At 68.2% G+C, this 55,190-nt stretch carries 58 protein-coding genes, 4 tRNA genes and 1 pseudogene (2 of these 63 running past the window's edge); 13 read left to right on the forward strand and 50 right to left on the reverse strand.

Going from position 1 to position 55,190, the window contains the following annotated elements; translation table 11 throughout:
• The 23 genes from rplR to AB0I10_RS01735 form a co-directional block, all read right to left on the reverse strand.
• Window positions 1-23, reverse strand: partial view of a 50S ribosomal protein L18 gene (gene rplR / locus AB0I10_RS01625; RefSeq protein ID WP_363150245.1) — the start only. The gene continues 361 nt to the left of window position 1, outside the view; 23 of the gene's 384 nt are visible here — the first part of the coding sequence; the start codon lies at window positions 21-23; the stop codon falls past the left edge of the window.
• A gap of 3 nt (window positions 24-26) precedes the next feature.
• Entirely contained in the window at window positions 27-566 is a 540-nt protein-coding gene (rplF, locus tag AB0I10_RS01630; protein ID WP_363150246.1) for a 50S ribosomal protein L6, read from the reverse strand.
• Window positions 567-588: 22 nt separating this feature from the next.
• Complete coding sequence (rpsH, locus tag AB0I10_RS01635) at window positions 589-987, reverse strand: 30S ribosomal protein S8 (protein WP_363150247.1); 399 nt, start codon at window positions 985-987, stop codon at window positions 589-591.
• A gap of 238 nt (window positions 988-1,225) precedes the next feature.
• Window positions 1,226-1,411, reverse strand: a complete 186-nt coding sequence (locus AB0I10_RS01640) for a type Z 30S ribosomal protein S14 (RefSeq protein WP_004571834.1) — start codon at window positions 1,409-1,411, stop codon at window positions 1,226-1,228.
• Between the two features lie 2 nt (window positions 1,412-1,413).
• Complete coding sequence (gene rplE / locus AB0I10_RS01645) at window positions 1,414-1,974, reverse strand: 50S ribosomal protein L5 (RefSeq protein WP_363150248.1); 561 nt, start codon at window positions 1,972-1,974, stop codon at window positions 1,414-1,416.
• Entirely contained in the window at window positions 1,974-2,297 is a 324-nt protein-coding gene (gene rplX, locus AB0I10_RS01650; RefSeq protein WP_006604883.1) for a 50S ribosomal protein L24, read from the reverse strand. The genes rplE and rplX overlap by 1 nt, the downstream gene beginning before the upstream one ends.
• 3 nt (window positions 2,298-2,300) lie before the next feature.
• Window positions 2,301-2,669: a 50S ribosomal protein L14 gene (gene rplN, locus AB0I10_RS01655; RefSeq protein ID WP_003998823.1), complete on the reverse strand. Its 369-nt coding sequence runs from the start codon at window positions 2,667-2,669 to the stop codon at window positions 2,301-2,303.
• A 142-nt stretch (window positions 2,670-2,811) separates the two neighbouring features.
• Entirely contained in the window at window positions 2,812-3,093 is a 282-nt protein-coding gene (gene rpsQ / locus AB0I10_RS01660; protein ID WP_248865559.1) for a 30S ribosomal protein S17, read from the reverse strand.
• Entirely contained in the window at window positions 3,093-3,317 is a 225-nt protein-coding gene (gene rpmC / locus AB0I10_RS01665) for a 50S ribosomal protein L29 (protein WP_363150249.1), read from the reverse strand. The genes rpsQ and rpmC overlap by 1 nt, the downstream gene beginning before the upstream one ends.
• Window positions 3,317-3,736 (reverse strand): 50S ribosomal protein L16, encoded by a 420-nt coding sequence (gene rplP / locus AB0I10_RS01670; protein ID WP_006604880.1) that lies wholly within the window; start codon window positions 3,734-3,736, stop codon window positions 3,317-3,319. The genes rpmC and rplP overlap by 1 nt, the downstream gene beginning before the upstream one ends.
• Window positions 3,737-3,741: 5 nt before the next feature.
• Window positions 3,742-4,575, reverse strand: a complete 834-nt coding sequence (rpsC, locus tag AB0I10_RS01675) for a 30S ribosomal protein S3 (RefSeq protein ID WP_363150250.1) — start codon at window positions 4,573-4,575, stop codon at window positions 3,742-3,744.
• Window positions 4,575-4,922 (reverse strand): 50S ribosomal protein L22, encoded by a 348-nt coding sequence (rplV, locus tag AB0I10_RS01680; protein WP_363150416.1) that lies wholly within the window; start codon window positions 4,920-4,922, stop codon window positions 4,575-4,577. The genes rpsC and rplV overlap by 1 nt, the downstream gene beginning before the upstream one ends.
• A gap of 43 nt (window positions 4,923-4,965) precedes the next feature.
• Window positions 4,966-5,247: a 30S ribosomal protein S19 gene (rpsS, locus tag AB0I10_RS01685; protein WP_014054167.1), complete on the reverse strand. Its 282-nt coding sequence runs from the start codon at window positions 5,245-5,247 to the stop codon at window positions 4,966-4,968.
• A 12-nt stretch (window positions 5,248-5,259) separates the two neighbouring features.
• Window positions 5,260-6,096, reverse strand: a complete 837-nt coding sequence (rplB, locus tag AB0I10_RS01690; RefSeq protein WP_363150251.1) for a 50S ribosomal protein L2 — start codon at window positions 6,094-6,096, stop codon at window positions 5,260-5,262.
• Window positions 6,097-6,135: 39 nt separating this feature from the next.
• Window positions 6,136-6,546, reverse strand: coding sequence for a 50S ribosomal protein L23 (gene rplW / locus AB0I10_RS01695; RefSeq protein ID WP_363150252.1), 411 nt, complete (start codon window positions 6,544-6,546; stop codon window positions 6,136-6,138).
• Window positions 6,546-7,196: a 50S ribosomal protein L4 gene (gene rplD, locus AB0I10_RS01700; RefSeq protein ID WP_363150253.1), complete on the reverse strand. Its 651-nt coding sequence runs from the start codon at window positions 7,194-7,196 to the stop codon at window positions 6,546-6,548. Before rplD ends, rplW begins: the two co-directional genes overlap by 1 nt.
• A gap of 8 nt (window positions 7,197-7,204) precedes the next feature.
• On the reverse strand, window positions 7,205-7,849 hold the full coding sequence (gene rplC / locus AB0I10_RS01705; RefSeq protein WP_018090903.1) for a 50S ribosomal protein L3: 645 nt from the start codon (window positions 7,847-7,849) through the stop codon (window positions 7,205-7,207).
• Window positions 7,850-7,863: 14 nt separating this feature from the next.
• The gene (rpsJ, locus tag AB0I10_RS01710; protein ID WP_003948644.1) at window positions 7,864-8,172 is read right to left on the reverse strand and encodes a 30S ribosomal protein S10; all 309 of its coding nucleotides are present in this window, start codon (window positions 8,170-8,172) and stop codon (window positions 7,864-7,866) included.
• A gap of 456 nt (window positions 8,173-8,628) precedes the next feature.
• Window positions 8,629-9,822 carry an elongation factor Tu gene (gene tuf / locus AB0I10_RS01715; protein ID WP_363150254.1) on the reverse strand — a complete coding sequence of 398 codons (1,194 nt, stop codon included), beginning with the start codon at window positions 9,820-9,822 and terminating at the stop codon, window positions 8,629-8,631.
• Between the two features lie 155 nt (window positions 9,823-9,977).
• Window positions 9,978-12,101: an elongation factor G gene (gene fusA / locus AB0I10_RS01720; protein WP_363150255.1), complete on the reverse strand. Its 2,124-nt coding sequence runs from the start codon at window positions 12,099-12,101 to the stop codon at window positions 9,978-9,980.
• 39 nt (window positions 12,102-12,140) lie between these two features.
• Window positions 12,141-12,611, reverse strand: coding sequence for a 30S ribosomal protein S7 (gene rpsG / locus AB0I10_RS01725; protein WP_004571813.1), 471 nt, complete (start codon window positions 12,609-12,611; stop codon window positions 12,141-12,143).
• A 2-nt stretch (window positions 12,612-12,613) separates the two neighbouring features.
• Window positions 12,614-12,985 (reverse strand): 30S ribosomal protein S12, encoded by a 372-nt coding sequence (gene rpsL, locus AB0I10_RS01730; protein WP_003948652.1) that lies wholly within the window; start codon window positions 12,983-12,985, stop codon window positions 12,614-12,616.
• 448 nt (window positions 12,986-13,433) lie between these two features.
• On the reverse strand, window positions 13,434-13,913 hold the full coding sequence (locus AB0I10_RS01735; protein WP_363150417.1) for a DUF1707 and DUF4190 domain-containing protein: 480 nt from the start codon (window positions 13,911-13,913) through the stop codon (window positions 13,434-13,436).
• A gap of 292 nt (window positions 13,914-14,205) precedes the next feature.
• Here AB0I10_RS01735 and AB0I10_RS01740 point away from each other — a divergent pair, with 292 nt between their 5' ends.
• From AB0I10_RS01740 to AB0I10_RS01765, 6 genes are all read left to right on the forward strand, one after another.
• Window positions 14,206-14,961: a Crp/Fnr family transcriptional regulator gene (locus tag AB0I10_RS01740; RefSeq protein ID WP_363150256.1), complete on the forward strand. Its 756-nt coding sequence runs from the start codon at window positions 14,206-14,208 to the stop codon at window positions 14,959-14,961.
• 140 nt (window positions 14,962-15,101) lie between these two features.
• Complete coding sequence (locus tag AB0I10_RS01745) at window positions 15,102-15,923, forward strand: hypothetical protein (protein WP_363150257.1); 822 nt, start codon at window positions 15,102-15,104, stop codon at window positions 15,921-15,923.
• A complete protein-coding gene (locus AB0I10_RS01750; protein WP_363150258.1) occupies window positions 15,920-18,100 on the forward strand; it encodes a hypothetical protein in 2,181 nt (726 codons plus the stop codon). The genes AB0I10_RS01745 and AB0I10_RS01750 overlap by 4 nt, the downstream gene beginning before the upstream one ends.
• Before the next feature lie 3 nt (window positions 18,101-18,103).
• A complete protein-coding gene (locus AB0I10_RS01755; protein WP_363150259.1) occupies window positions 18,104-19,390 on the forward strand; it encodes a PE-PGRS family protein in 1,287 nt (428 codons plus the stop codon).
• Between the two features lie 24 nt (window positions 19,391-19,414).
• Entirely contained in the window at window positions 19,415-19,939 is a 525-nt protein-coding gene (locus AB0I10_RS01760; protein ID WP_363150260.1) for a Pycsar system effector family protein, read from the forward strand.
• A gap of 23 nt (window positions 19,940-19,962) precedes the next feature.
• Window positions 19,963-21,081, forward strand: a complete 1,119-nt coding sequence (locus tag AB0I10_RS01765) for a M48 family metalloprotease (protein WP_363150261.1) — start codon at window positions 19,963-19,965, stop codon at window positions 21,079-21,081.
• Window positions 21,082-21,165: 84 nt separating this feature from the next.
• On the opposite strand, the gene AB0I10_RS01770 is transcribed toward AB0I10_RS01765, so the two are convergent.
• From AB0I10_RS01770 to AB0I10_RS01815, 10 genes are all read right to left on the reverse strand, one after another.
• Window positions 21,166-25,065 (reverse strand): DNA-directed RNA polymerase subunit beta', encoded by a 3,900-nt coding sequence (locus AB0I10_RS01770; protein ID WP_363150418.1) that lies wholly within the window; start codon window positions 25,063-25,065, stop codon window positions 21,166-21,168.
• A gap of 127 nt (window positions 25,066-25,192) precedes the next feature.
• Window positions 25,193-28,678, reverse strand: a complete 3,486-nt coding sequence (gene rpoB, locus AB0I10_RS01775; RefSeq protein ID WP_363150262.1) for a DNA-directed RNA polymerase subunit beta — start codon at window positions 28,676-28,678, stop codon at window positions 25,193-25,195.
• 629 nt (window positions 28,679-29,307) lie between these two features.
• The gene (gene rplL, locus AB0I10_RS01780) at window positions 29,308-29,691 is read right to left on the reverse strand and encodes a 50S ribosomal protein L7/L12 (protein ID WP_136741289.1); all 384 of its coding nucleotides are present in this window, start codon (window positions 29,689-29,691) and stop codon (window positions 29,308-29,310) included.
• 81 nt (window positions 29,692-29,772) lie between these two features.
• Window positions 29,773-30,324, reverse strand: a complete 552-nt coding sequence (gene rplJ / locus AB0I10_RS01785; RefSeq protein WP_363150263.1) for a 50S ribosomal protein L10 — start codon at window positions 30,322-30,324, stop codon at window positions 29,773-29,775.
• 293 nt (window positions 30,325-30,617) lie between these two features.
• The gene (locus AB0I10_RS01790; RefSeq protein WP_363150264.1) at window positions 30,618-31,460 is read right to left on the reverse strand and encodes a hypothetical protein; all 843 of its coding nucleotides are present in this window, start codon (window positions 31,458-31,460) and stop codon (window positions 30,618-30,620) included.
• A gap of 148 nt (window positions 31,461-31,608) precedes the next feature.
• Window positions 31,609-32,325, reverse strand: coding sequence for a 50S ribosomal protein L1 (gene rplA, locus AB0I10_RS01795; protein ID WP_363150265.1), 717 nt, complete (start codon window positions 32,323-32,325; stop codon window positions 31,609-31,611).
• Window positions 32,326-32,406: 81 nt separating this feature from the next.
• Window positions 32,407-32,841 carry a 50S ribosomal protein L11 gene (rplK, locus tag AB0I10_RS01800; RefSeq protein WP_127151674.1) on the reverse strand — a complete coding sequence of 145 codons (435 nt, stop codon included), beginning with the start codon at window positions 32,839-32,841 and terminating at the stop codon, window positions 32,407-32,409.
• Window positions 32,842-33,008: 167 nt separating this feature from the next.
• Entirely contained in the window at window positions 33,009-33,854 is an 846-nt protein-coding gene (nusG, locus tag AB0I10_RS01805; RefSeq protein WP_363150266.1) for a transcription termination/antitermination protein NusG, read from the reverse strand.
• Window positions 33,855-33,925: 71 nt separating this feature from the next.
• Complete coding sequence (secE, locus tag AB0I10_RS01810) at window positions 33,926-34,222, reverse strand: preprotein translocase subunit SecE (protein ID WP_363150267.1); 297 nt, start codon at window positions 34,220-34,222, stop codon at window positions 33,926-33,928.
• A 104-nt stretch (window positions 34,223-34,326) separates the two neighbouring features.
• Window positions 34,327-34,399: transfer RNA gene (locus tag AB0I10_RS01815), tRNA-Trp, on the reverse strand.
• A gap of 180 nt (window positions 34,400-34,579) precedes the next feature.
• Here AB0I10_RS01815 and AB0I10_RS01820 point away from each other — a divergent pair.
• Together AB0I10_RS01820 and AB0I10_RS01825 are read left to right on the forward strand one after the other, a co-directional pair.
• Complete coding sequence (locus AB0I10_RS01820) at window positions 34,580-35,815, forward strand: pyridoxal phosphate-dependent aminotransferase (RefSeq protein WP_363150268.1); 1,236 nt, start codon at window positions 34,580-34,582, stop codon at window positions 35,813-35,815.
• A gap of 125 nt (window positions 35,816-35,940) precedes the next feature.
• On the forward strand, window positions 35,941-36,984 hold the full coding sequence (locus AB0I10_RS01825; RefSeq protein WP_363150269.1) for an adenosine deaminase: 1,044 nt from the start codon (window positions 35,941-35,943) through the stop codon (window positions 36,982-36,984).
• A 173-nt stretch (window positions 36,985-37,157) separates the two neighbouring features.
• Here the strand turns inward: AB0I10_RS01825 and AB0I10_RS01830 are convergent, their stop codons facing one another.
• The 6 genes from AB0I10_RS01830 to AB0I10_RS01855 all read right to left on the reverse strand — a co-directional run bounded on the left by AB0I10_RS01830 (window position 37,158) and on the right by AB0I10_RS01855 (window position 39,705).
• Entirely contained in the window at window positions 37,158-38,222 is a 1,065-nt protein-coding gene (locus AB0I10_RS01830; protein ID WP_363150270.1) for a UDP-N-acetylmuramate dehydrogenase, read from the reverse strand.
• Between the two features lie 62 nt (window positions 38,223-38,284).
• Window positions 38,285-38,719, reverse strand: a complete 435-nt coding sequence (locus tag AB0I10_RS01835; RefSeq protein WP_363150271.1) for a MaoC family dehydratase — start codon at window positions 38,717-38,719, stop codon at window positions 38,285-38,287.
• A 1-nt stretch (window position 38,720) separates the two neighbouring features.
• Window positions 38,721-39,173 (reverse strand): MaoC family dehydratase N-terminal domain-containing protein, encoded by a 453-nt coding sequence (locus AB0I10_RS01840; RefSeq protein ID WP_363150272.1) that lies wholly within the window; start codon window positions 39,171-39,173, stop codon window positions 38,721-38,723.
• Between the two features lie 86 nt (window positions 39,174-39,259).
• On the reverse strand, window positions 39,260-39,424 hold the full coding sequence (rpmG, locus tag AB0I10_RS01845) for a 50S ribosomal protein L33 (protein ID WP_006604855.1): 165 nt from the start codon (window positions 39,422-39,424) through the stop codon (window positions 39,260-39,262).
• A gap of 88 nt (window positions 39,425-39,512) precedes the next feature.
• Window positions 39,513-39,585: transfer RNA gene (locus tag AB0I10_RS01850), tRNA-Met, on the reverse strand.
• Between the two features lie 47 nt (window positions 39,586-39,632).
• Window positions 39,633-39,705: transfer RNA gene (locus tag AB0I10_RS01855), tRNA-Thr, on the reverse strand.
• 182 nt (window positions 39,706-39,887) lie between these two features.
• On the opposite strand from AB0I10_RS01855, the gene AB0I10_RS01860 reads away from it, so the two are divergent.
• Both AB0I10_RS01860 and AB0I10_RS01865 read left to right on the forward strand, forming a co-directional pair.
• Window positions 39,888-41,168, forward strand: coding sequence for an amidohydrolase family protein (locus AB0I10_RS01860; RefSeq protein ID WP_363150273.1), 1,281 nt, complete (start codon window positions 39,888-39,890; stop codon window positions 41,166-41,168).
• A gap of 128 nt (window positions 41,169-41,296) precedes the next feature.
• Window positions 41,297-41,959, forward strand: coding sequence for an NAD(P)H-binding protein (locus tag AB0I10_RS01865; RefSeq protein ID WP_363150274.1), 663 nt, complete (start codon window positions 41,297-41,299; stop codon window positions 41,957-41,959).
• Between the two features lie 159 nt (window positions 41,960-42,118).
• Here the strand turns inward: AB0I10_RS01865 and AB0I10_RS01870 are convergent.
• Window positions 42,119-42,200 (reverse strand) — tRNA-Tyr (locus AB0I10_RS01870).
• 189 nt (window positions 42,201-42,389) lie between these two features.
• On the opposite strand from AB0I10_RS01870, the gene AB0I10_RS01875 reads away from it, so the two are divergent.
• Window positions 42,390-42,878: a YajQ family cyclic di-GMP-binding protein gene (locus AB0I10_RS01875; RefSeq protein ID WP_363150275.1), complete on the forward strand. Its 489-nt coding sequence runs from the start codon at window positions 42,390-42,392 to the stop codon at window positions 42,876-42,878.
• Window positions 42,879-43,563: 685 nt separating this feature from the next.
• Here AB0I10_RS01875 and AB0I10_RS01880 read toward each other — a convergent pair.
• Window positions 43,564-43,830 (reverse strand): annotated as a pseudogene (locus tag AB0I10_RS01880) (helix-turn-helix transcriptional regulator); the annotation flags it as partial.
• A 440-nt stretch (window positions 43,831-44,270) separates the two neighbouring features.
• Between AB0I10_RS01880 and AB0I10_RS01885 the strand changes: the two are divergent.
• Window positions 44,271-45,002 (forward strand): antibiotic biosynthesis monooxygenase, encoded by a 732-nt coding sequence (locus tag AB0I10_RS01885; RefSeq protein WP_363150276.1) that lies wholly within the window; start codon window positions 44,271-44,273, stop codon window positions 45,000-45,002.
• A 23-nt stretch (window positions 45,003-45,025) separates the two neighbouring features.
• On the opposite strand, the gene AB0I10_RS01890 is transcribed toward AB0I10_RS01885, so the two are convergent.
• Window positions 45,026-45,418 carry a YccF domain-containing protein gene (locus AB0I10_RS01890; RefSeq protein ID WP_363150277.1) on the reverse strand — a complete coding sequence of 131 codons (393 nt, stop codon included), beginning with the start codon at window positions 45,416-45,418 and terminating at the stop codon, window positions 45,026-45,028.
• 238 nt (window positions 45,419-45,656) lie between these two features.
• On the opposite strand from AB0I10_RS01890, the gene AB0I10_RS01895 reads away from it, so the two are divergent.
• The gene (locus AB0I10_RS01895; RefSeq protein WP_363150278.1) at window positions 45,657-46,271 is read left to right on the forward strand and encodes a hypothetical protein; all 615 of its coding nucleotides are present in this window, start codon (window positions 45,657-45,659) and stop codon (window positions 46,269-46,271) included.
• A gap of 234 nt (window positions 46,272-46,505) precedes the next feature.
• Here AB0I10_RS01895 and htpX read toward each other — a convergent pair whose 3' ends face one another.
• The 8 genes from htpX to AB0I10_RS01935 all read right to left on the reverse strand — a co-directional run.
• Window positions 46,506-47,369, reverse strand: a complete 864-nt coding sequence (gene htpX, locus AB0I10_RS01900) for a zinc metalloprotease HtpX (RefSeq protein ID WP_363150279.1) — start codon at window positions 47,367-47,369, stop codon at window positions 46,506-46,508.
• Window positions 47,370-47,606: 237 nt separating this feature from the next.
• Window positions 47,607-49,169, reverse strand: coding sequence for an NADH-quinone oxidoreductase subunit N (locus AB0I10_RS01905; protein WP_363150419.1), 1,563 nt, complete (start codon window positions 49,167-49,169; stop codon window positions 47,607-47,609).
• Window positions 49,170-49,177: 8 nt separating this feature from the next.
• On the reverse strand, window positions 49,178-50,824 hold the full coding sequence (locus tag AB0I10_RS01910; protein WP_363150280.1) for an NADH-quinone oxidoreductase subunit M: 1,647 nt from the start codon (window positions 50,822-50,824) through the stop codon (window positions 49,178-49,180).
• 99 nt (window positions 50,825-50,923) lie between these two features.
• Entirely contained in the window at window positions 50,924-52,921 is a 1,998-nt protein-coding gene (locus AB0I10_RS01915; protein ID WP_363150281.1) for an NADH-quinone oxidoreductase subunit L, read from the reverse strand.
• The gene (gene nuoK, locus AB0I10_RS01920) at window positions 52,918-53,292 is read right to left on the reverse strand and encodes an NADH-quinone oxidoreductase subunit NuoK (protein ID WP_363150282.1); all 375 of its coding nucleotides are present in this window, start codon (window positions 53,290-53,292) and stop codon (window positions 52,918-52,920) included. The genes AB0I10_RS01915 and nuoK overlap by 4 nt, the downstream gene beginning before the upstream one ends.
• On the reverse strand, window positions 53,292-53,906 hold the full coding sequence (locus AB0I10_RS01925; RefSeq protein WP_363150283.1) for an NADH-quinone oxidoreductase subunit J: 615 nt from the start codon (window positions 53,904-53,906) through the stop codon (window positions 53,292-53,294). Before AB0I10_RS01925 ends, nuoK begins: the two co-directional genes overlap by 1 nt.
• Window positions 53,903-54,514: an NADH-quinone oxidoreductase subunit I gene (locus AB0I10_RS01930; RefSeq protein WP_363150285.1), complete on the reverse strand. Its 612-nt coding sequence runs from the start codon at window positions 54,512-54,514 to the stop codon at window positions 53,903-53,905. The genes AB0I10_RS01925 and AB0I10_RS01930 overlap by 4 nt, the downstream gene beginning before the upstream one ends.
• Window positions 54,514-55,190, reverse strand: the 3' portion of a protein-coding gene (locus AB0I10_RS01935) for a complex I subunit 1 family protein (protein WP_363150286.1). 289 nt of this gene lie beyond the right edge of the window; the window shows 677 of its 966 coding nt (coding positions 290-966); the start codon falls outside the window, past its right edge; the stop codon is at window positions 54,514-54,516. Before AB0I10_RS01935 ends, AB0I10_RS01930 begins: the two co-directional genes overlap by 1 nt.

Consider the following 55,190-nt stretch of genomic DNA (forward strand, 5'->3'; position numbering starts at 1 on the left):
GCGATCTTCACACCGTATGCCATGGCTTACTTACCAGCCTTTCCGACCTTGCGGCGGATGACCTCGCCGGCGTACTTGACGCCCTTGGCCTTGTACGGGTCAGGCTTGCGCAGCTTGCGGATGTTGGCCGCAACCTCGCCCACCTTCTGCTTGTCGATGCCCTCGACGCTGAGCTTGGTCGGGGACTCGACCTTGAAGGTGATGCCCTCGGGGGCCTCGATCAGGATGGGGTGGCTGTAGCCCAGCGCGAACTCCAGGTTGGAGCCCTTCGCCTGGACGCGGTAACCGACACCGCTGATCTCGAGAGCCTTGCTGTAGCCCTGGGTCACGCCGGTGATCATGTTCGCCACCAGCGTGCGGGACAGGCCGTGCAGGGCCTTGTTCTGACGCTCGTCGTTCGGGCGGGTGACGGCGATGACGCCGTCCTCACCCTTGGCGACCTCGATGGGCGCGGCAACAGTGTGCGAGAGGGAACCCTTGGGGCCCTTCACCGACACCGTGCGGCCATCGATGGTGACGTCCACACCAGCGGGAACCTGGATGGGCAGCTTGCCAATACGCGACATTAGCTATTCCTCCGTTCCCTGGTTACCAGACGTAGGCGAGGACTTCCCCACCCACGCCCTTCTTGCTGGCCTGCTGGCCGGTCAGGAGACCGTGGGACGTGGAGATGATCGCCACGCCCAGGCCGCCGAGGACCTTCGGCAGGTTGGTGGACTTTGCGTAAACCCGCAGGCCCGGCTTCGAAATCCGCTTGATGCCGGCGATCGAGCGCTCGCGGTTCGGGCCGAACTTCAGCTCGAGGGTGAGGTTCTTGCCAACCTCGGCGTCCTCGACGCTCCAGCCGGTGATGTAACCCTCCTGCTGGAGGATCTCCGCGATGTGCGACTTGATCTTGCTGTGCGGCATCACGACGGTGTCGTGGTACGCCGAGTTCGCGTTACGCAGACGGGTCAGCATGTCTGCGATGGGATCAGTCATGGTCATGAATTGGCCTTCGGCCTCTCTCGCCGGGGTTTCCTATGTGCGCCATCCCTCTCCCCGATCTGAGTCGGGACGGGTGCGGCGCGGGGACCTACGGCGTAGTAAGCGACTATGCGGGCTGGGCCCGCGGTCAGTCCTGGGCGCGGCGGGCGCCCAACCCTTCCACCTTACGGGAAGAAGGGCCGGGGCTCCCGCCGGACCAGATGCTTACCGAGAGCCTCCGGTAATCCCAACTAGGGGATTACCAGGAGCTCTTGGTCACGCCCGGCAGCTCGCCACGGTGAGCCATCTCACGAAGGCACACGCGGCACAGGCCGAACTTGCGGTAGACGGAGTGCGGCCGGCCGCAGCGCTGGCAGCGCGTGTACGCGCGGACAGCAAACTTCGGCTTACGAGCCGCCTTAGCGATCAGAGCCTTCTTCGCCACGGTCAGTTCTCCTTGAACGGGAAGCCGAGGTGACGAAGCAGGGCGCGGCCCTCATCGTCGTTGGACGCCGTGGTGACCACGGTGATGTCCATGCCCCGCGTCCGGTCGATCTTGTCCTGGTCGATCTCGTGGAACATGACCTGCTCCGTGAGACCGAAGGTGTAGTTGCCCCGACCGTCGAACTGCTTCGGGGACAGACCACGGAAGTCGCGGATGCGCGGCAGCGCGAGCGACAGCAGGCGGTCCAGGAACTCCCACATGCGGTCACCACGGAGGGTGACGTGGGCACCGATCGGCTGGCCCTCACGCAGCTTGAACTGCGCGATGGACTTACGGGCCTTGGTGACGGCCGGCTTCTGGCCGGTGATCGTGGTGAGGTCCTTGATGGCACCGTCGATCAGCTTGGAGTCGCGGGCGGCGTCGCCCACACCCATGTTGACCACGATCTTGGTCAGACCGGGGATCTGCATGACGTTCTCGTACGAGAACTCGTCCTTCAGCTTCCCGGCGATCTCTTCGCGGTAGCGCAGCTTGAGACGCGGCGCGTTGGTGGTGGCAGTCATCAGATGTCCTCACCGGTCCGCTTGGCAACGCGGATCTTGTTGCCCTCGTCGTCGAAGCGGTATCCGACGCGCGTCACGACCTTGTTGCCGTCCTTCTCCACGACGAGCTGAACGTTGCTCACGTGGACGGGGGCTTCGGTCGTCACAATGCCGCCGGTCTTCGAACCACGAGCGGTCTGACCGGCCTTGGTGTGCTTCTTGACCCGGTTGACACCCTCGACCAGGACTCGGTCCTCGCGGGGGAAGGCCTGAATGACCTTGCCCTGCTTGCCCTTGTCCTTACCGGTGATGACCTGGACCAGGTCGCCCTTCTTGATCTTCATCGGTTACAGCACCTCCGGCGCGAGCGAGATGATCTTCATGAACTTCTTCTCGCGCAGCTCCCGGCCCACGGGGCCGAAGATGCGGGTGCCGCGGGGGTCGCCATCGTTCTTGAGGATGACGGCCGCGTTCTCGTCGAAGCGGATGTACGAGCCGTCCGGACGGCGGCGCTCCTTGACGGTGCGAACGATGACGGCCTTGACGACGTCACCCTTCTTCACGTTGCCACCGGGGATCGCGTCCTTGACGGTGGCGACGATGACGTCACCGATGCCCGCGTAGCGGCGACCGGAGCCACCGAGAACACGGATGCAAAGGATTTCCTTCGCACCAGTGTTGTCGGCGACGCGCAGTCGCGACTCCTGCTGGATCACGTCTATCTCCTGATCGTCTGCCGGTTCCCGGTGCGGGGGCGATTGCAAACTCTCGCAATCGCCCCGCACCGAGCCTGGCGGAACTGAACCTGAGGGGTAACCCCCACAGGCGTTTCTATCGGAATTCCCTTACGGGAATTGCCTACTTGGCCTTCTCGAGGATCTCGACGATGCGCCAGCGCTTCGTGGCGGACAGCGGCCGGGTCTCCATGAGGAGGACGCGGTCGCCGACACCAGCGGCGTTCTGCTCGTCGTGCGCCTTGAGCTTGTTGGTACGGCGGATGACCTTGCCGTACAGCGCGTGCTTGACGCGGTCCTCGACAGCGACGACGACGGTCTTGTCCATCTTGTCGCTGACGACGAGACCCTCACGGGTCTTGCGGAAACCGCGGTCGTTGGTCTCAGTCACATTCTTCTCGCTCATCAGGCGCTCTCCACCGTCTCGATGCCCAGCTCGCGCTCACGCATCAGGGTGTAGATCCGGGCGATGTCCTTACGGACGGACTTGAGCCGACCGTGGTTCTCGAGCTGTCCGGTCGCCGCCTGGAAGCGGAGGTTGAACAGCTCTTCCTTGGCCTCACGGAGCTTCGCGACGAGATCCTCGTCGGTCAGCTCGCGCAGCTCGGACGCCTTGGTAACGGCCGACATCACGATTCACCTGCCTCGCGCCGAACGATGCGGCACTTCATCGGAAGCTTGTGGGCGGCGCGGGTCAGCGCCTCCTTAGCAACCTTCTCGTTCGGGAAGGACAGCTCGAACATCACCCGACCGGGCTTGACGTTCGCGACCCACCACTCCGGAGAACCCTTACCGGAACCCATGCGGGTTTCGGCCGGCTTCTTCGTGAGCGGGCGGTCCGGGTAAATGTTGATCCAGACCTTGCCGCCACGCTTGATGTGACGGGTCATCGCGATACGAGCGGACTCGATCTGACGGTTCGTCACGTAAGCCGGGGTCACGGCCTGGATGCCGTACTCACCGAAGGCCAGCTCGGTGCCACCCTTGGCCATACCACTGCGCTTCGGGTGGTGCTGCTTGCGGTGCTTGACCCTGCGAGGGATCAGCATGTCGGTCAGGCCTCCGTTCCGGGGGTCTCCGCCGGAGCAGCGGCAGCGGCCTCGGCCTTGGGGGCCTCGGCAGCGGCGCTCTGCTGCTGCGGCTTGCGGCCGCCGCGGCCGCCACGCTCGCCACCGCGACGCGGGCGGTCGTTGCCGCCGCCACCACCACGGGCCGGGCGGTTACCCGCACGGGCCGCGGCGTTCTCGGCACGCACCTCGGCGATGTTCTTGACGTCGCCCTTGTAGATCCAGACCTTCACGCCGATACGGCCGAAGGTGGTCTTGGCCTCGAAGAAGCCGTAGTCGACGTTCGCACGGAGCGTGTGCAGGGGCACACGGCCCTCGCGGTAGAACTCCGAGCGGGACATCTCGGCGCCGCCGAGACGGCCACCGCACTGGATCTTGATGCCCTTGGCGCCGGCCTTCATCGTCGACTGCATGCTCTTACGCATGGCGCGACGGAAGGAGACGCGGGAGGACAGCTGCTCGGCGACGGCCTGGGCCACCAGCTGAGCATCGGTCTCGGGGTTCTTGACCTCGAGGATGTTCAGCTGGACCTGCTTGCCGGTCAGCTTCTCCAGCTCGCCGCGGATGCGGTCCGCCTCGGCGCCGCGGCGGCCGATGACGATGCCCGGACGAGCGGTGTGGATGTCAACGCGGACGCGCTCACGGGTGCGCTCGATCTCCACCTTGGAGATACCGGCGCGCTCCATGCCCTTCGTCATCATGCGACGAATGGCGACGTCTTCCTTGACGTAGTCCTTGTACAGCTTGTCGGCGTACCAGCGCGACTTGAAGTCGGTGGTGATGCCGAGCCGGAACCCGTGCGGGTTTACCTTCTGGCCCATTACCGGGTTCCTTCCTTGCTGCTGACGACCACGGTGATGTGGCTGGTCCGCTTGCGGATCCGGTAGGCACGGCCCTGGGCACGCGGACGGAACCGCTTCAGGGTCGGGCCCTCGTCGACATACGCCTCGGAAATGAAGAGGCTGCCGGCGTCGGTGTGGTCGTAGTTGTGCGCGGCGTTGGCAATGGCGCTGTCCAGCACCTTGCCCACGGGCTCACTCGCGGCCTGCGGGGCGAAACGCAGGACCGCCTGAGCCTCCGTGGCATCCATGCCACGGATAAGGTCCACCACGCGGCGGGCCTTCATGGGCGTGACGCGGATGTACCGCGCCTGGGCCCTGGCTTCCATGGTTGTCCCTTCGGTGTCAGTCATAGTCTTCGCACTCCGCCGATCAACGACGCCGCGACTTGCGGTCGTCCTTCTCGTGGCCGCGGAAGGTGCGGGTCGGCGCAAACTCGCCGAGCTTGTGGCCGACCATCGACTCGGTGACGAACACCGGGACGTGCTTGCGGCCGTCGTGCACCGCGATCGTGTGGCCGAGCATGGCCGGGACGATCATGGAGCGGCGGGACCAGGTCTTGATGACGTTCTTGGTGCCGGCTTCGTTCTGAACATCCACCTTCTTGGAAAGGTGGTCGTCGACGAAGGGCCCCTTCTTGAGACTGCGCGGCATCTAAACCCGCTCCTAGCGCTTCTTGTTCGTCTTGCGGCGGCGGACGATGTACTTGTTGCTGGCCTTCTTCGGCGAGCGAGTACGACCCTCCTTCTGGCCCCAGGGCGAGACCGGGTGGCGACCACCGGAGGTCTTGCCCTCACCACCACCGTGCGGGTGGTCGACCGGGTTCATCACGACACCACGCACGGTCGGGCGGACGCCCTTCCAGCGCATACGGCCGGCCTTGCCCCAGTTGATGTTCGACTGCTCGGCGTTGCCGACCTCGCCAATGGTGGCGCGGCAGCGGACGTCGACCAGACGGATCTCGCCGGAGGGCATACGAAGGTGGGCCATGGAGCCCTCCTTCGCCAGCAGCTGCACGGAGGCACCCGCGGAGCGGGCGAACTTCGCGCCGCCGCCGGGCCGCAGCTCGATGGCGTGGATGGTCGTACCCACGGGGATGTTGCGCAGCGCCAGGTTGTTGCCGGGCTTGATGTCGGCGCCAGGGCCGTTCTCAATCCGGTCGCCCTGGTTCAGGTTGCGGGGCGCGATGATGTAGCGCTTCTCGCCGTCTGCGTAGTGCAGCAGCGCGATGCGCGCGGTGCGGTTGGGGTCGTACTCGATGTGCGCGACCTTGGCCGGCACGCCGTCCTTGTCGTGACGACGGAAGTCGATCACGCGGTAGGCGCGCTTGTGGCCACCACCCTGGTGGCGAGTGGTCACACGACCGGCGTTGTTACGGCCGCCCTTGCTGTGCAGCGGGCGGACCAGCGACTTCTCCGGCGTGGACCGCGTGATCTCGACAAAGTCGGCGACGCTGGAGCCACGACGGCCCGGGGTCGTCGGCTTGTACTTGCGGATACCCATTTCTCAGTCCTCGTCCGATTCCGGACGACTCGGACTCCGTTAGGAGACCGGGCCGCCGAAGATGTCGATACGGTCGCCCTCGGCGAGGGTCACGATGGCGCGCTTCGTGTCGGCGCGCTTGCCGAAACCGGTGCGGGTGCGCTTGCGCTTGCCCTGACGGTTGATCGTGTTGACCCCGGTGACCTTGACCGAGAAGACCGCCTGGACGGCCTGCTTGATCTGGGTCTTGTTGGCGCGCGGGTCGACGATGAACGTGTACTTGTTCTCGTCCAGCAGCGCGTAGCTCTTCTCGGAGACAACCGGCTTGACGAGAACGTCACGCGGGTCCGAGAGCGACTTGCTCAGCGGCGTCGGCTCGACGGCCACGGGGGCCTTCGCAGCCTTGGCGATGCGCTTTGCCTTCGCGACCTTGGCGGCCTTGGAGGCAATGCTGGGGTGACGCGTAGCCATCAGGCCTCGCTCCCTTCGGTCTCATTGGCCTTGGGGCCAGACACGAAGGACTCGAAGGCGGTCTTGGTGAAGACCACGTCGTCGGAGACGAGCACGTCGTACGTGTTCAGCTGGCCCGGCTCCAGGATGTGAACCTGGGGCAGGTTGCGGGCGGAGAACCACGCGGCCTCGTCGCTGCGCTCGACGACCAGGAGCACGTTCTTGCGCTCGCTGACCTTGCCGAGAAGAGCCTTGGCGGCCTTCGTGGAGATCCCGCCGTCGACCACGCCGGAGACGACGTGGATGCGGCTGCTGCGGGCCCGGTCGGTGAGGGCACCGCGCAGGGCGGCTGCCTTCATCTTCTTGGGCGTCCGCTGCGAGTAGTCACGCGGCTGCGGGCCGTGGACGACGCCACCGCCGGCGAACTGCGGCGCACGGGTCGAACCCTGGCGCGCGCGGCCGGTGCCCTTCTGGCGGTACGGCTTCTTGCCGCCACCACGGACTTCGCCGCGGCGCTTGGTCTTGTGCGTGCCCTGACGGGCAGCGGCCAGCTGTGCGACAACGACCTGGTGGATCAGCGGAATGCTGACCTTGGCGTCGAAGATCTCCGCGGGGAGTTCGACGGTCCCGGCCTTGTCGCCTGCCGGCGAAAGGATGTCAATGGTGCTCATCGGTTACCTCAGGCCCCCTTGGCCGCGGTACGGACCAGGACGAGGCCGCCGTTCGGACCAGGAACTGCGCCCTTGATGAGCAGCAGGCCCTTCTCCGCGTCAACGGCATGGACGGTCAGGTTCTGGGTGGTGACCCGCTCATTGCCCATACGGCCGGCCATCCGCATGCCCTTGAACACGCGGCCCGGGGTGGCACAGCCACCGATGGAACCAGGCTTACGGTGCACGCGGTGGGCACCGTGAGAGGCCTTGCCGCCGTGGAAGCCGTGACGCTTCATGACACCGGCGAAGCCCTTGCCCTTGCTCTTACCGGTCACGTCCACCTTGACGCCGGACTCGAAGGTCTCAGCGGTCAGCTCCTGGCCGAGGGTGTACTCACCGGCATCGGTGGTACGGACCTCGACGAGGTGGCGGCGGGGCGTGACGTCGGCCTTGGCGAAGTGGCCCTTGAGGGGCTTGTTCACCTTGCGCGGGTCGATCTCGCCGAAGGCGATCTGGACGGAGTCGTAACCGTCCTGGTCATTGGTGCGCACCTGGGTAACGACGCAGGGGCCGGCCTTCACCACGGTCACCGGGACGACACGGTTGTTCTCGTCCCAGACCTGGGTCATGCCGAGCTTCTCGCCCAGGATGCCCTTGATCTGCTTAGCCATCTGTTCCGCGCCTCTCAGAGCTTGATCTCGATGTCAACGCCGGCCGGAAGGTCCAGGCGCATCAGCGAGTCAACGGTCTTGGGCGTCGGGTCGAGGATGTCGATCAAGCGCTTGTGCGTGCGCATCTCGAAGTGCTCGCGCGAGTCCTTGTACTTGTGCGGCGACTTGATGACGCAGTACACGTTCTTCTCAGTGGGCAGCGGCACCGGGCCTGCGACCGACGCACCAGTGCGGGTCACCGTCTCGACGATCTTCTTCGCCGAGGAGTCGATGACCTCGTGGTCGTAGGCCTTGAGCCGGATGCGGATCTTCTGTCCCGCCATGGCTACTCAGTAGTCCTGTCTCTCGTAACGCTCTGGGACCCGATGCGCTGTGCTCCATGCGGAGCACCGTCCAACCTCCGACCCACGCGGTCGGGCGTGTCGCACCCCTTCCCGTAAATCTCCGCAGGGGAGATCCTTCGAGAAGGAGATTGTGGGGGAAGAACACCCACCGGGCGCCTGGCTGGTACCCCGCTGACACTTCCCGGAAGATTCCCGTACTTCCGCCCCTGCATCTCGCGATACACAACCTGGGACGACGAATACCTGGGACTCGCTTCCGGTCCTCCCGGCGGGAGGCGCGCAGCATCGGCACTCAACCGAGCAACCTGGACAGTGTGCCACACGCGGGACGCCTAAGGCCAATCGGGGCCCAACTGTCAAGGAGCCCCGCCCACCTAATGGTGGACGGGGCTCCTCAGCTGCTCTTAAGAGCTACCGGATCGACCGGATCAACACTTACTTGTTGATCTTGGTGACCTGGCCGGCGCCGACGGTCCGGCCACCCTCACGGATGGCGAACTTCAGGCCCTCTTCCATGGCCACGGGCTGGATCAGCGAGACGACCATCTCGGTGTTGTCGCCCGGCATGACCATCTCGGTGCCCTCGGGGAGGGTCACAACACCGGTCACGTCAGTCGTACGGAAGTAGAACTGCGGACGGTAGTTGTTGAAGAACGGCGTGTGGCGGCCACCCTCGTCCTTGGAGAGGATGTAGGCCTGCGCCTCGAACTCGGTGTGCGGGGTGACCGAGCCCGGCTTGATGATGACCTGGCCGCGCTCGACGTCCTCGCGCTTGATACCGCGAAGCAGCAGACCGACATTCTCACCGGCCTGGCCCTCGTCGAGGAGCTTCCGGAACATCTCGATACCGGTGACCGTGGTGGTGGTCTTCTCGGTCTTGATGCCGATGATGTCGACGGTCTCGTTGACCTTGAGGACACCACGCTCGATACGACCGGTGACAACGGTGCCACGGCCGGTGATCGTGAAGACGTCCTCGATCGGCATCAGGAACGGCTTGTCGACGTCGCGCTCGGGCTGCGGGATCGACTCGTCGACGGCCTTCATCAGGTCGAGGACGGACTTGCCCCACTCGGCGTCGCCCTCGAGCGCCTTGAGCGCCGAGACCTTGACGACCGGAACGTCGTCGCCCGGGAACTCGTACTCGGAGAGGAGCTCACGGACCTCGAGCTCGACGAGCTCCAGGATCTCCTCGTCGTCCACCATGTCGGCCTTGTTCAGGGCGACAACGATGTAGGGAACGCCGACCTGGCGGGCCAGGAGCACGTGCTCCTTGGTCTGCGGCATCGGGCCGTCGGTGGCGGCAACCACGAGGATCGCGCCGTCCATCTGCGCGGCACCCGTGATCATGTTCTTGATGTAGTCCGCGTGACCGGGGCAGTCGACGTGGGCGTAGTGACGCGACTCGGTCTGGTACTCGACGTGCGCGATCGAAATCGTGATACCGCGCTGGCGCTCCTCAGGAGCCTTGTCGATCTGGTCGAAGGCCGAGGCCTCGTTCAGGTCCGGGTACGCGTCGTGCAGCACCTTGGTAATGGCGGCCGTGAGGGTCGTCTTACCGTGGTCAATGTGACCGATGGTGCCGATGTTGACGTGCGGCTTAGTCCGCTCGAACTTCGCCTTCGCCACTGGTTCCTCCTGAAGTGGTTCTGTACGCCTTACTCATCGGCGCCAGGTGATCTTTGCTGGGATGCCGGCTGCCGGGGCATTCCTCACGGATTGCAGGGATTACCCCGGCAGACGGTGTCAAGCCTAAAGCGTGTTCCGGCTCTCGGGAGACGGAGCTATTCGCCCTTGGCCTTCGCGATGATCTCCTCGGCGACGTTCCGGGGAACCTCGGCGTAGGAGTCGAACTGCATCGAGTAGCTTGCGCGACCCGACGTCTTGCTGCGGAGGTCTCCGACGTAGCCGAACATCTCCGAGAGCGGAACCAGGCCCGTGACGAGCTTGGCGCCGCTGCGGTCCTCCATGGACTGGATCTGACCACGGCGAGAGTTGATGTCGCCGATCACGTCACCCATGTAGTCCTCGGGCGTGGTGACCTCGACCTTCATCATCGGCTCGAGCAGGGCCGGGGAGGCCTTGCGGGCGGCCTCCTTGAAGGCCATCGAACCGGCGATCTTGAAGGCCATCTCGGACGAGTCGACCTCGTGGAACGCACCGTCGAGCAGCGTGACCTTGACGCCCGTCAGCGGGTAGCCGGCGAGCACGCCGAACTCCATGGCCTCCTGGCAGCCCGCGTCCACGGACGGGATGTACTCCCGCGGGATACGGCCACCGGTGACCTTGTTCTCGAACTCGTACCCGTCGCCCTCGAGCGGCGCGATCGCGATCTGCACCTTGGCGAACTGGCCGGAACCACCAGTCTGCTTCTTGTGCGTGTAGTCGAGACGCTCGACGGCCTTGCGCAGGGTCTCGCGGTACGCGACCTGCGGCTTGCCGACGTTGGCCTCGACCCGGAACTCACGGCGCATACGGTCGACCAGCACGTCGAGGTGCAGCTCGCCCATACCCGCGATGATGGTCTGGCCGGTCTCCTCGTCGGTGTGGACCTGGAACGACGGGTCCTCTTCGGCGAGGCGCTGGATGGCGACACCCAGCTTCTCCTGGTCGCCCTTGGACTTGGGCTCGATGGCGACCTGGATGACCGGGGCCGGGAACTCCATCGACTCCAGGATCACCGGGTTGCCCGAGTCGGACAGGGTCTCACCGGTGGTGGTCTGCTTCAGACCCATGACGGCGACGATGTCACCGGCACCCACCGAGTCGATCTCCTCACGCTTGTTCGCGTGCATCCGGTAGATCTTGCCGATGCGCTCCTTCTTGCCCTTCACGGAGTTCAGCACCTGGGTGCCTGCCTCCATGCGGCCGGAGTACACACGGATGAACGTGAGCTTGCCGAGGTGCGGGTCGCTCGCGATCTTGAAGGCCAGACCGGCGAAGGGGGCGTCGTCGGAGGGCTCGCGCGTGACGACCTCCTCGGCGTCCTTCACGGAGTGGCCCTCGACGGCGCCGATGTCCAGCGGCGACGGGAGGTAGCGCACGACCGCGTCGAGCAGGGGCTGAACGCCCTTGTTCTTGAACGCGGTACCGCAGAACACCGGGGTGACGGTGACGGAACCCTCGGCGCCGGTGGAGGCGATGGTGATGCGACGGATCGCCGCGTACAGCTGCTCCTCGGAGGGCTCCTTGCCCTCCAGGTACAGCTCCATCATCTCCTCGTCGTTCTCGGCGACGGCCTCGAGCAGCTTGCCGCGCCACTCGTCGGCCGCCTCGACGTGCGAGGCCGGGATGTCGACGGTGTCGTACATCTCGCCCTTGGCAGCCTCGGCCGACCAGACCAGGGCCTTCATGCGGACGAGGTCGACGACACCCTTGAAGTCCATCTCGGTGCCGATGGGCAGCTGCATGACCAGCGGCACCGCGCCGAGGCGGTCCACGATCATGTCCACGCAGCGGTGGAACTCGGCGCCCGTACGGTCGAGCTTGTTGACGAAGCAGATGCGCGGCACGCCGTAGCGGTCCGCCTGACGCCAAACGGTCTCGGACTGGGGCTCGACACCGGCGACACCGTCGAACACCGTCACCGCACCGTCCAGGACGCGCAGCGAGCGCTCCACCTCGACCGTGAAGTCAACGTGGCCCGGGGTGTCGATGATGTTGATGGTGTTGTCGATGTCGTTCAGCGGCCAGTGGCAGGTCGTCGCGGCAGACGTGATCGTGATGCCGCGCTCCTGCTCCTGCTCCATCCAGTCCATCGTGGCAGCGCCGTCGTGGACTTCACCGATCTTGTACGAGACACCGGTGTAGAACAGGATCCGCTCGGTGGTGGTCGTCTTGCCCGCGTCGATGTGGGCCATGATCCCAATGTTGCGGACCGTGGCCAGGTCAAGCGAAGTGGTGGCCATATCGGCTCAATCTTCTCTCGGTCTCGATGTGGGTTGCGACTACCAGCGGTAGTGCGCGAAGGCCTTGTTGGACTCGGCCATCTTGTGCGTGTCCTCACGCTTCTTGACCGAAGCGCCGAGGCCGTTGGAGGCGTCGAGCAGTTCGTTCATGAGGCGCTCGGTCATGGTCTTCTCGCGGCGGGCGCGGGAGTAGCCCACGAGCCAGCGGAGCGAGAGGGTCGCGGCACGGCCGGGCTTGACCTCGACCGGGACCTGGTAGGTCGCGCCACCGACGCGGCGGGACTTGACCTCAAGGGTCGGCTTGATGTTCTCGAGCGCGCGCTTGAGCGTGATGACCGGGTCGTTACCGGTCTTCTCGCGCAGACCCTCCATGGCGCCGTAAACGATGCGCTCAGCGGTGGAGCGCTTGCCGTTCAGCAGAACCTTGTTGATGAGGGAGGTCACCAGAGGAGAGCCGTAGACCGGGTCGATGATGACCGGGCGCTTCGGGGCGGGGCCCTTACGAGGCATTCTTACTTCTCCTTCTTGGCGCCGTAGCGGCTGCGAGCCTGCTTGCGGTTCTTGACGCCCTGCGTGTCGAGGGAGCCGCGGATGATCTTGTACCGAACACCCGGCAGGTCCTTCACACGGCCGCCGCGCACGAGCACGATCGAGTGCTCCTGCAGGTTGTGGCCCTCACCCGGAATGTAAGCGGTGACCTCGATCCCGCTGGTCAGACGCACACGCGCGACCTTACGCAGGGCCGAGTTCGGCTTCTTCGGGGTGGTCGTGAAAACACGCGTGCAGACGCCACGGCGCTGGGGCGAACCCTCAAGCGCGGGCGTCTTGTTCTTCTCGACCTTGTCCTGCCGGCCCTTGCGGACCAGCTGCTGGATCGTAGGCACCGTTTCTCCGGTTTCTGTGTGCCAGTCTCGGTAAAGCTAACCTGGAACATTCACCGACCCACGCGGTCGGGTGTGTCGAATACTGCAGACCGACCCCGCTGGAACGAGGGAGGCGGCAGATTGCGGTGTCAAAACCTGGCTTCCGTGCTGGTGGCACTCCCGGCCGAAGCTGGGGGAGATTGCGCGCACGGCAGCCCAGGGACACCCCAGGCACAAGGTCAGAGCGTACCTACCGCATGGGCTGCGGTCAAAACAAATGCACACGCGAAGGACACGCCGGACTCCTCACGGCGTTGCGGCCACCGTAGTGGGATCCACCCCCGTACGGAAGAAGGCAACACACCGCCGGCACCTGCCCCGACCACCGGGTGGCAAGGGCCGCACACCACCATGATCCTCCCCCATGCCTTAAGGGCATGGGAGGTGCCCCCATCCTGGCGGCGCGCGCTCAGCTCACCGCGGCCAGCAGCACGAACACCAGGAAGAACATCGCCCACGCGCCTATACCCAGCCAGCCGATCACCAGACCTGCGATGGCCTGGCCGTCGCCGCGCTCCCCCGTCCGGCGGATCTCGGCGCGCGCCTTGTGCCCCAGGATCACGGCCGGGATCGCCGTCAGCCCCCAGGTCATCGGCGCCATGATCCCGCAGACCAGGGCACCCGTCGCGGAGCTGTTGGTGTGCACCGGCATCGGCATCTGCATGGGCATCGGCATGAACGTCGCCGGCAGCGGCCGGGGATGGAAATCCGCCTGCGGCACCGGCCCCTGCGGCAGATCCGCGACCAGCATCTGCAGCTCGGAGTGGGTCTGCGCCTGATAGGCGCGCGTGATCCGCTGCTCGTACTCGGTCTGCCCGAGCCGCCCCTCGGCAAAGCCCGCCTTCAGCACATCGACCGCACGTTCACGATCGGCGTGCGAAGCGCGCATCGCCGGCACCTGATTCGGCTGAGCGGGCTGCCCACCCTGCCACGGCTGGAATGCCACTTCGCGAACCTCCCCCCGCTCGACAGTTCTCCCCATCTTCTCATCACAGACGCAGAGACGGGAGGACAAGTTCCCGTAGCCACGCGGGATGCCGCCATGGAACCGTTGGCCGACCCCAGAAGTTCGCACCACGCGCCGCCCACTGCCCGACGGAGCCCATGGGAATGCGCTGTTCCGATCTGGGCCTGTACATGGTCAACTACTCTCAGCTGCCTAAACTCGGGGGATCATGGCGATGGCGAGCCAGCACGATGCAGTCGATTCGGCGTCCCAGCCACACTTAACGCGCGGGAAGACACCAGGGAACTCTCTCGACGACGGGGTCCCGTTTCTCGCGCGCCTCGAAAAGGACGACCGGGCGGTCCTGCTCGCACTCGGTCGTCCCCTGGATTACGGCCCGCGCTGCCTCCTGCTGCGTCAGGACGAACCCTCCTCGCACGTCCTGCTCGTACTCAGCGGCTGGACCAAGGTCACCACCCTGGCCGCCAACGGCTACGAGGCGCTGCTGGCGCTGCGCGGCCCGGGCGACATCATCGGCGAATCCGCCGCGCTGCGCGGCCGGCCCCGGTCCGCGACGGTGACCACTCTCGGCCCGGTCCAGGCCGTGGCCGTGGAACAGGATCGGTTCACCTCCCACCTCACGGAGTCACCGCACGTGATGCTGCGGCTGACCGAGCTGATCAGCGACCGGATGCGCTCCAGCGACCAGCGTCGACTGGAGTTCGCGGCGCTCGGCGTGCGCGAGCGCCTGGCGATCCTGCTGCTGGACCTGGCCCGTACGCACGGCGAGCGGATCACCGAGGGGGTGCGGCTCACCGCCGGGCTCAGCCAGTCCGAGCTCGCAGGCTCGGTGGGATCCTCCCGCGAACGCGTCGCCCGGCTGCTCACGGAGCTGCGCCGGCGCGGCATCGTCGACACCAGCCGTCGAGGGCTGGTCATCATCTCGCCCGAGCAGCTGCGGCGCATCGGACGGGGCGGCCGGGCCGGCTGACCCTTCCTGCCGACCCCGCGCGGACGCGTCCGTGCGCTCTGTGCACTCGGTCACAGAGCGTCTGTGTCTTCATTCCTCCCGCCTCCCGCCGCTCGTACGTCACGGTGCTCCAGTGACGTACGAGCCGGCGAGAGGCGACCATGAGCGAGCCCGTTCACCACACCATCCTGCTCTTCGACATCGAGCGCTTCGGGGGGCATGACGACGTCGAACAGGCGTTCCTGCGACGGAAGTTGTACGACATCGTCGAGGACACCCTGGCCGACGCCGGGGTGGAACAGACCCGGCAGTACCGCGAGGACCGCGGCGACGGGGTGATCGCCCTGATCAGCTCGGAGATCTCCAAGACCGGGTTGTTGCGCACCCTGCTCACCACCACCCCCGGCCTGTTGCACCACTACAACCGGCTCGCGGCCAGCAGCACGCAGATGCGGCTGCGGATCGTGCTGGCCTCCGGCGAAGTCGCCCACGACCCGCGGGAGGGGGTGACCGGGGGCATCGTCGGCCACGACCTCAACGAGGCGTGCCGACTGCTGGACGCCGGTGTACTGCGCCGGGCACTGCGCGAGCGGACCGGCGAGGACTGCGTGCTGTGTGTCTCGGACCCGGTGTACTGGGGCGTCGTACGGCACGGACACCTCGGGGTGCCCCGCGACGACTTCCACCGGATCGAAGTGGCGGTCAAGGAGGGCACGCTCACGGCGTGGCTGCACGGACCCGTGCCGGAGGAAGAGGAGAGCGGGTCCCCGGGAGGCGCTGCGGAGCAGACCACGGGCGGCGTCCCCGGCCGCTCTTCGCAGACACCGGCCGGCACCGGCGGCGCCGGCCGTGGCGTGACGTTCAACTTCTTCGGGGGCGCCCCGTCCTTCGGCGGCAGCATGGTGGCCGGCGACCAGCACGGCGTCTCCAGCGGGACGAACCACGGCGATGTGCACCTCGGTGGCGGAGGTGACCGCCGATGAGCCACCCCGGACCTGCCGAGGAACAGCCCGCCGGCACAGACCAGCCTGCGGGCCGGCCGGATGGCGAGGCCCCGGAGGCTCCCGCCCCGGAGGCCGGCACCGAACCGGCCGAGGAGACCGACGCACCACAGGACGTCTGGAGTGCCCGCCGCGACCTGTGGCACCACAGCCCGGGAATCATGCTCGGCAGCTCCGCCGCCATCGGTGGCTCGCTGGTGGGCGGCGATCAGCATGCGGTCAGCGGCGGCCAGGTCGTCGGTGACGTGATCATGGGCAGCAAGACCGAGATCCACTACGTGGGCGCTGGCGGCCCCGCATACGCCTCGGGCGATCTGCCGCAGGACGTCCTGGAGCGGCTGACCGGCCTCTTCGCAGGATGCGAGACCTTCGATACCGCCCTGCAACTGCTCCGTACCGAGCGCGTGGTGGTGCTGACCGGGGCCCCTTTCACCGGACGCCGTACCGCGGCGCTGAATCTCCTGCACCAGGTCGGGGCCTCGCCCGTACGCATCCTTGACCCTGACACCTCCCCCACGGCCCTCGCCCATCAACTCGGCGGCTCCCAGGGTTTCCTGCTGGGCGATCTGACCACGCACCGCAACCAGCCGCTGCGCGAGTCCCATCTGCGGGCCGTGCAGGAGAAGCTGGCCGAGCACGGCGGATATCTCGTGATCACCGCTGGGCCGCACACCGTGTTCGAGGACACCGTACGCACCACCAAGTGGCAGCCGCCCGCGCCGAATGCGGTGCTGCAGGCACACCTGGACGCCATGGTGACCGAAGACCAGTCCCGGGAACTGCTGGGGTTGGCGGCCACCGGAGACTTCCTCACCCGCGAGCACCAGCTGCGCGAGGTCGTCGCCTTCGCCCAGGCGCTGGCCGCGTACGCCAGGGGCGAGACGAGCGCCGAAGAGCTGGACCGCTTCAGCCTGACCACGGTCGAGCGGCAGGTCCAGGAATGGTTCGACGACGGGAACGTTTCGCTGCACGACAAGGCGTTTCTGGTGGCGCTCGCGGCGTTCGACGAAGGGCCGTACGCCCTGACCGCGGAGCTGAGCGACCTGCTGTACGGCTTTCTCCTGAACATCGAGGAGGGCGGACTGCGTGCCAAGATCCCCGTCTTCGGCACCTCCATCGCCAAGCGCCTCCAGCTGGCTCGCGCACGCCGCTATCCCGAGAACGAGCACACCGAGTGGGGCCCGGTCCGGCAGATGAAGTCCGCCTTCCTGGACGATCGCACGCCGATGGCGCTGCTCATCGAGGTGTGGACGGGCCACCCGTCGTCCCGGCCCGCTCTGGTCCGATGGCTCAAGCACCTCGCGGAGGACGGCCGGCCGCTGGTGCGCAACCGGGCCGCAGCCACGGCGGCGGTTCTGGCCGCCGCGGATCTGCCGTCCGCCATGGCGTTGCTCATCGAGCCCTGGGCCGCCGCCCGGCGCTACCGCTTCTGCCTGGCCGCAGCCAACGCCCTCACCCTCTCGCACCTGCTCGGCACCCCGAACATCCCGCGCATCCTGCACGACTGGTGCACCGAGGAGAACGGCCGGATCCGCTGGACCGCGATCCGCGCGTACGCACTGCTCGGCCCGGAGATCCCGGAGGAGGCGCTGGCCGCGCTGTCCGGGGCGGCGCGGGATATGGATCCCGGCGATCCCGATGAGGAAGAGGCCGAGGAGTTGGTCGAGTCCACCGCTGTGCTGCTGCTCTCCGGCGCCGGCCCCGTGGTCCTGAGCCGACTGGCGGGCTTCCTCCAGGACGAGCAGTCGGTACGCGGCCTCGCGCTGCGGGCTTTCCTGGAAGCGTGCAAACAGACCGAGGACGACGAGGAAGGGGGTCGGCCCGCCCTGCTGGCGTGGCACGTCCGCGCCACTGAGGCAGCCGGGTCTGAGGACGACCGGCACCTGGTCACCCTCTGGCGGGCCGCGCTCGGCGACCGTACGCACACCGGTACCGCGCTCGACAGGCTCCGGGTCTGGGTGCAGCAGGCCGACACCGACCCGGTATCCGAAGCTGCCCTGGCCACCCTGCTCCCCTCGCTGGCCGTCACCGGCCCCGACCGCCAGCGCCTCAGCCATCTGCTGCGCACCCTCCCCGGTGAGCACGGCGGACCGCCCCCGCCTGTCGCCACCCGGCTGCTCGCCGCCCTCACGCCCGCCCTCTCCACCACAAGGAGCTGACCCGTGCCGGACTTCCGACGGCCGCCCGAGTGGGATCAACAGGCCGACCGCCATACGCAGTTGACCGACCCCGTGCTGACCGTCCGGCAGCTGGGGCGCTTCGAGTACGCCGCGCGCAAGACCCTCACCCGTATCGACAACGCGCTTGTCTTCGTCAACGGCAAGGGCGGCCACGACACCTTCATGCCGCCCCGCCGGCCCAGCCGGGCGGAGCTCGCAGCGGGCCGTTACACAGCCGTCTACGAAGTGGACACCGGCATCCATCAGCTGCAGATGGAGCTGGCACTGCCCAGCGACGACGACGCCTTCGAATTCGGTGCCGCGGCCGACATCACCTGGCAGGTCGAGGACCCCGCGGGTTTCGTCACGAGCCGTGAACGCGATGTACCGGCGTTTCTCGCCCGTCGCATCCGGCAGCGCTTGCGGCCGGTCACCCGCCGCCATCCCATCGAGAACAGCCCCGCCGCGGAACGGGCCGTCCAGGAGGCGCTGGACACCGATGACGTCCTCGGGGCCGCCGCCATCGGGCTGCGAGTGACCTGCGACGTACGCCTGCGACTCGACGACGCCGCCATCGCGCACCACCAGGAGCTGCGTTCGCTGCGCTACGCCGATGAGCAGCTGACGCCCGCACACGAGCTGCGCATGCGCGAGGACCGGCTGCAGACCCACCGCGCCCTGGAGCAGGGACGACAGCAGCACGACCTGGTCATGCAGCAACAGAACCTCGTGCATGAGCACGCGCTGCTCCAGGGCAGACAGCAGGTCGAACTACAGCAGATCGAGGCGGAGAAGATCCACTTCTATCAGTACTACCTGCAGCAGGAGGGGGTTGCCGCCTGGGCCTTCCACCTCTCGCAGCACCCCGAAGACTCTCGGCTGGTCATGGAGAACCTGCGGCAGGACCAGCTGATCCTCATCAAGAGCCAGATGGAGCTCGCCACGGAGATCATCAAGGGGGACGCCGCCGAGGAGTACGAGCTCGAAGAGCCGAAGCGGGTCGCCCTGCGGACGCTCAACGACATCCTCAACCAGCGACTGCCGGGGGTGGCGAACGGACCGGCGCCGGCCAGGCCACCGGAGATGGAGCCCCAGGTTCCGCATGTTCCGCCGCCGCCCGCACACCCACCGTACGTACCGCCCGGTCCGGGCACATACGGGAATCCCCCTTCGTACGGAACGCCTCACTACGGCCCGCCCCCGCACGGCACCCCGTCGGCACCACCCTCACTGGACAAGGCGGACACCGGCTCCGACGCGCTCGAAGACGCCCCGCCCCCGCAGCACTGACCACTTCAAGGAGGCCCTGCCGCCATGACCACCGGACCGTCCACCGCCGCCCCGCCGACCGCCGGCACCGCAACCGGCATCCGGCTGCTCGAAGACCTGCGCGGCGAGATCGCGCGCGCCGACAGCAAGGCATCGGTACTGGTCGGCGCGCTCGGTATGACAGCGGGCCTGCTCGGCGGGGTACTGACGGCGCGTGGCTGGCGGCCATCCGCCCTGCCCGCGCCGGCGGCCGCCGCTTGGTGGCTGGGCGCCGGAGCCCTGATCGTCTCGCTGGTCGCCCTCCTCATGGCCGTACTGCCCCGCTACCGCACCAGCCACTGGCAGCCGGGACAGCCGGTCGCCTACTTCGGAGACATCCAACGTGCCGCGGAACAGCACGAGTTGGCCCGCGCGCTCGCGGACACCGAGCGCGATCCGACCGCGGCACTCATCAACGCACTGATGGAGAACAGCCGCATCGTCGGCAGCAAGCACCGATGGATACGCATCGGACTGGGCGCGTTCTGCGCCGGCTCACTGCTGCTGCCTGGGGCGTTCCTCCTCGGCTGACCTGGGAAAAGGAACCCGCTCTCATGCCGAACCCGCCCCGGCCTCGCTACCCCGACGCCGATCCGCACCCCGCACCCGAATACCCCACGTCCGCACCCACGTACCCCACCGCTCCACCTCAGGACCAGGCAGCCACACCCCTGGATTCACACGGTTCGCCGTCTCCCGGCTCCGGTCCCGCCCAGCCGCCCCATCCGCACGACATGGCCTTCGCCCAGCGCCGGGTCCATCTCAAGGAACAGCAGCGCGGCGCCGATGCCACCACCGTCGGCCAGCTGCTTCTCCATGTCCCGGGCTTCGTGTGCAGCCTGGCCCTGGTCGCGGGCGTCTCCTACCTCCTGCTCCCCGACCTCGGCTGGCTGCCCACCGTGCTGTGGATCGCCTCCGGCGCACTGGCCTTCCACCGGCCGACGGAGAGCTTCTTCGCCCGCCATGTCCTGGGCCTGCGCTATCCCACACTCCAGGAACGTGACCAACTGGCCCCCGTGTGGCAGGAGGTGACCGCCCGCGCCGGCGTGGACGGCCGGACGTACGAGCTCTGGGTCGAGGAAAGCGACGACCTCAACGCGCTGGCGGCCGCCGGGCACATCGTCGGCGTCACCCGCTTCTCCCTCGACCATCTGCCCAACGGCCAGCTGGCCGCGGTACTCGCCCATGAACTCGGGCACCACACCGGCGGCCACGCCTGGTCCTCGCTACTGGGCTACTGGTACGCGCTTCCCGGCCGGCTGGCCTGGTCGGCGCTGCGCTCGGCGACCCGCTTCGCGCTCCTGGTCGCCCGCCATATCTCGCCGGCCGCGACCGGCGTGATCTTCCTGGTGGCCGGATCGTTCGTGGTGTTCCTGACCTTCTCCGTCTGGTTCATCGTGCTGCCGCTGCTGATCGCCCCATATCTGATCGCCGCGGTGGGGCGACGCGCCGAGCTGCGGGCCGACCGGCATGCCGCGGCGCTCGGCTTCGCCCCGATGCTCAGCGAGGTGCTGGTCGCGATGCACACCGAGGAAAGGGCCGCCGAGTCGGCGGCGTTGCAGGCCGGCGCCCCGGCCCACCGCCCCGGCTTCCTGGCCAGCCTGCTGTCCTCGCACCCGGACCACCACACCCGTCTGCATCACCTGGAGCCCTATCTGCGGCCCCGCGGCTGACCCCTCGCCCGGCACTCTCCGGCCCCCAACGCCGCAGGGCGGCCACCCCGAGTGGGGTGACCGCCCTGCTGAGCGTTTTGGCGCTTACTGGTTGTACGGACCGTAGTCGTAGTCCTCCAGCGGGACCGCCTGGCCGGAGCCGGTGCCGAAGGGCGAGTAGTCGATGTCGTCGTAACCGACGGCCGAGTACATCGCGGCCTTCGCCTCCTCGGTGGGCTCGACCCGGATGTTGCGGTAGCGGGACAGGCCCGTACCGGCCGGGATGAGCTTACCGATGATGACGTTCTCCTTGAGGCCGATCAGGGAGTCCGACTTGGCGTTGATCGCCGCGTCGGTGAGCACCCGGGTCGTCTCCTGGAAGGACGCCGCCGACAGCCACGACTCGGTGGCCAGCGAAGCCTTGGTGATACCCATCAGCTGCGGACGGCCGGAGGCCGGGTGGCCGCCTTCCGCCACGACCCGACGGTTCTCGCCCTCGAACTTCGTGCGCTCCACCAGCTCGCCCGGCAGCAGCTCCGCGTCGCCGGACTCGATGATCGTCACACGGCGCAGCATCTGCCGGATGATGATCTCGATGTGCTTGTCGTGGATCGCCACGCCCTGGCTGTTGTAGACCTTCTGGACCTCGCCGACCAGGTGGACCTGGACGGCACGCTGGCCGAGGATCCGCAGCACGTCGTGCGGGTTGATCGCACCCACGGTCAGCGGCTGGCCGACCTGGACGTGGTCACCCTCGCCCACCAGGAGACGGGCACGCTTGGAGACGCCGTAGGCCGTCTCGTCGCTGCCGTCGTCCGGGGTGACGACGAGCTTCTTGGTCTTCTCGGTCTCCTCGATCCGGACGCGGCCGGCCGCCTCCGAGATCGGGGCGACACCCTTGGGCGTACGGGCCTCGAAGAGCTCGACGACACGCGGCAGACCCAGGGTGATGTCGTCACCGGCCACACCACCGGTGTGGAAGGTACGCATCGTCAGCTGGGTGCCGGGCTCACCGATGGACTGGGCGGCGATGATGCCGACCGCCTCACCGATGTCGACCAGCTTGCCGGTGGCCAGCGAACGGCCGTAGCAGAAGGCACAGGTGCCGACCGCGGACTCACAGGTCAGGACCGAACGGGTCTTGACCTCTTCGACGCCCGCGTTGACCAGCGCGTCGATGAGCACGTCACCGAGGTCGACGTTGGCCGGGGCGACGACCTTGCCGTCGACGACGACATCCTCGGCCAGCATGCGTGCATAGACGCTGGACTCGACGTCGTCCGCCTTGCGCAGGACACCGGAGGCGTCCTTCGAGGCGATCCGCAGCTTGAGGCCACGCTCCGTGCCACAGTCCTCCTCGCGAATGATGACGTCCTGGGAGACGTCGACCAGACGACGGGTGAGGTAGCCGGAGTCGGCGGTACGCAGGGCGGTGTCCGCCAGACCCTTACGGGCACCGTGCGTGGAGATGAAGTACTCCAGCACGGACAGACCCTCACGGAACGACGCCTTAATGGGCCGCGGGATGGTCTCGTTCTTGGCGTTGGACACCAGACCACGCATACCCGCGATCTGACGCATCTGCATCATGTTTCCGCGAGCACCGGAGTCCACCATCATGAAGATGGGGTTGGTCTTCGGGAAGTTCTCATTCATCGCCTCGGCAACCTCGTTGGTCGCCTTGGTCCAGATGTTGATGAGCTCCTGCGTGCGCTCGTCCTTGGTGATCAGACCGCGCTCGTACTGCTTCTGGACCTTCTCGTCCTGGGCCTCGTAGCCCTTGACGATGGCCTTCTTGGCCTCCGGGACGACGATGTCCGAAACGGCGACGGTGACGCCGGAACGGGTCGCCCAGTGGAAACCGGACGCCTTCAGGTTGTCGAGCGTCGCCGCCACGATGACCTTGGGGTAGCGCTCGGCCAGGTCGTTGACGATCGCGGAGAGCTGCTTCTTGCCCACCGAGTAGTCGACGAACGGGTAGTCCTCGGGCAGCAGCTCGTTGAAGAGCGCGCGGCCCAGGGTCGTACGCAGCCGGAAGCTGTCACCCTGCTGCCACTCGGGCTCGCCCTCCTCCGGAACCGGCGGGGTCCAGCCGCGGGGCGGGACGGTGCCGATCGGGAAGCGGATGTCGACCTTCGCCTGGAGCGAGAGCTCCTTGGCGTCGAACGCCATGATCGCCTCGGCGGCCGAGCCGAACGCCCGGCCCTCGCCGATGACCTTGCGCTCCTCTTCATCCGTGGTGAGGAAGAAGAGGCCGAGCACCATGTCCTGGGTCGGCATGGTGACCGGACGGCCGTCGGCCGGCTTGAGGATGTTGTTCGAGGACAGCATCAGGATGCGGGCCTCGGCCTGGGCCTCCGCGGACAGCGGGAGGTGGACGGCCATCTGGTCACCGTCGAAGTCCGCGTTGAACGCGGTGCAGACGAGCGGGTGAATCTGAATGGCCTTGCCCTCGACCAGCTGCGGCTCGAAGGCCTGGATGCCCAGACGGTGCAGGGTGGGCGCACGGTTCAGCAGCACCGGGTGCTCGGCGATGACCTCTTCGAGCACGTCGTAGACGACCGTGCGGCCGCGCTCGACCATGCGCTTCGCCGACTTGATGTTCTGCGCGTGGTTCAGGTCGACCAGGCGCTTCATCACGAACGGCTTGAAGAGCTCCAGCGCCATGGCCTTGGGCAGACCACACTGGTGCAGCTTGAGCTGCGGGCCGACGACGATGACGGAACGCGCCGAGTAGTCGACTCGCTTACCGAGCAGGTTCTGACGGAAGCGGCCCTGCTTGCCCTTGAGCATGTCGCTCAGGGACTTCAGCGGACGGTTACCGGGACCGGTCACCGGGCGACCGCGGCGGCCGTTGTCGAACAGCGCGTCGACGGCCTCCTGCAGCATCCGCTTCTCGTTGTTCACGATGATCTCGGGGGCACCGAGGTCAAGGAGACGCTTGAGGCGGTTGTTGCGGTTGATCACACGGCGGTACAGGTCGTTCAGGTCGGAGGTCGCGAAGCGGCCACCGTCCAGCTGCACCATCGGACGCAGGTCCGGCGGGATCACCGGGATGCAGTCCAGCACCATGCCCTTGGGGCTGTTGCGGGTCTGCAGGAAGGCGGAGACGACCTTGAGGCGCTTGAGCGCACGGGTCTTCTTCTGGCCCTTGCCGGTACGGATGATCTCGCGGAGGCGCTCGGCCTCCTCCTCCAGGTCGAAGGTCTCCAGGCGCTTCTGCAGGGCAGCAGCACCCATGGAGCCGTCGAAGTACGTGCCGAAGCGGTCACGCAGCTCGCGGTAGAGAAGCTCGTCACCCTCCAGGTCCTGGACCTTGAGGTTCTTGAAGCGGTTCCAGACCTCGTCGAGACGGTCGATCTCGCGCTGCGCACGGTCACGCAGCTGCTTCATCTCGCGCTCGGCGCCCTCGCGCACCTTGCGGCGCACATCGGCCTTGGCGCCCTCGGCCTCCAGCTCGGCCAGGTCGGTCTCGAGCTTCTTGGCGCGGGCCTCCAGGTCGGAGTCGCGGCGCTGCTCGATCTGCTGACGCTCGACGGAGACATGCGCCTCCAGCGAGGGCAGGTCACGCGTACGGCGCTCCTCGTCCACCCACGTGATCATGTAGGCGGCGAAGTAGATGACCTTCTCAAGGTCCTTCGGCGCGAGGTCCAGCAGGTAGCCCAGCCGGCTCGGCACGCCCTTGAAGTACCAGATGTGGGTAACGGGAGCGGCCAGCTCGATGTGGCCCATCCGCTCACGACGCACCTTGGCGCGAGTGACCTCGACGCCGCAGCGCTCGCAGATGATGCCCTTGAAGCGGACGCGCTTGTACTTACCGCAGTAGCACTCCCAGTCCCGGGTCGGACCGAAGATCTTCTCGCAGAAGAGTCCGTCCTTTTCGGGCTTGAGGGTGCGGTAGTTAATGGTCTCCGGCTTCTTGACCTCGCCGTGCGACCACTGACGGATGTCGTCAGCAGTGGCGAGGCCGATCCGCAGCTCGTCGAAGAAGTTGACGTCGAGCACTGTCGTCAATCCCACCTTCGGGGGTTCCCCCGACAATTGTGGCTGCCAGGGTCGAGTCTCAATCTTGGTCTGACTGGGGGTCCGGGGTTAGCCGGGGCCTTGGATCACAAGGCCCCGGCCAGACCCGTCAGACCTCTTCGACGCTGCTCGGCTCGCGCCGGGACAGGTCGATACCGAGCTCCTCCGCGGCGCGGAAGACGTCCTCGTCGGTGTCGCGCATCTCGATGGACATGCCGTCCGAGGACAGCACCTCCACGTTGAGGCACAGGGACTGCATCTCCTTGATGAGCACCTTGAAGGACTCGGGGATGCCGGGCTCGGGGATGTTCTCGCCCTTGACGATGGCCTCGTAGACCTTCACGCGGCCGGTCACGTCATCGGACTTGATCGTCAGCAGCTCCTGGAGGGCGTACGCGGCGCCGTAAGCCTCCAGCGCCCACACCTCCATCTCACCGAAGCGCTGGCCACCGAACTGAGCCTTACCACCCAGCGGCTGCTGGGTGATCATCGAGTACGGACCGGTCGAACGCGCGTGCAGCTTGTCGTCGACCAGGTGGTGGAGCTTGAGGATGTACATGTAGCCGACGGAGATCGGGTCCGGGAACGGCTCGCCGGAGCGGCCGTCGAACAGCCGCGCCTTGCCGGAGCCCTTCACCATGCGCTCGCCGTCGCGGTTCGGGATCGTGGACTCGAAGAGACCAGAGATCTCGTCCTCGCGCGCACCGTCGAACACCGGGGTGGCGACGTTGGAGCCGGGGGCGACCTCGTCGGCGGAAATCGCGTGCAGACGCTTCTTCCACTCCTCGTCGACGCCCTCGACCTTCCAGCCCTGGCTGGCGAGCCAGCCCAGGTGGATCTCCAGGACCTGTCCCGGGTTCATTCGGGACGGGACACCCAGCGGGTTGAGGATGATGTCGACCGGGGTGCCGTCCTCCAGGAACGGCATGTCCTCGACCGGCAGGATCTTCGAGATGACGCCCTTGTTGCCGTGGCGGCCGGCGAGCTTGTCACCGTCGGTGATCTTGCGCTTCTGCGCGACGTAGACACGGACCAGCTGGTTCACGCCCGGGGGCAGCTCGTCGCCCTCTTCGCGGTCGAAGACGCGGACGCCGATGACCTTGCCGATCTCACCGTGCGGCACCTTGAGCGAGGTGTCGCGCACCTCGCGCGCCTTCTCACCGAAGATCGCGCGGAGCAGGCGCTCCTCGGGGGTCAGCTCGGTCTCACCCTTGGGCGTGACCTTGCCGACGAGGATGTCGCCGGCGACGACCTCGGCACCGATACGGATGATGCCGCGCTCGTCGAGGTCGGAGAGGACCTCCTCGGAGACGTTCGGGATGTCCCGGGTGATCTCCTCGGGGCCGAGCTTGGTGTCACGGGCGTCGACCTCGTGCTCCTCGATGTGGATCGAGGAGAGGACGTCGTCCTGCACGAGGCGCTGCGACAGGATGATCGCGTCCTCGTAGTTGTGGCCCTCCCACGGCATGAACGCCACGAGCAGGTTCTTGCCGAGCGCCATCTCGCCTTCGTCCGTGGACGGACCGTCGGCGAGGACCTGGCCCTCGATGACCCGCGCGCCCTCGTCCACGACGACCTTCTGGTTGAAGGAGGTGCCCTGGTTGGAGCGGGTGAACTTGGCGACGCGGTACGTGGTGTACGTGCCGTCGTCGTTGGCGACGGTGATGTAGTCCGCGGAGACCTCCTGGACCACACCGTCCTTCTCCGCCTTGATGACGTCACCGGCGTCGACCGCGCAGCGGTACTCCATACCGGTGCCGACCAGCGGGGACTCCGCCTTGATCAGCGGAACCGCCTGGCGCATCATGTTCGATCCCATGAGCGCGCGGTTGGCGTCGTCGTGCTCAAGGAAGGGGATCATGGCGGTCGCGGCCGACACCATCTGGCGCGGCGAGACGTCCATGAAGTCGACCTCTTCGACGGTGACGAGGTCGACCTCGCCGCCGCGGCGGCGGACCAGCACACGCTGCTCGGCGAACCGCATGTCCTCGGTCAGCGGCGCGTTGGCCTGCGCGATCAGGAAGCGGTCCTCCTCATCAGCAGTGAGGTAGTCCACCTCCTCGGTGACCTGGCCGTCGATGACCTTGCGGTAGGGCGTCTCGATGAAGCCGAAGACGTTCACCCGGCCGTACGAGGCCAGCGAGCCGATCAGACCGATGTTGGGACCTTCAGGGGTCTCAATCGGACACATGCGGCCGTAGTGCGAGGGGTGCACGTCACGGACGTCCAGGCCGGCCCGCTCGCGGGACAGACCACCCGGGCCCAGCGCCGACAGACGGCGCTTGTGGGTCAGACCCGACAGCGGGTTGGTCTGGTCCATGAACTGGGACAGCTGGCTGGTGCCGAAGAACTCCTTGATGGAGGCGACGACCGGCCGGATGTTGATCAGGGTCTGCGGCGTGATCGCCTCGACGTCCTGGGTGGTCATGCGCTCACGCACGACGCGCTCCATACGGGCCAGACCCGTACGGACCTGGTTCTGGATGAGCTCGCCGACGTTGCGCAGACGACGGTTGCCGAAGTGGTCGATGTCGTCGGTCTCGACGACGATCGACCGGCCGGACTCACCGGTCGTCTCGGTCTCACCGGCGTGCAGCTTGACCAGGTACTTGATCGTCGCGATGACGTCGTCGGTGGTCAGCACACCGGCGTCGAGCGGCTCGTCGCCGCCGAGCTTCTTGTTGACCTTGTAGCGGCCGACCTTCGCGAGGTCGTAGCGCTTGGGGTTGAAGTAGAGGTTCTCCAGCAGCGTCTGCGCGGCCTCACGGGTCGGCGGCTCGCCCGGACGCAGCTTGCGGTAGATGTCGAGCAGCGCGTCGTCCTGGCCCTGGGTGTGGTCCTTCTCCAGGGTGGCGCGCATGGACTCGTACTCGCCGAACTCCTCCAGGATCTGCTCGGTCGTCCAACCGAGAGCCTTGAGCAGGACGGTCACGGACTGCTTGCGCTTGCGGTCGATGCGCACACCGACCATGTCGCGCTTGTCGATCTCCATCTCCAGCCAGGCACCCCGGGACGGGATGATCTTGGCGGAGAAGATGTCCTTGTCGGACGTCTTGTCGATGGAGCTGTCGAAGTAGACGCCCGGCGAGCGGACCAGCTGCGAGACGACGACACGCTCGGTGCCGTTGATGCAGAAGGTGCCCTTGTTCGTCATGAGCGGGAAGTCGCCCATGAAGACCGTCTGGGACTTGATCTCGCCGGTCTCGTTGTTGGTGAACTCGGCGGTGACGAACAGCGGAGCCGCGTACGTGAAGTCGCGCTCCTTGCACTCGTCGATGGAGTTCTTCGGGGGCTCGAAGCGGTGGTCGCGGAACGTCAGCGACATCGACCCGGAGAAGTCTTCGATCGGGGAGATCTCTTCAAAGATCTCTTCGAGACCGGACTTGGTGGGGACTTCCTGCCCACTCTCCAGCGCAGCCTCGACGCGACCCTTCCATGCGGCATTGCCGAGCAGCCAGTCGAAGCTTTCGGTCTGCAGCGCAAGGAGGTTCGGAACCCCGAGGGGCTCCTTGATCTTCGCAAAAGAGATGCGCAGCGGGGCGGTGCTGTCGCCGTTGTTCGTATTGGCAGTCGAGGCGTTGCGCGAGGCGGCCAAGAGGGGGTCCTTCCGAGGGCTCGGACTCACTACGCGCGTACCGGTCCCGAATCGAGCAGACTGAGGGAAAGCCCAGGTCAGGGCGGTTCATCCAGCTATGCTCGGGCTCGGGTATGCCCCTGGTGACGGGCAGGGAGCAGCTAACAGGCAGCGCAAAGGGTCAGTGTAGCCACTTGGCACACTGATGTCCAGAGCGAGTTTCCGGAGACCGGTTCAGCGCCGTGATACCGATCTTCTCCCTCCGGGAGGTCAAGCCCTCCGTACCGGAGGAACCCCTCGTTGTTCTTCTCTACGCCCAATGCCCTGCGCCTGCCGAAAGCCCTGCGCCAGTGGCGCACACCGATGCTTCCCTCTTCGTCGGCGATCCATGCCTCGGACCCTGGATCGCTTCTGTGTCGCGTCCCGAGAATTGCGCGCCGCGTCCGGTTCGTCAAGGCCCCCCACCTCTGGGAGCTCGTCACATGCGGGCACGTCCGGGCAACGAAGATCACCATACTCGCACGCCGGAGCGGGGCAACGCAGCTGTGGCCGAGCACGCCGAAGGGCGACCACCCGCATGGGTGATCGCCCTTCGCTGTGTCCACGTGGCGCCAGAGGCGCTCAGGACGTGAGTCAGAGACTCAGTGAGGTCACTTGACCTCGACGGAGGCGCCGGCGCCCTTGAGGGACTCGGCGGCCTTCTCCGCGGCGGCCTTGTCGACCTTCTCGAGGACGGGCTTCGGGGTGCCGTCGACGAGGTCCTTGGCCTCCTTCAGGCCCAGGGAGGTCAGCTCACGCACGACCTTGATGACCTGGATCTTCTTGTCGCCGGCGCCGGTGAGGATGACGTCGAACTCGTCCTGCTCCTCGGCCTCGGCGGCCGGGGCGCCCGGGGCACCGGCGGCGGCAACGGCGACCGGGGCGGCGGCCTCGACGTCGAACTTGTCCTCGAACGCCTTCACGAACTCGGAGAGCTCGATGAGGGTCATCTCCTCGAACTGCGCGAGCAGGTCTTCCTGGCTGAGCTTCGCCATGGTGGCGGTCCTTCCACTAATTCGGCTGGTGCCGGATGTACATGAATGGCGGGCGTACGGGCCCGCTGGGCCAGCGAGTGATTACTCGGCAGCCTCGGCGGGAGCCGGCGTACCGGCACCGCCCTGCTCGACCTTGCTGCGAAGCGCGTCCGCGGTGCGGGCGAACTTCGTGAGGGGGGCCTGGAAGGTCGCCGCGGCCTTAGCCATGGACGCCTTCATGCCACCCGCCAGCTTGGCGAGCAGAACCTCGCGGGACTCAAGGTCCGCAAGCTTCTTGATCTCGTCGGCGGTCAGCGCCTTGCCGTCAAGGACACCGCCCTTGATGACGAGAGCGGGGTTCTCCTTGGCGAAGTCACGAAGACCCTTCGCCGCCGTGACCGGGTCACCGGTCACGAAGGCGACAGCGGTCGAGCCCTTGAGGTGCTCGTCCAGCTGAATCCCGGCCTCCTTGGCCGCGATCTTGGTCAGCGTGTTCTTCACCACACGGTACTGAGCGTTCTCGCCGAGAGAACGACGCAGCTCCTTGAGCTGTGCCACAGTCAGTCCGGTGTAAGAAGTCACAACAGCTGCGTTGGAGTCACGGAGCTTCTCAGTGATCTCCGCAACGGCTGCGTTCTTGTCAGACGTCGCCATGAGCCTCGGCCTCCTTCCGGGTGATGAGGACCGCGCAGAAGGGGCTGGGCAAAACAAACGCCCCGGCGCAGGCGCACGGGGCGTGACTCGACCGGACGGAATCCGGGAGTTCGACTCATACATACCTGCGCAGGCCGTCCGCAGCTAGCGGATCCTTCGGCCACCACACGCCCGAGATCGGACGCGCAGAGACAACCAGCGGTCTTTGGCTTCCTGGATACGGTACGGGAACGGCCTGCGATCAGGCAAATCAGGGGAGCAGGGGCGCGACGCCCCCGCTCCCCTGCTGCTGGTTACTTGTAGTCCGTCGTCTCACTGGCCGGCGGCGGGGTCACCGAGACCTTGGTGCCGTAGTCCGAGTAGAAGACCGTGGAGTCGTACGGGGTCTTGCCGTCCATCTGCTCGCGCTTCTTGACGAGCAGGTTGTCCGAGTCGATCCACAGGTCGATGGTCTCGGTCTTGGCGCCGGACAGCTCCAGCTGCTTCTCCAGCGACTTGAGGTCCGCCTCGCTGACGCTCTTGGACTGCATGCGGGCCAGCTCGGCCACCCCGAGCGTGCCGGTGAAGTGGGTCGCCTGGACGCCGCGGACGTCTTCCTTGCCGACTTCCTTGACCTTGTTCGAGGCAATGAGCATGTCCACCGACCTGCTCGGGTTGTTGTTCTGCATCATGTCCTTCATGAGCGCGCCGGCCGCGCCCATCTTCTTGGCCATGACGTCGTAGTCGTACTTGATCCAGGACTTGCCCTGAATCGGCATGCCCATGTTCATGTACATCGCGTCGGGCGTGTAGAGCGCCTTCATGGGCTTGCCGGACCCGGCCGCGCCCTTCTGCGTGATGTCGACGGCCATGTTCATGCCGTTGGCCCAGTCCATCGCGCCCTTCATGGACTGCTCCGCCGGACCGTTCTTGACCGTGCCGTCGATCTTCGCGGAGTGCTTGCCGTTCGTCTGCTGCGAGACCATCTTCAGCTGGTCCAGAGGGCTCTTGGGCTGCGAATCCTTGCCCGCGGCGTCGCTCCCGCCGCTGCTACTGCTGCTGCCGCCGTTGTCGTCCTTGCCGCCGTTACAAGCGGTGAGACCGCCCACCAGCATGACAACTCCCGCCACAGCGGCGGTAATACGCGTGCTACGCACTTGAGGCTCCCCCTTTGAATCTCCTGTATGGACCTCGGGGGTGACTGTAGTCCAGAGGACCGACACGGAACGCGTCAGGCCCCGCTTTCCATAAGGAAAGCGGGGCCTGACGACGTACTCGCGCGCTATGAGGCGTCGATCAAAGAGATCAGACGGCCTCGTCCTCGACGAGGAGGTTGCGGGTGCGGTTGGCGTCCAGCGGGATGCCAGGGCCCATCGTGGTGGTGATGGTGGCCTTCTTGATGTAGCGGCCCTTGGCGGCGGACGGCTTGAGACGGTTGATCTCCTCCAGCGCCGCGGCGTAGTTCTCCACCAGCTTGGTCTCGTCGAAGGAGACCTTGCCGATGATGAAGTGGAGGTTCGCGTGCTTGTCCACGCGGAACTCGATCTTGCCGCCCTTGATGTCGGTGACAGCCTTGGCGACATCCGGGGTGACGGTGCCGGTCTTCGGGTTCGGCATCAGACCACGCGGACCGAGCACGCGGCCGAGGCGGCCGACCTTGCCCATGAGGTCCGGGGTGGCGACGACGGCGTCGAAGTCCAGACGGCCCTTGGAGACCTCGTCGATCAGTTCGTCGGAGCCGACGATGTCGGCGCCGGCGGCTTCCGCGGCCGCAGCACGGTCACCGGTCGCGAAGACCAGGACCCGGGCGGTCTTACCGGTGCCGTGCGGAAGGTTCACGGTGCCACGGACCATCTGGTCGGCCTTGCGCGGGTCGACGCCCAGACGCATGGCAACCTCGACGGTCGCATCGAACTTGGCCGGGGAGGTGTCCTTGGCGAGACGGACGGCCTCGAGCGGGGCGTACTGACGCTCCCGGTCGATCTTCGCGTCCGCGTTGCGAAGAGTCTTGCTGCGCTTCACTGCTGCTCCTGAGGTATGGAGATGGAGTCGTGGTGCGGGCCAGCGCCTGGCCCTGCCACGGGGTGCCAAAAGGGGCTGGGATCAGCCCTCGACCGTGATGCCCATGGAACGGGCGGTGCCGGCGATGATCTTCGACGCGGCGTCCAGGTCGTTGGCGTTCAGGTCGGGCATCTTGGTGGTGGCGATCTCGCGGACCTGCGCCTCGGTGATCTTGGCGACCTTGGTCTTGTGCGGCTCGCCGGAGCCCTTCTCCACGCCTGCGGCCTTCAGGATGAGCTTCGCGGCCGGCGGGGTCTTGGTGATGAAGGTGAAGGAGCGGTCCTCGTAGACCGTGATCTCCACCGGCACGACCATGCCACGCTGCGACTCGGTCGCGGCGTTGTAGGCCTTGCAGAACTCCATGATGTTGACGCCGTGCTGGCCCAGCGCGGGGCCGACCGGCGGAGCCGGGTTGGCCGCGCCGGCGCTGATCTGGAGCTTGATAAGCCCCGTGACCTTCTTCTTCTTGGGAGGCATGCTCTCTCCGGGTCCTAGTGAGAGTTGGTTCGCCCCGCAATCCGGTCATCCGGATGGAGGCATACCGCACAACGATAACGGGTATAGTCGCGCGGCCAAAAACCGAGCAGGTCAGACCGGCAGTGGCGCCCGTCTGACCTGGTCGGTGGCTGGTGGTCCGGAAGAACCTAGTTCTTCTGGATCTGGTCGAAGCTGAGCTCGACCGGAGTCTCGCGGCCGAAGATCTCGACGAGGCCCTTGACCTTCTTCGAGTCGGCGTTGATCTCGTTGATCGTCGCCTGCAGCGTCGCGAACGGGCCGTCGGTGACGGTGACGGAGTCGCCCACCTCGAAGTCCAGCACCTGGACCTCAAGCTTGCGGGACGGCGCCGGCTTGCCCTCGGCCGCGGCGGCCTCCTTGGCGGCCTTCTCCTCTGCCTCCGGCGCGAGCATCTTGACGATCTCGTCCAGGGTCAGCGGGTACGGGTCGTAGGCGTTGCCGACGAATCCGGTGACACCCGGGGTGTTACGGACGACGCCCCAGGACTCGTTCGTCAGGTCCATCCGCACCAGCACATAGCCCGGGAGCTTGTTCTGGCGGATGGTCTTGCGCTCGCCGTTCTTGATCTGGGCGACCTCTTCCTGCGGCACCTCGGCCTGGAAGATGAAGTCCTCGACGTTCAGCGAAACGGCACGCTGCTCAAGGTTGGTCTTCACGCGGTTCTCGTAACCCGCGTAGGTGTGGATGACGTACCACTCGCCGGGCAGGTGCCGCAGCTCGTCGCGGAGAGCGGCCACCGGGTCGACCGGCTCCTGCTCCTCCTCCTCGGCGGCCTCTTCCGCGGGCTCACCGGCAGCGGCGTCCTCGACGTCGGTCTCGTCGGCGCCCTCGGCGTCCTCGACGATGTCCGCGGCGTCCTCGTGGCCGCCACTGTCCGCAGCGTCCCCCTCGACCTCGGCCGAGACGGCCTCGTCAACGTCGGCCTCTGCAGCCGCGACGGGCTCGGTGGCGTCGTTCAGGTTCGGGTCAGACACGTGGCTGCTTCTTCCTTGCTTCAAGGGGTTGAACATGCGAAAGGGCGCCCGCTGAGGCGCCCTCCGCGGGATCAGCCGAAGACGTACCCGACGACTCGGTTGATACCCAAGTCAATCACGGTTACGAGACCGATGATGATGACAACGAAGACGATCACCACGCTGGTGTACGTCGACAACTGGTTGCGCGTGGGCCAGACGACCTTGCGGAGCTCCGCCACGACCTGGCGGTAAAAGAGCGCGAGACGCGCGAAGGGGCCCTTCTTGCCGCGCTTGCCGCCGCGACGGGCCTTCTTCTGGGATTCCGCGGTTTCGTCCTCGGAACGACCGCGCTCAGGCATGTCGATGGAGCCCAGGGCGTCCGTCACTCGTCCTCACCTGAATCCGGGTCGTGGCCGTGCCGCGCCCGGTTGAGCCGCACGGCGGTGCATTTCATACGTACGCGTGCACGCACTGTGGTGAGTGCGTGTAGCAGGGCCGGAGGGACTTGAACCCCCAACCGCTGGTTTTGGAGACCAGTGCTCTACCAATTGAGCTACGACCCTTTGTGGTTCCCCCAACCTACCGCATGCGGCCGACTGCACTAAGTGCGTGGGCCGCGGCCTGTTGGAGGCCAACGGTCAGCGAGTGTACGTGCTTCGGAGCCGGGCGTCGAACAGAAACGTCCCGGGTGGTGCCCGCAAACCCGTGTGTCCGGCCCATCGGCGGTCTGCGACGATGCCTTTATGAGCGCTGCAACTCCTTCCGCATCGTCCCCTGCCGACCGCCGGGTCTCGGCCCGCATCGGTTCGATCTCCGAGTCCGCCACCCTCGCCGTCGACGCCAAGGCAAAGGCCCTCAAGGCCGCCGGGCGCCCGGTGATCGGCTTCGGCGCCGGTGAGCCCGACTTCCCCACGCCCGACTACATCGTCGAGGCGGCCGTCGAGGCCTGCCGCAACCCGAAGTTCCACCGCTACACCCCGGCCGGCGGCCTCCCCGAGCTGAAGTCCGCGATCGTCGAGAAGACGCGGCGCGACTCCGGCTACGAGATCGAGGCCGCGAACGTCCTGGTGACCAACGGCGGTAAGCAGGCCATCTACGAGGCGTTTGCGGCGATCCTCGACCCGGGTGACGAGGTCATCGTCCCGGCGCCGTACTGGACCACCTACCCGGAGTCGATCCGCCTCGCGGGCGGTGTGCCGGTGGACGTGGTCGCGGACGAGACGACCGGCTACCGGGTGACCGTGGAGCAGCTGGAGGCCGCCCGTACGGACCGCACCAAGGTGGTGCTGTTCGTCTCACCGTCGAACCCGACCGGCGCGGTCTACACCCGCGAGCAGGTCGAGGCGGTCGGGCGCTGGGCCGCCGAGCACGGCCTGTGGGTGCTGACCGACGAGATCTACGAGCACCTGGTCTACGGCGACGCCCAGTTCACGTCCCTGCCGGTCGTGGTTCCCGAGCTGCGGGACAAGTGCATCGTCGTCAACGGCGTGGCGAAGACGTACGCGATGACCGGCTGGCGCGTCGGGTGGGCGATCGGCCCCAAGGACGTCATCAAGGCCGCTGCGAACCTCCAGTCGCACGCCACCTCCAACGTCTCCAACGTCGCGCAGGCGGCGGCGATCGCGGCGGTCTCCGGCGACCTCAGCGCCGTCGAGGAGATGAAGACCGCCTTCGACCGGCGCCGCAAGACGATCGTGCGGATGCTCAACGAGATCGACGGTGTGCTGTGCCCGGAGCCGGAGGGCGCGTTCTACGCGTACCCGTCGGTGAAGGAGCTGCTGGGCAAGGAGATCCGCGGCAAGCGCCCGCAGACCAGCGTCGAGCTGGCCGAGCTGATCCTGGAGGAGGCGGAGGTCGCCGTCGTCCCGGGCGAGGCCTTCGGCACCCCCGGCTACCTGCGGCTTTCGTACGCGCTGGGCGATGAGGACCTGGTCGAGGGCGTGTCCCGCCTCCAGAAGCTGCTGGCGGAAGCGAAGTAGGGCCACCTGCTGAAGCCTCAGTGCGAGCGGGCCGGGACATGTTCCGGCCCGCTCGCGCGTTCTCCCGGACACCCCTTCGGGAAAGGCCCTACCGGCCGGCCGGGTACATGCGGCAAGATCTGCAGATGGAGAGCGTTCGTGCCCGCGGCGGAGCCGCTGTTCGAGACCTGAGCCTGTTGCCGAAGGCCCACCTGCACCTGCACTTCACCGGTTCGATGCGGGCCACGACCCTGCTGGAGCTGGCCGACAAATACGGCGTGCATCTGCCGGAGGCGCTCCGGGGCGGCGAGCCGCCCCAGCTGCGCGCCACGGATGAGCGCGGCTGGTTCCGGTTCCAGCGGCTGTACGACATCGCCCGGTCGTGTCTGCGGTCCCCGGAGGACATCCAGCGGCTGGTGCGTGAGGCCGCCGAGGAGGACGTCCGGGACGGGTCGGGGTGGCTGGAGATCCAGGTCGACCCGACCTCGTACGCACCGCGGCTCGGCGGGCTGATCCCGGCGCTGGAGATCATCCTGGACGCGGTCCACCGCGCCTCCCGCGACACCGGCCTGGGCATCCGCGTCCTGGTCGCCGCGAACCGTATGAAGCACCCGCTGGACGCCCGGACGCTGGCGCGGCTCGCGGTGCGCTACGCCGATCAGGGCGTGGTCGGCTTCGGCCTGTCCAACGACGAACGCCGCGGTTTCGCCCGGGACTTCGACCGGGCCTTCGCCATCGCCCGGGACGGCGGTCTGTTGGCCGCGCCGCACGGCGGTGAGCTGTCGGGGCCGGCGAGCGTGCGGGACTGCCTGGACGATCTGCACGCCGGCCGGGTCGGGCACGGCGTACGGGCGGCGGAGGATCCCGCGCTGCTGCGCCGGCTGGCCTCGCGCGGGGTGACCTGCGAGGTGTGCCCGGCGTCGAATGTGGCGTTGGGCGTGTACGAGAAGCAGGAGGACGTGCCGCTGCGCACGCTCTTCGACGCCGGGGTGCCGATGGCGCTGGGCGCGGACGACCCGCTGCTGTTCGGCGCCCGGCTGGCCGCGCAGTACGAGATCGCCCGCAGCGCGCATGGCTTCACCGACGCCGAACTGGCCGAGCTGGCCCGTCAGTCGGTCCGCGCCTCCCGGGCCCCCGAGAACGAGCGGCAGCGCCTGCTGACGGGCGTCGACGCCTGGCTGGAGTCGTAGGGTCTGTCCGATGGGTCAGGGCCGGGCCCGCGGCGTCTGGCACGGCACCTCGCGGCGTTGCCGAAACGTCCCAATAGCTCCGCTATCAGGACGCTCCGGCGCCTTGCGATGCACCGCACCAGACGCCGCGGCCTTTCCAACCCTGACCCATCGGACAGACCCTAAGGCGCCGCTCAGAGGCTGACGCCGACCGTCACCGGTTCGTTGACGAGCATGATGCCGAAGGCCGTGTGCACACCGTCGCGGACCTCGCGGGCCAGCGCGAGGAGGTCCTCGGTGGTCGCCGCGCCGCGGTTGGTGAGCGCGAGGGTGTGCTTGGTGGAGATACGGGCCGGTCCGCTGCCGTAGCCCTTGGTGAAGCCGGCCCGGTCGATGAGCCAGGCGGCGGAGGTCTTCACCAGGCCGTCCCCGGCCGGGAAGGCGGGTGGTGCGGTGTCCGGGCCGAGGCGGTCCTGGACGCGCTGCACGAAGGCGGCGTGCTCGGCCTCGGTGAGGACGGGGTTGGTGAAGAAGGAGCCGGCCGACCAGGTGTCGTGGTCCCCCGGGTCCAGGACCATGCCCTTGCCGGCGCGCAGCGCGAGAACGGTCTCTCTGGCGATGGCGGCCGGGACCCGGTCGCCGGCCTGGACGCCGAGGGTGCGGGCCGTCTCGGGGTACTTCAGGGGCGCGGAGAGGCCGTCCGCGTCCTCCAGGGCGAAGCGCACCCGCAGCACGACGAATCCGTCGGGGTCCTGCTTGAAGCGGCTGTGGCGGTAGGAGAAACCGCATTCCGCGTTGGGGATCGTGACGGTCTCGCGCGCGCGGCGGTCGTAGGCGACGACCTCGGTGATGGTGGCGGAGACTTCCTGGCCGTACGCGCCGACGTTCTGGATCGGGGTGGCGCCGGCCGAGCCGGGGATGCCGGCCAGGCACTCGACGCCGGCCAGCCCGGCCTGGACCGTACGGGCCACCGCATCGGACCAGTTCTCGCCCGCGGCGAGCTCCAGATCCGTGCCGTCCAGGGCGAAGCCGCGGGTGGCGATGCGCACTGCCGTCCCGTCGAAGCCCTTGTCGCCGATGACGAGATTGCTGCCGCCGCCGATGATCAGCAGCGGGGTGCCGGCGTCGTCGGCTTCGCGGACGGCGGCGATCACCTCGTCGTCGGTGGTGGCCGTGACGAGGCGGGTCGCCGGGCCGCCGAGCCGGAAGGTGGTCAGCGGGGCGAGGGGGGCGTTGTGTTCCACGTGGCGTTCCTGCACGCGCCCAAGGGTACGGGGGCGGTCCGACAGTCCTCTGCCGGCCGCCCCGGCGGGCTCAGTGCTCAGGCGAGGCGGACCACTGCACGGGACATGCCCAGCACCTTCTGGCCCGCGCTCACCGCGGTGAGGTCGACGCGGACCGTGCGGTCGTTGTCGTCCAGCTTGGCGGCGACCTTGGCACTGACCTCGATCAGGGCGCCGGTCTCGTCGTTGGGGACGATGACGGGCTTGGTGAAGCGCACGCCGTACTCGGCGACGGCAGCCGGGTCACCGGCCCAGTCCGTGACCACACGGATCGCCTCGGCCATGGTGAACATGCCGTGCGCGATGACGTCCGGCAGCCCGACCTCCTTGGCGAACTTCTCGTTCCAGTGGATCGGGTTGAAGTCACCGGAGGCGCCCGCGTACTGGACGAGCGTGGCGCGGGTCACGGGGAAGGACTGCGCCGGGAGTTCGGTGCCGACCTCGACGTCGTCGTAAGAGATCTTCGCGGTCATCTCAGTCCTCCTTCGCGGCGCGGGCGACCAGCTTGGTGAAGGCGGTCACCACGTGTTCGCCCGCCTCGTCGTGCACCTCACCGCGGATGTCGATGATGTCGTTGCCCGCCATGGACTTGATCGCCTCGATGGTGGAGGTGACGGTCAGCCGGTCCCCGCTGCGCACCGGCCGGGTGTAGGCGAACTTCTGGTCGCCGTGCACCACGCGGCTGTAGTCCAGCCCCAGTTGCGGGTCCTGTACGACCTTGCCCGCGGCGTTGAACGTGATGGCAAACACAAAAGTCGGCGGCGCGATCACATCGGGGTGGCCGAGCGCCTTGGCCGCTTCGGTGTCGGTGTAAGCGGGGTTGGTGTCGGCGATCGCCTCGGCGAATTCGCGGATCTTTTCCCGGCCGACCTCGTACGGGTCGGTGGGCGGGTACGTGCGTCCGACAAAAGACGGGTCGAGCGCCATGGGCTCGCAACCTCCCTGTACTGAATGGTGATAACGCCGTGAGGCCGCCCCCATCGAATGGGGACGGCCTCACGAACGAGCCTGTGTTATCGCGTCTCGCGGTGCGCGGTGTGCGAGTTGCAACGGGGGCAGTGCTTCTTCATCTCAAGACGATCCGGGTCGTTACGCCGGTTCTTCTTGGTGATGTAGTTCCGCTCCTTGCACTCCACGCAGGCCAGCGTGATCTTCGGGCGGACGTCTGTGGCAGCCACGTGAGTGCTCCTTGACGGACGGATGGACGGATGAACGCATAAAAGAGTAGCCGATCGGAGGACCGACCCCACAATCGGCTACTGTCAGTAGCGGTGACCGGACTTGAACCGGTGACACAGCGATTATGAGCCGCTTGCTCTACCGACTGAGCTACACCGCTGTGATGCGAGAGTCCCTCGCCCGAAGACGAGGTACCTCACACATCAGAGCCCCAATACGGAATCGAACCGTAGACCTTCTCCTTACCATGGAGACGCTCTGCCGACTGAGCTATTGGGGCGAGCGATGAAGACATTACACGGCCCGCAGCCAAAGGTGAAATCCGTATCCGGGCCCCACCCCAACGACCTCGCGCACCACACCGGTACGACTATTTCGCGCCTCCGCGCGGCTCTCCCGACCGCCCCCTAGGCTCGGAAGATCGCTGCGTGATCTTGCACGCCCGTGCCTTCGAGGAGCGCGATGTCCGACAGCAGTTCGCCGCAGCCACAGCCGGAACAGCCGGGGAAACCGGGCAGACCGCGCGGCGCCGGCCGGCGCGCCGGGTCCGAGGCGGGCGCGCTGGTTCTGTGCGGCGCCCGACTCGCCGACGGCCGCACTGTGGACGTACGGCTGGGCGGCGGGCGCATCGAGGCCGTCGGGACGGCCGGCAGCCTCGCTCCCCAGGGCGCCCGCGTAGACCTCGCCGGCTATCTCCTACTCCCCGCCCCCGCCGAGCCGCACGCGCACTGCGACACCGCCCTGACGGCGGACTCCGACGGCCCCGCCTCCGACTCGCCCGAGGATGTCCAACGGCGTACGACGGAGGCCGCGCTGCTCCAGCTCGGGCATGGCGCCACCGCGTCCCGCAGCCACGTCAGGATCGGCGGCGTCCAGGGCCTGCGCTCGCTGGAGGCGGTGCTGCAGGCCCGCAGGTCGCTGCGCGGGCTGGCCGATGTGGCGGCGGTCGCGGTGCCCCGGGTGCTCACCGGGGTGGCCGGCGCGGACGGGCTGGCGATGCTGCGGGACGCGGTGAAGATGGGCGCCTCGGTGATCGGCGGCTGCCCGGACCTCGACCCCGATCCGGCCGGGCATGTCGAGGCCGTCCTGGAGGTGGCGGGCGAGCACGGCTGCCCGGTGGACCTGCACACCGACGGTGACGATCCGGCGCGGCTGGCGCGGTTCGCGGCGATGTCCGGCGGGTTGCGGCCCGGCGTGGCCATCGGGCCGTGCGCGGGGATGACCCGGATGCCGCGCAGCGTGGCGGCCCGGGTCGCCGAACAGCTGGCGGCCGCCGATGTCGCCGTCGTCTGCCTGCCGCAGGGCGACTGCACGGGACTGGAGCGCTACGGGTCGCGGGTGTCCCGGCCGGCGCCGGTACGGCTGCTGCGCGCGGCCGGGGTGCGGGTCGCGGCGGGCAGCGGGGCGCTGCGGGATGTGGCGAACCCGGTGGGGCGCGGCGATCCACTGGAGGCCGCGTATCTGCTGGCGTCCCTGGGCGAGGCCACGCCGGAGGCGGCGTACGAGACGGTGAGCACCGCGGCGCGGGCGACGCTGGGCCTCCCGGAGGTGCGGGTCGAGGCGGGCTTCCCAGCGGAGTTGCTGGCCGTACGCGGCGAACGGATCGCCGGGGTCCTCTCGCTCGCCTACAGCCGCATCGTGGTGCACCGGGGGCGGGTGGTGGCACGTACCAGCGCGGTGCGCGAGTACTGCGACTCGGCGGTGGATGTGGCGCTGGAGCTACCCCGGCAGTCGCAGCGCTGAGCCGGGTCGGGTCGGGCCGCCGAAGGCTCCGCCCACTCTCGGCTCCTCCCCCATGCGCGGGAGGTACCCCCAACCGCCACCGGCCGGTCCTGCGGTGTGCGGCGCCACTTCGGCGTACGGTCGGGATCATGCGCATTGTCATCGCAGGTGGACATGGTCAGATCGCGCTTCGGCTGGAGCGGTTGCTCGCCAGGCGCGGGGACGAGGTCGCGGGCATCATCCGCCGGCCGGAACAGGCCGGCGACTTGCTGGCCGCGGGAGCCGAGCCGGTGGTCTGCGACCTGGAGTCGGCGTCGGTGGCGGACATCGCGCGGCATCTGGAGGGCGCGGACGCGGCCGTCTTCGCGGCGGGCGCCGGACCGGGCAGCGGCGCCGACCGCAAGGACACGGTGGACCGCGGCGCCGCGGCGCTGTTCGCGGACGCGGCCGAGGCAGCGGGCGTACGGCGCCTCATCGTCGTCTCGTCGATGGGCGCGGACCGTGAGCCGCCGGAGGGCACCGACCCGGTCTTCGCGGCGTACCTGCGGGCGAAGGGCGCGGCGGACGCGGACGTACGGGCCCGCGCCGGGCTCGACTGGACAATCCTGCGGCCGGGCCGGCTGACCGACGATCCCGGCTCGGGCCTGGTGACACTCGCCGATGCGACCGGCCGGGCCGCGGTGACCCGCGACGATGTGGCGGCCACCTTGGCGGCGCTGCTCGACGAACCGGGCACGGCCGGCCGGACGCTGGAGCTGATCGGCGGGGATGTGCCGGTGGCGGCGGCGGTCAAGGCGGTGGCAGGGCACTGACCCTGACCGACCGGCCGTAGCGAGACCGGATGCGCCGCTGCGCGTGTCGGGGCGTACGTGCCGCCGGGCCCGGTCGGGCAGGGGACAACGGTCGGGCATGACACAACGAAAACGGCCCCTGATCCGCATCAACACGGGTCAGGGGCCGTTCCACTCCTGTGGCGGCGCCAGGATTCGAACCTGGGAAGGCGAAGCCGGCAGATTTACAGTCTGCTCCCTTTGGCCGCTCGGGCACACCGCCAGGATTTGCTGCCGGGAGACCCGCTGTGGGGCGGTGCTCTGTGGCAACGACGTAAACCATACCCGATGGCTGGGGGTGGTTCGCCACTCGATTCCAGAGCGCTGGATCATGGCCGGGTGGCTAGGCTTGCGGGGCGGTCCCGATGGGGCCGTACCCCTGACGGATCTACGTATGAGGAGCCAACTCAACATGGCCGACTCCAGTTTCGACATCGTCTCGAAGGTCGAGCGGCAGGAGGTCGACAACGCCCTCAACCAGGCCGCCAAGGAGATCTCGCAGCGCTACGACTTCAAGGGCGTGGGCGCGTCGATCGAGTGGTCGGGCGAGAAGATCGAGATGCGGGCCAACGCCGAGGAGCGGGTGAAGGCGGTTCTCGACATCTTCCAGTCCAAGCTGGTCAAGCGCGGGATCTCGCTGAAGGCGCTGGACGCCGGCGAGCCGCAGGCCTCGGGCAAGGAGTACAAGATCTCCGCCTCCGTCGAGGAGGGGATCTCGCAGGAGAACGCGAAGAAGGTCGCCAAGATCATCCGCGATGAGGGCCCGAAGGGCGTCAAGGCGCAGGTGCAGGGCGATGAGCTGCGGGTCAGCTCGAAGAGCCGGGACGACCTGCAGTCGGTGCAGCAGCTGCTCAAGGGTAAGGACCTGGATTTCGCGATCCAGTTCGTGAACTACCGGTGATCTACCGGCCTGACCTGCACAGACGTCGCTAGGCGGACTTCGCAGGGCGCAACGGGGGCACATCGCCGAGGACATCCTCGACGGCGGCCCCCGTTGTGTCCTCTTCATCGGGCCACAGATGTGTGTACGTGTCGAGCGTGTTGCGTCTCGGCAGATGTACGAGTCCGTGAGATCCCTGCCACCGCACGAAGCCGAGTAGCAAGGGCGGCACGGCCGCCGCGAAGTCCCGAGCCCCGCGTCCGCGCAATCGGCCGGCCGAACCGCACCCCGCAGCACGCCGCCGACGCACGCCGCGACCGGCCGACGACGAGTGAGCACATGAGGCAAGGCGTATGCAGGACATACACCTCGCGCTTGCAGGGCCCTATCCCCGGCTGCCCCAGGCTTTCCATGCGATGACGGCAATCATGCCGACTGCGACGGCGAAGATGATCCATACCGCGGGACTCATACACCCCTCCTTGTGTTCCGCTTGACTCGACCATAAGCCGCCGCCAGGGGCGGGCATGGGTCGGCCCCCGTCGCCGTGGTCGGCGGGTCGGGGGCCGGGGGCGCGGTCCCGTCATATGGCGGGAGGGGCGTAGCGCTCCGGGAGTTTCACGGGCCGACGGCGTTGGGGCCCGGCCGCCGGGCGGGCGGTGAGTGGACCCAGCGCACCGCATCTTCCACCACTGCGTCGGGGATGCAGGATCGAAGTGGCGGCGACCTGCCACTGATTCTCGCTCGGGCTGCTGGCGTACGGACGCCCGATCAAGTCGTTGGGGTGAACATGCAGTTCGGCAGCGAGCAGGTTCAACAGACCAACGCGGTCGATCTCGATCAAGCCGCGCTCCATCTTCGACACCCACCCCTGAGACTTGCCCCGGGCTGCGGCGAGGTCGGCCTGCGGCTTGCCCAAGCGTAGGCGTGCCCGCCGGGCGCGGCGGCCGATCTCCTCGGCTTCGTCCAACATCAGCACACCCCCCACGCTGCGGCGGGCCTACTGAGCTCAAACGGTCGGCGGGGCATCGGGGCTCCATCCGTTCGGGCTTGCCACACAGAACGGTGCCCATGCCCGCAGTGGTGTAGGGAGGGCGTTGCGCCCGAGGGCACAGGCAGGGCACAAGGGCCAGGACGGGCCAAGAAGGGCCCGAAAACGGCGGCAACTACTGAAGGTGGTTTTCGCAGCTCACGGGCCCTTCCGGCACAAGATCGCAGGTCAGACGATCAAGCGGGAAGTTCGTGAACTACCGGTAGGCGCCGCCGGCCGGCGGTGTGCACGAGGCCGCCGGAGCGGGTGGCCGGGTGGGTGCGCCATGGGCGCGCCGCCCCACCGGCGTTTCAGGAGCGATACGAAGAGGGCGGCACAGGGAGCCTTGACCTCAACTTCGCTTCAGGTTGCAGGGTGTTGGCATGACTTCACCTCGCGGCACACGCAACGACAGCTCCACCTTCCGCACCGATGTGTTTCCCGAGATCCGGCGGCCGGACGCCGGCTCCGTACTGATCAGTGAATGGGACGCGGGCAGCCCCGAGGGGCAGCGGGCCGTCCTGGACGGCGTCGCCCGCGCCTGGGAGGAGACGCCGCTGCCGGCGGGCTTTCTGTCGCGGGTGCTGTTCGCCGGGACGGACGGGCGCAGCATCCTCAACTACGCGCAGTGGACGAGCGATGCGGCGCACCAGGAGTTCGTACGGACCGAGAGCACGGGGCTGCGCGAGCGTATCGCGGCGGAACTGGACGGCGTCGGGGGTGCCGAGGGCGTCGGCAATTCCGGGCCCACCCGTTTCCGGCTCTACCGCAGCCTGCTGCCCGAGGGGGAGCCGGAGGCGCTGGGCTGCGTCATACGGGTCGCCTTCCGGACGACGGGGCATGACGCGGCGCGGGAGCTCATCGACGGCCTGGTGGACCTGCACGTCGGCCGGCAGCCCGGCGGGGGCGGGATCGCCTCGCACTTTCACATCAGTGAGGACGGGACGCAGGTCGTCAACTACAGCGAGTGGACGGACCCGGAGTCCCATGAGCGCGTGGTCGGCGCCATGTTGCAGGGTGACGGGCCGGTGATGCGCTTCATCGGCAGCCTGCCGGGTGTCGAACCGCTCGGGTTCCGGCGGTATGTGGCCCCTCAGGGGCTCGTACGGGCGTGAGGGGCCGGTCCGGAGCGGTCGGGTCAGCGGGTCGCGAAGGGCTGGTCGGTGGGAACGATCTCGCGTCCGAGCGGCATCAGAGAGATCGGGATCATCTTGAAATTGGCGATGCCGAACGGGATCCCGATGATCGTCACACACAGGACAAGGCCGGTGATGATGTGCCCCAGGGCCAGCCACCAGCCCGCGAAGATGATCCAGATGACATTGCCGATCGCCGAACCGGCACCGGCGTCATGGCGCTCGACGGTGGTGCGGCCGAAGGGCCAGAGGGCGTAGCCCGCGATCCGGAAGGACGCGATGCCGAAGGGGATGGTGATGATCAGGATGCAGCAGATGAGGCCTGCGACAACGTAGCCGATCGCCAGCCAGAAGCCGCTCAGCACCAGCCAGAGAATGTTAAGGATGAACTTCATGATCGGCAGCCTTCCACAGGCACAGCGGATAGTCGGTCTGACCTGCTAGACGCGCCAACCCCCATGAACCGTTGCGGTGACAACCGTGCGACCGGCCAGGGTCAGTGCCGGTGACTTGGCGAGCTCTATGGCGCGATGGTGTCTGGAACGTCCTCGGCCGAGCTTCGGCAGCAGTCAAAGTCACCGGTGTTGAGCCTTGTCCGGTTAGGCTCACCCTTCCGTGTGGGGGGAGAGGTAGATGGGGCGGACGAGGCAGCTGCTGCTGTGGCTCGGTTTCTGTGTGGTGTGTGCGACCGGATCGGCGACGCTCGGTTATCTGGCCCCGGCTGTGCCGCTGAGCTCTGGGCTGCGTGCCGTCACCGGGCCGCTGGCCGTGCTGGTGCTGCCGCTGGCGTCGCTGCTGGTGCCGCTGTTCACCGTGCCGCGGGTGCCGTTGCGGCAGCGCACGGTGGCCTGGCAGCTGGTCGTTCCGGTCATCACCGGGGTCGTGCTGGCCGTCGTCTCCGGGGAAGCCGGCAACGAGGTCGCGCTGCAGCAGAGAGGCCGGTGGACTGAGGCCGTCGTTGCCTCCAAGGAGTCCGGCAAGAGCGACCACTGCACCCTCCGCCGGGCCTCCGGACAGCGGATATCACCGGACCTCACCGAGGGCGACGGCTGCCAGGAGTACGTGGAGCCGGGCGACACCGTATCCGTGCGCTACGACCCCGCGGGCGCGGCAGCTCCGGTCACGGCGGAGGAGTCCGGCTCCTACGGGGGCTTCATCGCGGGCCTGATGGTGGTGCAGGTGGCGATGGGCACTTGGGGGTGCCTGCGCATGTACCGGCAGAACGCGGAGCAGCGGGCACGGGGATAGCGGATCGCCAGCCGGAAGCTGCTGGGTCTGGGGGCTCCAAGGCCGACACAAAGGTCAACACGACTGGTGTGAACCTCAATACCGATACCGATACCGATACCGATACCGATGCCGATACCGATGCCGATGTCGACGTCGATGTCGACGTCGATCTCGTCGCCGTTCTGCCAGCCACGATCGGCTGAGCAGGCCGATCGCTGCTCAAGCCCCCCAAGTGGCACCACCCCGGAGGCTTCAGGGGCGGTGGCCCGCCATCTGTTCCAGGCGGGCGATGCGTTCGCGCATCGGGGGGTGGGTGGAGAAGAGCCTGGACCTGCCCTCGCCCGCGCGGAACGGGTTGGCGATCATCATGTGGCTGGCGGTCTCGATGCGCGGCTCGGGGGGCAGCGGGAGCTGCTGGGTGCCGGATTCGAGCTTGCGCAGGGCGGAGGCGAGGGCCAGCGGGTCGCCGGTGAGCTGGGCGCCGGAAGCGTCCGCCTGGTACTCGCGGGAGCGGCTGACGGCCAGCTGGATCAGCGCGGCCGCGACCGGCCCAAGGATCATGATCAGGATCATGCCCAGAATGCCGGGGCCTTCGTCGTCGTCGGACCGGCCTATCGGAATCAGCCAGGCGAAGTTGACGAGGAACATCACGACCGAGGCGAGGGCTCCCGCCACGGACGAGATGAGGATGTCGCGGTTGTAGACATGGCTGAGTTCGTGGCCGATGACGCCGCGCAGCTCGCGTTCGTCGAGGAGCTGGAGGATGCCGTCGGTGCAGCAGACTGCGGCGTTGCGGGGGTTGCGGCCGGTGGCGAAGGCGTTGGGGGCCTGGGTCGGGGAGATGTACAGGCGCGGCATGGGCTGGCGGGCGGCCGTGGAGAGCTCGCGGACCATGCGGTAGAGCCGGGGGGCCTCGAACTCGCTGACGGGGCGGGCCCTCATGGCCCTGAGGGCGAGCTTGTCGCTGTTCCAGTAGGCGTAGGCGTTGGTGCCCAGCGCGACGAGGACGGCGATGATCAGGCCCATACGGCCGAACAGGCTGCCGATGACGATGATGAGTGCGGACAGTCCCCCGAGGAGTACGGCGGTTCTGAGCCCGTTGTGCCGGCGGTGCACGGTACGCCCTCCAAGCGGTGCGGCAGGGGAACCCTTTGCTCTGTGTCTCCACTCTCCAGTGGACCCTTACTCACTGGTCAACGCGAGATGAGCAGGGCTAGTTCCCTTGTGCACGCGGGGCGGTCCGGGCGGGGTGTGCGAGGGCGTTCCCTGGGACTCACGGGCGTATGGGAGGCCGTGGGCCCTTTGGGGCCGGTAGGGCCCCGTACGGCCCGGTAAGGCCTCGGTCCCGTACCGCTAGAGGAGTGCTCCTGAGGCGAAGCGCAGGACCGCCTGCGGGGCGCCGGAGAGGGCGACACCCAGGACCGCGGCGAGGGCGATCGCGGTGGTGAGGGCGGCCGGAATCCTGGCGCGAGCCGGGGCGGCCGTCCCCGCCGCGAGTTGCTCCGCCGGGCGTCCCTCCGGTGCCTCGGCGCCGCGGAAGAGCACCGCCGTCCACTGGAGGTAGTAGTAGAGCGCGATCACCACGTTGATGGCCATGATCACGGCGAGCCAGCCCAGGCCGGCGTCGACGGCCGACGAGAAGACCGTGACCTTGGCGAAGAGGCCGATGATGCCCGGCGGCAGACCGGCGAGGTTGAGGAGGAAGAAGCCGAGCGCGAAGGCGGCCAGGGGGCGCTGGGCGTACAGGCCGCGGTAGTCGCTGATGCGGTTGGCCGGGCGTGTACGGGCCACCAGGGCGGCGACCCCGAAGGCGCCGAGGTTCACTGCCGCGTACATCAGGGCGTAGGCGACGGTGGCGCCGATGGCGTGCGCCGGGTCGTCGAGGTAACCGGCCGCCGCGATCGGGACCAGGAGGTAGCCGGCCTGGCCGACGGAGGACCAGGCGAGCAGGCGGACGGCGCTGTGCGCGCGGTCCGGGTCCTGGCGCAGCGCGGCGACGTTGCCCACCGTCATGGTGAGCGCCGCGATGACGGCCAGCGCCGGGCCCCAGACGTCCGCGTACGAGGGGAAGCCCTGGACCGTGACGAGGATCAGGCCGGAGAAGCCGACGGCCTTGCCGACCACCGACAAGTAGGCGGCGATGGGGAGCGGCGCGCCCACGTAGGTGTCCGGCACCCAGAAGTGGAACGGGGCGGCCGCGGTCTTGAAGGCGAAGCCGACGAGGGTGAGCGCGACGCCGGCGCTCGCCAAGGTTGCCAGGCGGGGGTCGGGGAGGTCGGTGAGGGTGGTCGCCACCCGGGAGAGGTGGAGGCTTCCGGTGGCGGCGTACAGGAAGCTCACACCGAGCAGCATCACGGCGGTGGCCGCCACCGAGGACAGGAAGAACTTCAGGGCCGCCTCGGAGGAGAGCCGGTCGCCGCGCCGCAGTCCGACCAGTGCGAAGGCGGGCAGGGAGGCCACTTCGAGGGCGATGACGAGGGTGGCGAGGTCCCGGGAGGCGGGCAGCAGGGCCGCGCCGGCCGCCGAGGAGAGCAGCAGGAACCAGTACTCGCCGGCGGGCAGGTCGTGGTCCTTGATGGTGTCGACGGACAGCAGGGCGGTCAGCAACGCCGCGGCCAGCACCAGGAACTGGATGACGAGGGTGAACGGGTCGGCCACGTAGCTGCAGACGGACGGGTGGCCCGTGAGGCAGAAGGTGCGGCGGTCGCCGTCCAGGAGGGGCAGCAGGGAGAGCGCGGCGAGGGCGAGGCCCCCGGTCGCGATCCAGCCCAGCAGCGGCTTCCTGGCCGGGGGGAGGAACAGGTCGGCGACGAGCACCACCAGGGCGACGGCCGCGGCGATGGTGGGCGGCGCGATGGCGAGCCAGTCGACGGACTGGACCAGAGAGGCCACCGGGCTCGCGGCCATCGGGATCATCGAGCTCATCACTTACCGCCTCCGAGGATCTGCTGGACGGCCGGGTCGGTGAGGCCGAGGAGGACCGCGGGCCACAGTCCGGTGAGGACGGTGAGGACGACCAGGGGGCTCCAGGCCGCGTATTCGTAGCGCGCGAGGTCGGGGATGGCGGGTGCCGGTGCGGGCTCTTCGGCCGGGGTCCCGTCCGGGCTCCCGGCCGGGGTGGGCGCGGCGCCGAGCGGGGCGGTCGTGGCGAGTACCGGGGTGCCGCCCATGCAGACGCGGCGGACGACGAGCAGCAGGTACGCGGCGGTCAGCAGGGTGCCGAGGCCGGCCAGCGCCATGAACGTGAGGAAGGCGGGGCGGCTGAGGCCCGCGGCCGGCTGGAAGGCGCCGAACATCGCGAGCATCTCGCCCCAGAAGCCGGCCAGTCCGGGGAGGCCCAGAGAGGCGACGGCGCTGAAGGCGAGCAGGCCGCCGAAGCGCGGGGCCCTGCCGTACAGGGCGGCGCCGGTGGTGCCGGCAAGGGCGTCGAGGTCGGTGCTGCCGGTGCGGTCCTTGAGGGCGCCGACCAGGAAGAAGAGCAGGCCGGTGATCAGGCCGTGCGCGATGTTGGCGAACAGTGCGCCGTTGACGCCGGTGGGGTTCAGGCTGGCGATGCCGAGCAGGACGAAGCCCATGTGGCCGACGGAGCTGTACGCGATCAGGCGCTTGAGGTCGCCGCCGGCGCCCTTGCGGACCAGCGCGAGGCAGGCGAGCGATCCGTAGATGATGCCGACGGCGGCGAACGCGGCGAGGTACGGCGCGAAGGTGTGCATGCCCTCGGGCGTGATGGGCAGTGCGATGCGCACAAAGCCGTAGGTGCCCATCTTCAGCAGCACGCCGGCCAGCAGCACCGAGCCGACGGTGGGGGCGGCGGTGTGGGCATCCGGCAGCCAGCTGTGCAGCGGCCACATCGGGGCCTTGACGGCCAGTCCGATGCCGACGGCGAGCACCGCGATGAGCTGAACTGTGTGGCTGAGCTGGGCATTCGGGCCGTTGTCAGTGGCGAGTGCGACCATGTCGAACGTGCCGGATTTCACGCCGATGAGCAGGAGGCCGAGCAGCATCACGACGGAGCCGAGCAGCGTGTAGAGGATGAACTTCCAAGCGGCCGCCTGCTTTCCCGCACCGCCCCAGCGGGCGATGAGGAAGTACATCGGGATGAGGACCATCTCGAAGGCGAGGAAGAACAGCATCAGGTCGAGGACGGCGAAGGTGGCGAGGGTGCCGGCCTCCAGGACGAGAAGCAAGGCCACAAATGCCTTGGGAGACGGGCCCGTTGGCATGTGGAAGTAGCTGTAGAGCGCGCAGAGGAAGGTCAGCAGCGCGGTCAGGACGAGCAGGGGGAGCGAGATGCCGTCGACGCCGAGGTGGATGCGGATGTCGAGCGCCGGGATCCAGCTGATGTCGGTGGTGGCCTGCATACGGGCCGGCTGGTCGTGGTCGAAGCCGGCCGCCAGCGCGATGGACGCGGCGAGGATGACTCCGGTGACGGTCACGCCATGGCGCAGCACTGCCTGGTCGGGGTTGCGGCCCTTGAGACCGGGCGGCGCCGGGAGCAGGGCGCCGAGCGCGCCCAGGAGGGGGAGCACGACGAGCGCCGCGAGGAGGAATTGCAGAGCGGTGGGGTTCACGGGTCAGGCCCTCCTCAGGGTTTCGGCTCCGGCGAGCCCGGCCGCGAGGGGTGTCGGCTGGGGGTGCGGGGTGCGTGCACCGGTGGTCTGCGGCATCGGTCAGGCTCCCGTGCCCGTAGCGACGAGGACGGCGGCGATGGCCAGTACGAGCGAGCCCGCGAGCAGCGCGCCGAGGTAGGTCTGGACATTGCCGGTCTGGGCGCGGCGAACGGCGGCGCCCAGCCAGCGGGGGGCGGTGCCCGCGCCGCGTACGTACGTGTCGACGACCTCGCGGTCGAGGAAGGCGACGAGCCTGGCGGCGGCGCGGGTGGGCCGCACGAACAGGGCGGAGTAGACGGCGTCGAGGTGGAAGCCGACGGCCGCGTGGCGGTGCAGCGGGCCGAGGAGGAGGCGGCCGGGGTCGGCGGGATCGGCGGCACCCGCGATGTTCCCGTAGACCGGGGCATGGGTGGCGATGGCCGTCTCCTCGGAGAGCCCGGGGGCGGCGTCCGGGGCGACGACGACCGCGCCGATGGGGGTGCGGGCGGCGAGGGCGGTGGTGTGACGCCAGGTCGCATAGGTGACCAGGCCGCCGACGAGGGCGACGCCGGTGCCCAGGACGGCGGTGGTGACCGTCGGATTGAGCGAGCGCCCGTCGAACCAGTCGGGCAGGAAGGGGGCGGCCAGGCCGAGCACGGCGGTGGGGACGAAGAGAACCCACAGCATGGCGTTCATGGCGATCGGCTGCGGGCCGTGGTCGGGGACCTCGGTGCCCTTGCCCCGGAAGGCCAGCAGCCACAGGCGGGTGGCATAGCCCGCGGTGAGGAGGGCGGTGAGCAGTCCGGAGATCAGTACGGTCCAGCCGACCGCGCCGGGGATGCCGGGCACGTCACCGGTGGTGGCGTGCTCGGCGGCGCCCAGGACGGCTTCCTTGGAGAAGAAGCCGGCGAACGGCGGGATCGCGGCGAGCGCGAGCAGCGCGACGGTCATCGTCCAGAAGGCGTCCGGGATACGCCGGGCCAGGCCGCTCATGCGGGACATGGCGGCCAGTGAGTTGGTGCCGGCGGCGTGGATGATCACGCCCGCGCCGAGGAAGAGCAGCGCCTTGAACGCACCGTGCGACATGAGGTGGAAGACGGCGGCGCCACGGTCGCCGACGGCCAGCGCGCCGGTCATGTAGCCGAGTTGGCCGACGGTCGAATAGGCCAGGACGCGCTTGATGTCGTCCTGCGCCAGGGCCGCCAGGCCGGAGCCGACCATGGTGATCGCGGCCATGACGGCGAGTACGACCATCGCGGCCGCGGAGGCGGCGAAGACGGGGAGGAGACGGGCCACGACGTAGACACCGGCCGCCACCATCGTCGCGGCGTGGATGAGCGCCGAGACGGGCGTCGGGCCGGCCATCGCGTCCGGGAGCCAGGTGTGCAGCGGGAACTGCGCCGACTTGCCCGCGACGCCGGCCAGCAGCAGCAGCGCGATCAGGGTGGGGTGGTCCAGGCCGTCGCGGGCGACGGAGCCGAGGATGCCGGTGATGCGGAACGTCCCGGTGTCGACGGCCAGCGCGAAGATGCCGAAGAGGAAGGGGACATCGCCGAGCTTGGTGACGAGGAAGGCCTTGAGGGAGGCGGCGCGGGCGGCCTCCGTCTCCCAGTAGTGGCCGACGAGGAAGTACGAGCAGATGCCCATGATTTCCCAGCCGACCAACAGCACCATCAGGTCGCCGGTGTAGACGACCAGCAGCATCGCGGAGGTGAAGAGCGAGACCAGCGCGGCGTAGGAGGGGTAGCGCGGATCGTCGCGCAGATAGCCGGTGGAGTAGATCTGCACGCAGGTCGCGACGATGCCGACGACGACGGCGATGAGCGCCGCGAAGCCGTCGATGTGCAGGGACAGGTCGATGGGGATCGAGCCGGTCGGGGTGAGCCGGGTGGAGACGTCGGTGGCCGCGCCGCCGCCTTGTTCGACGGCGACGGCGATGGCGAGCGCGGCCGCGACGAGCGTCGGCAGGACTGCCAGCGGCCGTACGAAGCCGGGCGCGCTGCGTCCCAGGAGGAGGCCCGCGACGGCCCCGAGGAAAGGCAGGAGGGGAACGAGGACGGCGGTGGTCGTGAGCGTCACGCGGTGGCCTCCGCCTTGGTGTCCGGCTGCTGCGCGTCACGGTCCGCCGCGTCCGTCTCGCCCGCCTTCTCGGCGAGGTCACGGAGCCGGTCGATGTCGGAGCTGCCGCGGTTGCGGTAGACGAGCAGCACGATCGCCAGGCCGATGCCGATCTCGGCGGCGGCGACGGTGATGGTGAAAAGGGTGAGCGCCTGGCCGGCGTGCAGTGTGTCGCGCAGCCAGACGTCGAAGGCGACGAGGTTGAGGTTGACGGCGTTGAGCATCAGCTCGACGGACATCAGCACCAGGATCGCGTTGCGGCGGGCGAGCACGCCGTACAGACCGGTGCAGAAGAGGAGGACGGAAAGGACGGCCGGATAGGCGAGATGCATCAGCGGTCCTCTCCCGGGGCGGGGGCTGCCGGGCCGGCGGGGGTCGACGGGGCCACGGCGTCGCTCGTGGCGGCTGCCCCGCCGTGCCTGCGGGACAGCACGATCGCCCCGACGAGCGCGGCGAGCAGCAGTACGGACAGTGCCTCGAAGGGCAGCACCCAGTACTGGAAGAGGCTGCGCCCGGAGGCCTCGGTGGAGCCGTGGACGGGACCGTCGAGGTCGATCCAGGTGGCACGGAACGCATCGACGACGACCCAGACCAGCGCGGCGGCCGAGCCGACAGCCATCACGAGCGCGGCCCCGCGGTTGCCCGAATCCGCGTCCGGGGAGCGGCCGATGGGCGCCTTGGTGAGCATCAGCCCGAACAGCAGGAGGACGACCACGGAACCGACGTAGATCAGCACCTGTACCCAGGCGATGAATTCGGCGGTGAGGAGGAGATATTCGACGGCGATCCCGCCGAGGGCGACGACCAGCCAGAGCGCGGAGTGCACCAGCTGCTTGGTGGTGACGGTGACCACGGCCGCGCCGAGGGTGGCGATGCCGACGAGAAGGAACGCGATCTCGACACCGGTGGGCGAGAGGAAGCCGTGGCTTGCGGCGGCGAGCGTCACGATCCCTCCTTGGGGGTGTCCGGTCGGTCCTGGGGCTGGTCAGGGGCCTGCTGCTGGGCGGCCTCGGCCTCCTGGGCGGCGAGTTTGTCCGCGGCCTTACGGGCGGCGCCGACCTCCTTGGGCTCCTCGGCCGCCGGGTCGAGCGCGGGCGGCTCGGGCACCGTCCACATCCACTCGCGCAGCTTGTCGCGCTCGTGGGTCAGCTCGCGGATGTCCGTCTCGGCGTACTCGAACTCCGGGGACCAGAACAGCGCGTCAAAGGGGCAGACCTCGATGCAGATACCGCAGTACATGCACAGCGCGAAGTCGATCGCGAAGCGGTCCAGCACGTTCCGGCTGCGCTCGCGGCCTCCGGGGGCGGCCGGCGGCACCGTCTCCTTGTGGGAGTCGATGTAGATGCACCAGTCCGGGCACTCACGGGCGCACAGCATGCAGACCGTGCAGTTCTCCTCGAACAGCCCGATGACACCGCGGGTGCGCGGCGCGAGGTCGGGCTGGACGTCCGGGTACTGCGCGGTGACCGACCGCTTCGTCATCGTCCGCAGGGTGACGGCCAGGCCCTTGGCGAGGCCGGAACCAGGAAAACCTGACTTCTTTTCCGCGGCCATCAGGAGATCACCACCTTGACGACGCCGGTGAGGGCGATCTGGGCGAGGGCGAGCGGGATGAGGACCGTCCAGGCGAGCTTCTGCAGCTGGTCCTCACGGAGGCGGGGGTAGGTGACCCGGAGCCAGATGACGCCGAAGGCCAGGATCGCGGTCTTCAGCAGAGTCCACAGCCAGCCCAGGCCGTCCAGGCCGAACGGGCCGTGCCACCCACCGAGGAAGAGAACGGAGGTCAGCGCGCAGAGGACGACGATGCCCGCGTACTCGGCGAGGAGGAAGAGGGCGAAGCGCAGCCCGGTGTATTCGGTGTACGCGCCGAAGATGATCTCGGAGTCGGCGACCGGCATGTCGAAGGGCGGGCGCTGCAGTTCGGCGAGCCCCGCGGTGAAGAAGACCAGACCGCCGACGATCTGCCACGGCACCCACCACCAGTGGAACGCTTCCAGGATGCCGGGGAGAGAGAGCGTGCCGGCCGCCATGGCGACGGACGCGGCGGCGAGCAGCATCGGCAGCTCGTACGACAGCAGCTGCGCGGCCGTCCGGAGACCACCGAGCAGGGAGAACTTGTTGGCCGACGCCCAGCCTGCCATCAGCGAGCCGAGTACGCCGACGCCCATGACGGCGAGCACGAAGAAGATGCCCGCGTCGATGACCTGTCCGACGGCGTTGTGCGGGCCGA

Origin of the sequence: Streptomyces sp. NPDC050636, assembly GCF_040654775.1 — a bacterium.
Classification (GTDB): Bacteria; Actinomycetota; Actinomycetes; order Streptomycetales; family Streptomycetaceae; genus Streptomyces.

Coding starts and splice junctions, on each gene's coding strand:
- AB0I10_RS01835 (WP_363150271.1), bottom strand. CDS start 38,719: ATGACCGCGAAGATCTCTTACGACGACGTCGAGGTCGGCACCGAACTC.
- rplD (WP_363150253.1), bottom strand. CDS start 7,196: ATGAGCACCATTGACATCCTTTCGCCGGCAGGCGACAAGGCCGGGACC.
- rplX (WP_006604883.1), bottom strand. CDS start 2,297: ATGAAGATCAAGAAGGGCGACCTGGTCCAGGTCATCACCGGTAAGGAC.
- rplB (WP_363150251.1), bottom strand. CDS start 6,096: ATGGGTATCCGCAAGTACAAGCCGACGACCCCGGGCCGTCGTGGCTCC.
- rplE (WP_363150248.1), bottom strand. CDS start 1,974: ATGACTGCCACCACCAACGCGCCGCGTCTCAAGCTGCGCTACCGCGAA.
- AB0I10_RS01930 (WP_363150285.1), bottom strand. CDS start 54,514: ATGGCCGCGGAAAAGAAGTCAGGTTTTCCTGGTTCCGGCCTCGCCAAG.
- rplC (WP_018090903.1), bottom strand. CDS start 7,849: ATGGCTAAGCAGATCAAGGGCATCCTGGGCGAGAAGCTCGGCATGACC.
- rplP (WP_006604880.1), bottom strand. CDS start 3,736: ATGCTGATCCCTCGCAGGGTCAAGCACCGCAAGCAGCACCACCCGAAG.
- rpsQ (WP_248865559.1), bottom strand. CDS start 3,093: ATGAGCGAGAAGAATGTGACTGAGACCAACGACCGCGGTTTCCGCAAG.
- AB0I10_RS01740 (WP_363150256.1), top strand. CDS start 14,206: ATGGCGAGCCAGCACGATGCAGTCGATTCGGCGTCCCAGCCACACTTA.
- rpsS (WP_014054167.1), bottom strand. CDS start 5,247: ATGCCGCGCAGTCTCAAGAAGGGGCCCTTCGTCGACGACCACCTTTCC.
- AB0I10_RS01735 (WP_363150417.1), bottom strand. CDS start 13,913: ATGCGCGCTTCGCACGCCGATCGTGAACGTGCGGTCGATGTGCTGAAG.
- AB0I10_RS01745 (WP_363150257.1), top strand. CDS start 15,102: ATGAGCGAGCCCGTTCACCACACCATCCTGCTCTTCGACATCGAGCGC.
- AB0I10_RS01895 (WP_363150278.1), top strand. CDS start 45,657: ATGGGGCGGACGAGGCAGCTGCTGCTGTGGCTCGGTTTCTGTGTGGTG.
- AB0I10_RS01760 (WP_363150260.1), top strand. CDS start 19,415: ATGACCACCGGACCGTCCACCGCCGCCCCGCCGACCGCCGGCACCGCA.
- rplF (WP_363150246.1), bottom strand. CDS start 566: ATGTCGCGTATTGGCAAGCTGCCCATCCAGGTTCCCGCTGGTGTGGAC.
- AB0I10_RS01860 (WP_363150273.1), top strand. CDS start 39,888: ATGTCCGACAGCAGTTCGCCGCAGCCACAGCCGGAACAGCCGGGGAAA.
- rpsC (WP_363150250.1), bottom strand. CDS start 4,575: ATGGGCCAGAAGGTAAACCCGCACGGGTTCCGGCTCGGCATCACCACC.
- rpsG (WP_004571813.1), bottom strand. CDS start 12,611: ATGCCTCGTAAGGGCCCCGCCCCGAAGCGCCCGGTCATCATCGACCCG.
- rplL (WP_136741289.1), bottom strand. CDS start 29,691: ATGGCGAAGCTCAGCCAGGAAGACCTGCTCGCGCAGTTCGAGGAGATG.
- nuoK (WP_363150282.1), bottom strand. CDS start 53,292: ATGCATCTCGCCTATCCGGCCGTCCTTTCCGTCCTCCTCTTCTGCACC.
- AB0I10_RS01765 (WP_363150261.1), top strand. CDS start 19,963: ATGCCGAACCCGCCCCGGCCTCGCTACCCCGACGCCGATCCGCACCCC.
- AB0I10_RS01750 (WP_363150258.1), top strand. CDS start 15,920: ATGAGCCACCCCGGACCTGCCGAGGAACAGCCCGCCGGCACAGACCAG.
- rplW (WP_363150252.1), bottom strand. CDS start 6,546: ATGGCTACGCGTCACCCCAGCATTGCCTCCAAGGCCGCCAAGGTCGCG.
- fusA (WP_363150255.1), bottom strand. CDS start 12,101: ATGGCCACCACTTCGCTTGACCTGGCCACGGTCCGCAACATTGGGATC.
- AB0I10_RS01875 (WP_363150275.1), top strand. CDS start 42,390: ATGGCCGACTCCAGTTTCGACATCGTCTCGAAGGTCGAGCGGCAGGAG.
- rplK (WP_127151674.1), bottom strand. CDS start 32,841: ATGCCTCCCAAGAAGAAGAAGGTCACGGGGCTTATCAAGCTCCAGATC.
- rpsH (WP_363150247.1), bottom strand. CDS start 987: ATGACCATGACTGATCCCATCGCAGACATGCTGACCCGTCTGCGTAAC.
- AB0I10_RS01905 (WP_363150419.1), bottom strand. CDS start 49,169: ATGATCCCGATGGCCGCGAGCCCGGTGGCCTCTCTGGTCCAGTCCGTC.
- AB0I10_RS01865 (WP_363150274.1), top strand. CDS start 41,297: ATGCGCATTGTCATCGCAGGTGGACATGGTCAGATCGCGCTTCGGCTG.
- rpmC (WP_363150249.1), bottom strand. CDS start 3,317: ATGTCGGCCGTTACCAAGGCGTCCGAGCTGCGCGAGCTGACCGACGAG.
- rplJ (WP_363150263.1), bottom strand. CDS start 30,324: ATGGCGACGTCTGACAAGAACGCAGCCGTTGCGGAGATCACTGAGAAG.
- AB0I10_RS01890 (WP_363150277.1), bottom strand. CDS start 45,418: ATGAAGTTCATCCTTAACATTCTCTGGCTGGTGCTGAGCGGCTTCTGG.
- AB0I10_RS01885 (WP_363150276.1), top strand. CDS start 44,271: ATGACTTCACCTCGCGGCACACGCAACGACAGCTCCACCTTCCGCACC.
- rplV (WP_363150416.1), bottom strand. CDS start 4,922: ATGGAAGCCAGGGCCCAGGCGCGGTACATCCGCGTCACGCCCATGAAG.
- rpsJ (WP_003948644.1), bottom strand. CDS start 8,172: ATGGCGGGACAGAAGATCCGCATCCGGCTCAAGGCCTACGACCACGAG.
- AB0I10_RS01820 (WP_363150268.1), top strand. CDS start 34,580: ATGAGCGCTGCAACTCCTTCCGCATCGTCCCCTGCCGACCGCCGGGTC.
- AB0I10_RS01840 (WP_363150272.1), bottom strand. CDS start 39,173: ATGGCGCTCGACCCGTCTTTTGTCGGACGCACGTACCCGCCCACCGAC.
- AB0I10_RS01825 (WP_363150269.1), top strand. CDS start 35,941: ATGGAGAGCGTTCGTGCCCGCGGCGGAGCCGCTGTTCGAGACCTGAGC.